50 protein-coding genes (1 of these 50 cut by a window edge) are annotated in these 56,815 nt (G+C 70.1%); 18 read left to right on the forward strand and 32 right to left on the reverse strand.

The genetic code is table 11. The annotated features are described in order from the left end of the window. Positions 1–80: 80 nt before the first annotated feature. Entirely contained in the window at positions 81–2,318 is a 2,238-nt protein-coding gene (locus SPR02S_RS05795; protein ID WP_019055987.1) for an MMPL family transporter, read from the reverse strand. 272 nt (positions 2,319–2,590) lie between these two features. Between SPR02S_RS05795 and SPR02S_RS05800 the strand changes: the two genes are divergently transcribed. After that, positions 2,591–4,087: a serine/threonine-protein kinase gene (locus SPR02S_RS05800; RefSeq protein ID WP_019055988.1), complete on the forward strand. Its 1,497-nt coding sequence runs from the start codon at positions 2,591–2,593 to the stop codon at positions 4,085–4,087. 9 nt (positions 4,088–4,096) lie between these two features. Here the strand turns inward: SPR02S_RS05800 and SPR02S_RS05805 are convergent, their stop codons facing one another. Then, the gene (locus SPR02S_RS05805) at positions 4,097–4,990 is read right to left on the reverse strand and encodes an MBL fold metallo-hydrolase (RefSeq protein ID WP_019055989.1); all 894 of its coding nucleotides are present in this window, start codon (positions 4,988–4,990) and stop codon (positions 4,097–4,099) included. 115 nt (positions 4,991–5,105) lie between these two features. On the opposite strand from SPR02S_RS05805, the gene SPR02S_RS05810 reads away from it, so the two are divergent. The 3 genes from SPR02S_RS05810 to SPR02S_RS05820 all read left to right on the forward strand — a co-directional run bounded on the left by SPR02S_RS05810 (position 5,106) and on the right by SPR02S_RS05820 (position 9,565). Continuing rightward, positions 5,106–5,990: a LysR family transcriptional regulator gene (locus SPR02S_RS05810; protein WP_019055990.1), complete on the forward strand. Its 885-nt coding sequence runs from the start codon at positions 5,106–5,108 to the stop codon at positions 5,988–5,990. Between the two features lie 171 nt (positions 5,991–6,161). Beyond that, positions 6,162–7,211, forward strand: a complete 1,050-nt coding sequence (locus SPR02S_RS05815) for a substrate-binding domain-containing protein (RefSeq protein WP_019055991.1) — start codon at positions 6,162–6,164, stop codon at positions 7,209–7,211. Between the two features lie 215 nt (positions 7,212–7,426). Then, positions 7,427–9,565 (forward strand): RICIN domain-containing protein, encoded by a 2,139-nt coding sequence (locus SPR02S_RS05820; protein ID WP_063746238.1) that lies wholly within the window; start codon positions 7,427–7,429, stop codon positions 9,563–9,565. A gap of 65 nt (positions 9,566–9,630) precedes the next feature. Here the strand turns inward: SPR02S_RS05820 and SPR02S_RS64705 are convergent, their stop codons facing one another. The 6 genes from SPR02S_RS64705 to SPR02S_RS05845 all read right to left on the reverse strand — a co-directional run bounded on the left by SPR02S_RS64705 (position 9,631) and on the right by SPR02S_RS05845 (position 12,875). Further along, the gene (locus SPR02S_RS64705) at positions 9,631–10,437 is read right to left on the reverse strand and encodes a glycoside hydrolase family 3 C-terminal domain-containing protein (protein ID WP_019055993.1); all 807 of its coding nucleotides are present in this window, start codon (positions 10,435–10,437) and stop codon (positions 9,631–9,633) included. Then, positions 10,434–10,757: an ABC transporter permease family protein gene (locus tag SPR02S_RS64320; protein WP_019055994.1), complete on the reverse strand. Its 324-nt coding sequence runs from the start codon at positions 10,755–10,757 to the stop codon at positions 10,434–10,436. The genes SPR02S_RS64705 and SPR02S_RS64320 overlap by 4 nt, the downstream gene beginning before the upstream one ends. Positions 10,758–10,814: 57 nt before the next feature. Then, entirely contained in the window at positions 10,815–10,991 is a 177-nt protein-coding gene (locus tag SPR02S_RS64325) for a hypothetical protein (RefSeq protein ID WP_019055995.1), read from the reverse strand. Next, positions 10,988–11,641 carry an extracellular solute-binding protein gene (locus SPR02S_RS65655; RefSeq protein WP_078622822.1) on the reverse strand — a complete coding sequence of 218 codons (654 nt, stop codon included), beginning with the start codon at positions 11,639–11,641 and terminating at the stop codon, positions 10,988–10,990. Before SPR02S_RS65655 ends, SPR02S_RS64325 begins: the two co-directional genes overlap by 4 nt. Next, on the reverse strand, positions 11,628–12,311 hold the full coding sequence (locus SPR02S_RS65660) for an ABC transporter substrate-binding protein (RefSeq protein WP_052346923.1): 684 nt from the start codon (positions 12,309–12,311) through the stop codon (positions 11,628–11,630). Before SPR02S_RS65660 ends, SPR02S_RS65655 begins: the two co-directional genes overlap by 14 nt. Positions 12,312–12,521: 210 nt before the next feature. Beyond that, positions 12,522–12,875 (reverse strand): hypothetical protein, encoded by a 354-nt coding sequence (locus tag SPR02S_RS05845; protein ID WP_019055996.1) that lies wholly within the window; start codon positions 12,873–12,875, stop codon positions 12,522–12,524. A gap of 169 nt (positions 12,876–13,044) precedes the next feature. On the opposite strand from SPR02S_RS05845, the gene SPR02S_RS05850 reads away from it, so the two are divergent. Beyond that, complete coding sequence (locus tag SPR02S_RS05850; RefSeq protein WP_019055997.1) at positions 13,045–14,268, forward strand: PP2C family protein-serine/threonine phosphatase; 1,224 nt, start codon at positions 13,045–13,047, stop codon at positions 14,266–14,268. Positions 14,269–14,523: 255 nt separating this feature from the next. Next, positions 14,524–15,951 (forward strand): alkaline phosphatase family protein, encoded by a 1,428-nt coding sequence (locus SPR02S_RS05855; RefSeq protein ID WP_019055998.1) that lies wholly within the window; start codon positions 14,524–14,526, stop codon positions 15,949–15,951. A gap of 275 nt (positions 15,952–16,226) precedes the next feature. On the opposite strand, the gene SPR02S_RS05860 is transcribed toward SPR02S_RS05855, so the two are convergent. Both SPR02S_RS05860 and SPR02S_RS05865 read right to left on the reverse strand, forming a co-directional pair. Beyond that, positions 16,227–17,090 (reverse strand): fructosamine kinase family protein, encoded by an 864-nt coding sequence (locus tag SPR02S_RS05860; RefSeq protein ID WP_052346924.1) that lies wholly within the window; start codon positions 17,088–17,090, stop codon positions 16,227–16,229. Beyond that, positions 17,087–17,641, reverse strand: a complete 555-nt coding sequence (locus SPR02S_RS05865; protein WP_019056000.1) for an AAA family ATPase — start codon at positions 17,639–17,641, stop codon at positions 17,087–17,089. The genes SPR02S_RS05860 and SPR02S_RS05865 overlap by 4 nt, the downstream gene beginning before the upstream one ends. Positions 17,642–17,764: 123 nt before the next feature. Here SPR02S_RS05865 and SPR02S_RS05870 point away from each other — a divergent pair, with 123 nt between their 5' ends. Beyond that, positions 17,765–18,994, forward strand: coding sequence for a PP2C family protein-serine/threonine phosphatase (locus tag SPR02S_RS05870; RefSeq protein ID WP_019056001.1), 1,230 nt, complete (start codon positions 17,765–17,767; stop codon positions 18,992–18,994). Positions 18,995–19,015: 21 nt separating this feature from the next. Here the strand turns inward: SPR02S_RS05870 and SPR02S_RS64330 are convergent, their stop codons facing one another. Genes SPR02S_RS64330 through SPR02S_RS05885 form a run of 3 tightly spaced genes read right to left on the reverse strand, consistent with a single transcriptional unit; the run spans position 19,016 to position 24,597 of the window. Next, positions 19,016–21,940, reverse strand: coding sequence for a CHAT domain-containing protein (locus tag SPR02S_RS64330; protein WP_026150266.1), 2,925 nt, complete (start codon positions 21,938–21,940; stop codon positions 19,016–19,018). A 3-nt stretch (positions 21,941–21,943) separates the two neighbouring features. Continuing rightward, positions 21,944–23,194, reverse strand: coding sequence for a hypothetical protein (locus SPR02S_RS05880; RefSeq protein ID WP_019056003.1), 1,251 nt, complete (start codon positions 23,192–23,194; stop codon positions 21,944–21,946). Continuing rightward, positions 23,194–24,597 carry a hypothetical protein gene (locus SPR02S_RS05885; RefSeq protein ID WP_026150267.1) on the reverse strand — a complete coding sequence of 468 codons (1,404 nt, stop codon included), beginning with the start codon at positions 24,595–24,597 and terminating at the stop codon, positions 23,194–23,196. Before SPR02S_RS05885 ends, SPR02S_RS05880 begins: the two co-directional genes overlap by 1 nt. A 127-nt stretch (positions 24,598–24,724) precedes the next feature. Between SPR02S_RS05885 and SPR02S_RS05890 the strand changes: the two genes are divergently transcribed. Together SPR02S_RS05890 and SPR02S_RS05895 are read left to right on the forward strand one after the other, a co-directional pair. After that, on the forward strand, positions 24,725–25,147 hold the full coding sequence (locus SPR02S_RS05890) for a hypothetical protein (protein WP_019056005.1): 423 nt from the start codon (positions 24,725–24,727) through the stop codon (positions 25,145–25,147). A 42-nt stretch (positions 25,148–25,189) separates the two neighbouring features. Beyond that, positions 25,190–26,581 carry a hypothetical protein gene (locus SPR02S_RS05895; protein WP_019056006.1) on the forward strand — a complete coding sequence of 464 codons (1,392 nt, stop codon included), beginning with the start codon at positions 25,190–25,192 and terminating at the stop codon, positions 26,579–26,581. Here the strand turns inward: SPR02S_RS05895 and SPR02S_RS05900 are convergent. Then, positions 26,578–27,006 carry a nitroreductase/quinone reductase family protein gene (locus tag SPR02S_RS05900; protein WP_019056007.1) on the reverse strand — a complete coding sequence of 143 codons (429 nt, stop codon included), beginning with the start codon at positions 27,004–27,006 and terminating at the stop codon, positions 26,578–26,580. The two genes, SPR02S_RS05895 and SPR02S_RS05900, sit on opposite strands and share 4 nt — an antisense overlap. Positions 27,007–27,127: 121 nt before the next feature. Here SPR02S_RS05900 and SPR02S_RS05905 point away from each other — a divergent pair, with 121 nt between their 5' ends. Next, positions 27,128–27,787, forward strand: a complete 660-nt coding sequence (locus SPR02S_RS05905; RefSeq protein WP_043258115.1) for a TetR/AcrR family transcriptional regulator — start codon at positions 27,128–27,130, stop codon at positions 27,785–27,787. Positions 27,788–27,805: 18 nt separating this feature from the next. Here the strand turns inward: SPR02S_RS05905 and SPR02S_RS64715 are convergent, their stop codons facing one another. Together SPR02S_RS64715 and SPR02S_RS05920 are read right to left on the reverse strand one after the other, a co-directional pair. Then, positions 27,806–28,504, reverse strand: a complete 699-nt coding sequence (locus SPR02S_RS64715) for a PASTA domain-containing protein (RefSeq protein ID WP_245607502.1) — start codon at positions 28,502–28,504, stop codon at positions 27,806–27,808. A gap of 221 nt (positions 28,505–28,725) precedes the next feature. Then, positions 28,726–29,943, reverse strand: coding sequence for an alpha/beta hydrolase (locus SPR02S_RS05920; protein ID WP_245607503.1), 1,218 nt, complete (start codon positions 29,941–29,943; stop codon positions 28,726–28,728). Between the two features lie 204 nt (positions 29,944–30,147). Here SPR02S_RS05920 and SPR02S_RS55225 point away from each other — a divergent pair, with 204 nt between their 5' ends. From SPR02S_RS55225 to SPR02S_RS05935, 3 genes are all read left to right on the forward strand, one after another. Then, positions 30,148–30,783 (forward strand): TetR/AcrR family transcriptional regulator, encoded by a 636-nt coding sequence (locus SPR02S_RS55225; RefSeq protein ID WP_043258104.1) that lies wholly within the window; start codon positions 30,148–30,150, stop codon positions 30,781–30,783. 195 nt (positions 30,784–30,978) lie between these two features. Next, positions 30,979–31,395 carry a DM13 domain-containing protein gene (locus SPR02S_RS05930; protein ID WP_218006569.1) on the forward strand — a complete coding sequence of 139 codons (417 nt, stop codon included), beginning with the start codon at positions 30,979–30,981 and terminating at the stop codon, positions 31,393–31,395. Then, positions 31,392–31,901 carry a DoxX family membrane protein gene (locus SPR02S_RS05935; RefSeq protein ID WP_019056015.1) on the forward strand — a complete coding sequence of 170 codons (510 nt, stop codon included), beginning with the start codon at positions 31,392–31,394 and terminating at the stop codon, positions 31,899–31,901. The genes SPR02S_RS05930 and SPR02S_RS05935 overlap by 4 nt, the downstream gene beginning before the upstream one ends. 23 nt (positions 31,902–31,924) lie before the next feature. Here the strand turns inward: SPR02S_RS05935 and SPR02S_RS05940 are convergent, their stop codons facing one another. From SPR02S_RS05940 to SPR02S_RS05965, 6 genes are all read right to left on the reverse strand, one after another. Then, positions 31,925–32,680: a phosphotransferase family protein gene (locus SPR02S_RS05940; RefSeq protein ID WP_019056016.1), complete on the reverse strand. Its 756-nt coding sequence runs from the start codon at positions 32,678–32,680 to the stop codon at positions 31,925–31,927. 133 nt (positions 32,681–32,813) lie between these two features. Beyond that, on the reverse strand, positions 32,814–33,563 hold the full coding sequence (locus tag SPR02S_RS05945; RefSeq protein WP_019056017.1) for an SDR family oxidoreductase: 750 nt from the start codon (positions 33,561–33,563) through the stop codon (positions 32,814–32,816). Next, entirely contained in the window at positions 33,556–34,299 is a 744-nt protein-coding gene (locus SPR02S_RS05950) for a TetR/AcrR family transcriptional regulator (protein WP_019056018.1), read from the reverse strand. The genes SPR02S_RS05945 and SPR02S_RS05950 overlap by 8 nt, the downstream gene beginning before the upstream one ends. Before the next feature lie 123 nt (positions 34,300–34,422). After that, complete coding sequence (locus SPR02S_RS05955) at positions 34,423–35,721, reverse strand: ThuA domain-containing protein (RefSeq protein ID WP_019056019.1); 1,299 nt, start codon at positions 35,719–35,721, stop codon at positions 34,423–34,425. Positions 35,722–35,747: 26 nt separating this feature from the next. After that, positions 35,748–37,970, reverse strand: a complete 2,223-nt coding sequence (locus SPR02S_RS05960; RefSeq protein WP_019056020.1) for a pectate lyase-like domain-containing protein — start codon at positions 37,968–37,970, stop codon at positions 35,748–35,750. A gap of 54 nt (positions 37,971–38,024) precedes the next feature. Beyond that, the gene (locus tag SPR02S_RS05965; protein ID WP_019056021.1) at positions 38,025–39,395 is read right to left on the reverse strand and encodes a chitinase; all 1,371 of its coding nucleotides are present in this window, start codon (positions 39,393–39,395) and stop codon (positions 38,025–38,027) included. A 304-nt stretch (positions 39,396–39,699) separates the two neighbouring features. Here SPR02S_RS05965 and SPR02S_RS05970 point away from each other — a divergent pair, with 304 nt between their 5' ends. Beyond that, on the forward strand, positions 39,700–40,206 hold the full coding sequence (locus SPR02S_RS05970) for a hypothetical protein (protein WP_019056022.1): 507 nt from the start codon (positions 39,700–39,702) through the stop codon (positions 40,204–40,206). A 105-nt stretch (positions 40,207–40,311) separates the two neighbouring features. Here SPR02S_RS05970 and SPR02S_RS05975 read toward each other — a convergent pair whose 3' ends face one another. Beyond that, positions 40,312–41,160, reverse strand: a complete 849-nt coding sequence (locus SPR02S_RS05975; RefSeq protein ID WP_019056023.1) for a helix-turn-helix transcriptional regulator — start codon at positions 41,158–41,160, stop codon at positions 40,312–40,314. Between the two features lie 145 nt (positions 41,161–41,305). Between SPR02S_RS05975 and SPR02S_RS05980 the strand changes: the two genes are divergently transcribed. The 3 genes from SPR02S_RS05980 to SPR02S_RS05990 all read left to right on the forward strand — a co-directional run bounded on the left by SPR02S_RS05980 (position 41,306) and on the right by SPR02S_RS05990 (position 46,332). Further along, entirely contained in the window at positions 41,306–42,085 is a 780-nt protein-coding gene (locus SPR02S_RS05980) for an NAD(P)H-dependent oxidoreductase (protein ID WP_019056024.1), read from the forward strand. 106 nt (positions 42,086–42,191) lie between these two features. Next, positions 42,192–44,813, forward strand: coding sequence for a helix-turn-helix transcriptional regulator (locus SPR02S_RS05985; protein WP_245607504.1), 2,622 nt, complete (start codon positions 42,192–42,194; stop codon positions 44,811–44,813). A gap of 103 nt (positions 44,814–44,916) precedes the next feature. Beyond that, a complete protein-coding gene (locus SPR02S_RS05990; protein WP_019056026.1) occupies positions 44,917–46,332 on the forward strand; it encodes an FAD-binding oxidoreductase in 1,416 nt (471 codons plus the stop codon). Between the two features lie 25 nt (positions 46,333–46,357). Here the strand turns inward: SPR02S_RS05990 and SPR02S_RS05995 are convergent, their stop codons facing one another. Next, positions 46,358–47,065, reverse strand: coding sequence for an NPP1 family protein (locus SPR02S_RS05995; RefSeq protein WP_019056027.1), 708 nt, complete (start codon positions 47,063–47,065; stop codon positions 46,358–46,360). Between the two features lie 357 nt (positions 47,066–47,422). Here SPR02S_RS05995 and SPR02S_RS06000 point away from each other — a divergent pair, with 357 nt between their 5' ends. Beyond that, complete coding sequence (locus tag SPR02S_RS06000) at positions 47,423–48,382, forward strand: LysR family transcriptional regulator (protein WP_019056028.1); 960 nt, start codon at positions 47,423–47,425, stop codon at positions 48,380–48,382. Here the strand turns inward: SPR02S_RS06000 and SPR02S_RS06005 are convergent. The 8 genes from SPR02S_RS06005 to SPR02S_RS06040 form a co-directional block, all read right to left on the reverse strand. Next, a complete protein-coding gene (locus SPR02S_RS06005) occupies positions 48,357–49,673 on the reverse strand; it encodes a vWA domain-containing protein (RefSeq protein WP_019056029.1) in 1,317 nt (438 codons plus the stop codon). The two genes, SPR02S_RS06000 and SPR02S_RS06005, sit on opposite strands and share 26 nt — an antisense overlap. Beyond that, a complete protein-coding gene (locus tag SPR02S_RS06010; protein WP_019056030.1) occupies positions 49,670–50,308 on the reverse strand; it encodes an SRPBCC family protein in 639 nt (212 codons plus the stop codon). Before SPR02S_RS06010 ends, SPR02S_RS06005 begins: the two co-directional genes overlap by 4 nt. Continuing rightward, a complete protein-coding gene (locus tag SPR02S_RS06015; protein ID WP_019056031.1) occupies positions 50,305–51,198 on the reverse strand; it encodes an AAA family ATPase in 894 nt (297 codons plus the stop codon). Before SPR02S_RS06015 ends, SPR02S_RS06010 begins: the two co-directional genes overlap by 4 nt. Beyond that, positions 51,195–52,076: an XdhC family protein gene (locus SPR02S_RS06020; protein WP_019056032.1), complete on the reverse strand. Its 882-nt coding sequence runs from the start codon at positions 52,074–52,076 to the stop codon at positions 51,195–51,197. Before SPR02S_RS06020 ends, SPR02S_RS06015 begins: the two co-directional genes overlap by 4 nt. A gap of 11 nt (positions 52,077–52,087) precedes the next feature. Continuing rightward, positions 52,088–54,484 (reverse strand): aerobic carbon-monoxide dehydrogenase large subunit, encoded by a 2,397-nt coding sequence (locus SPR02S_RS06025; protein WP_019056033.1) that lies wholly within the window; start codon positions 54,482–54,484, stop codon positions 52,088–52,090. Beyond that, positions 54,481–54,996: a (2Fe-2S)-binding protein gene (locus SPR02S_RS06030; protein ID WP_019056034.1), complete on the reverse strand. Its 516-nt coding sequence runs from the start codon at positions 54,994–54,996 to the stop codon at positions 54,481–54,483. The genes SPR02S_RS06025 and SPR02S_RS06030 overlap by 4 nt, the downstream gene beginning before the upstream one ends. Continuing rightward, on the reverse strand, positions 54,993–55,874 hold the full coding sequence (locus SPR02S_RS06035; protein ID WP_019056035.1) for an FAD binding domain-containing protein: 882 nt from the start codon (positions 55,872–55,874) through the stop codon (positions 54,993–54,995). The genes SPR02S_RS06030 and SPR02S_RS06035 overlap by 4 nt, the downstream gene beginning before the upstream one ends. Before the next feature lie 110 nt (positions 55,875–55,984). Next, positions 55,985–56,815, reverse strand: partial view of a Dyp-type peroxidase gene (locus SPR02S_RS06040; protein WP_218006570.1) — the 3' portion only. It continues 165 nt past the right edge of the window; the window shows 831 of its 996 coding nt (coding positions 166–996); its start codon lies beyond the right edge, outside the window; it ends in the stop codon at positions 55,985–55,987.

Consider the following 56,815-nt stretch of genomic DNA (forward strand, 5'->3'; position numbering starts at 1 on the left):
GGCGGGGACGGTGTGGTCGACAGGGGCGGCGGCCGTACGTCCGTAACAGGCGTCCTGGTGTGGATCGTACGGCCGCTGCCTCAGCTCTTGCCGGTGCTGACGGACGACACGGGCGCCTGGCTCGCGCTGCCGGAGTCGCCGTCCGGCTCCTCGGCCAGCAGGTGGCGCAGCCGTTCGCCCTCGACGTCCACGTTGGGCAGCTTCCGGTCCAGCCAGCCGGGCAGCGCCCAGGCGCGGCGGCCGAGCAGGGTCATGACCGCGGGCACGATTGTCATCCGGACGACGAACGCGTCGAAGAGGACGGCGGCGGCGAGGCCCAGGCCGATCGACTTGATCAGCGCCACGTCGTCCAGCAGGAACCCGGCGAACACGGAGATCATGATGACCGCGGCGGCCGTGACCACCCGGGCGCTGTGCCGGAAGCCCGCGATCACGGCCTCCGTGGGCTCGGCCCCGTGGACGTACGCCTCCCGCATCCGGGTCACCAGGAACACCTCGTAGTCCATGGCGAGTCCGAACACCACGCCGATCATGAAGATCGGCAGGACGCTCACGATCGGCGAGGTCTGGTTGACGCCGAACAGGTCCGCCAGCCAGCCCCACTGGAACACCGCGACGACCACACCGAGCGTGGCGAGCACGCTGAGCAGGAAGCCGAGGGCCGCCTTGAGCGGGACCAGGATCGAGCGGAAGACGAGGAGCAGCAGGACCAGGGCCAGGCCGACGACCACACCCAGGTAGGGGATCAGAGCGCCGCTGAGCTTGTTGGACGCGTCGATGTTCAGCGCGGTGGTGCCGGTGACCAGCAGTTCGGCGCCGGTGTCGTCCTTGAGGGCGGGGCCCCGGTCGCGGATCTCGGAGACCAGGTCGACGGTGGCCGCGCTGCTGGGCGAGCTCTTCGGTACGACGGAGATCAGCGCGACGTCGCCGCTCTGGTTGAACACCGCGGGGCGCACGGCGGCGACGTCGGACAGCTTGCCGAGCTGGGCGACCGCGTCCTGCGCGGCGGTCTTGGCGTCGCTGCTGTTCTGGCCGTCGACGACCACGGTCAGCGGGCCGTTGTAGCCGTCGCCGAAGCCCTTGGAGATCGTGTCGTAGGCGATGCGCTCGCTGGTGCCCGGCGCGGACGTGCTGTCGTCGGGCAGGGCCAGGCGCATCGACAGGGCGGGGATGGCGAGGATGCCGAGCCCGACGACGGAGACGACCAGCATCTTCAGCGGGTTGCGGGTCACGAACCGGGCCCAGCGCACGCCCGCCGCCTCGCCCTTGCCGCCCTCTTGGAGGGCGCGCATCCGGCGGCTGGTGAACCGGCTGCCCATGATCCGCATCCCGGCGAAGCCCAGCACCGCGGGCAGCAGGGTCAGCGCGATCAGTACGGCGACGACGACCGCGAAGGCGGCGCCCAGGCCCATCGTGGTCAGCATGCTGATGCCGATGATGCTCAGACCGGCCAGCGCGATGACGACGGTGAGACCGGCGAAGACCACCGCGGAACCGGCGGTGCCCAGGGCGCGGCCCGCTGCCTCCTCCGGTTCGTGGCCGTCGCGGATCTCGTTGCGGTACCGGGAGACGATGAACAGGGCGTAGTCGATGGCCACCGCCAGGCCCAGCATCAGCGCCAGCGTCGAGGCGCTCGAGCTGAGGTCGAAGAACGCGCTCGCGACCGTGATGGCGGCGACCGCCGTCCCGACCCCGAAGATCGCCGTCAGCAGCGGCAGCCCGGCCGCGAGCATCGACCCGAACGTGATGACGAGCGCCACGGCCGCGATCAGCAGACCGATCAGCTCGGTGCTGCTGCTGCCCGCCTTCTCCTGTACGGCGTTGCCGCCCAGGCTGACCGCGAGGCCGGCCTTCTCGCCCTTGTCGGCCACGGAGTGCAGCGCGTCGCGCGCGGCGTCGGTGATGTCGGGCTGGGTCACCTTGTAGGTGACCTGGGCGTAGGTGATGGTGCCGGACTTGCTGATCAGGCCGCTCTGGTACGGGTCGGAGACGCTCGCGACCTGGGGCGCCTTCTTGAGGTCGGCGATCAGCGATTGGACCTCGGTCCGGTCGGCGCCGGAGGCCAAGGTGTGTCCCTTGGGCGCTTCGAACACCACGCGGGCGGTGGCGCCGGAGGCGGATGCCTGCGGGAACTCCTTCTCCAGCAGGTCGATCGCCTTCTGCGACTGGGTGCCGGGGAGGCTGAAGCTGTCGGACGTGCTCGTCGTGGCGTTCATGGCACCGATGCCGACGACCGCCAGGACGGCGATCCACAGCATCAGAACGAGCCGTCGGCGCCGGAACGAGAACCGGCCCAGCCGGTAGAGGAAGGTGGCCATGGGGTACTCCGACCAGGTTCGATAGAAAGTGGAGGGCCTGCGCGACCCATGGCTTCACGCTATGAGCGGCTTTCCTCGCCTCCGCAGCACCGGGGAAGTGAAAACGGCCGGGGTGACTAGTACCGGGGTACTAGGCCTTCTCCACCCTCCAGTCGAGGCGCGCGTCCCTCCCGTCGACGGTGGGCGCCGTGATCCGCCCCACAGGGCCCGCGGCAAGAGCCGGTTATGGTGATCAGGCGAATCGAACGTGGACAGAACCGGCGGAGGACACCGTGTCGGACGAAGGGCGTCGCATCGCCGGGCGCTACACGCTGACCGAGCAGATCGGCCGGGGCGGCATGGGCACCGTCTGGCGGGCCGACGACGAGGTGCTCGGCCGCCAGGTCGCGATCAAACGGCTGCACGCCCGCCCGGAACTCTCCGCCGACGAACTCGCCACCCTCTTCGAGCGCACCCGCCGCGAGGCCCGCAGCGCCGCCCGCATCGCGCACCCGAACGTGATCGTCGTCCATGACGTCGTGGACGACGGCGGCCGCCCCTGCATCGTCATGGAGTACGTCCCCGGCTCCACGCTCGCCGATCTCCTCAAGGACGGCCGGACCCTGCCGTACCAGGAGGCGGCCCGGATCGGCCTGGACATGGTCGCCGCCCTGCGCGCGGCGCACGCCGCCGGTGTGCTGCACCGCGACGTCAAGCCGGGCAACGTCCTGCTCGGCGCCGGCGACCGGATCGTCCTCACCGACTTCGGCATCGCCGTGACGGACGGGACGTCGACGTTGACCAAGACCGGCGAGATGGTCGGCTCCATCCACTACATGGCGCCGGAGCGGATCCGCGGGCTCACTCCCGGAACCGCCTCCGACCTGTGGGCCCTGGGCGCCACGCTCTACCAGGCCGTCGAGGGACGCCCGCCGTTCCGCCGGGTCACCGCGATGGAGACCGCGTACGCCATCGCCACGGACCCGATGGAACCCATGAAGCAGGCCGGCCCGCTGGAGCCGCTCATCGAGGCGCTCCTGATCAAGGAGCCCGACGAGCGGCCGACGGCGGCACAGGCGGAGCGGGCCCTACAGACCGCGTGGTGGGGAGACTCGACGGCCGAACTGCCCCCGCCCGCCGCCGAGTTGGTCGTCCCGCGACCGGAGCCGAAGCCGGCGGGAGACTCCGGCCGCGGACGGCGGCGGAGCCGTAAGGGGCTCCTCCTCGGAGGGATCGCCGTCGCCGTGGCCGCGGCTGTCGCGGCGACGGCGTTCGTGCTGCACACGACGTCGACGTCCGCACCCGACGACACGGCGAGCCGGCCCACGGCCTCCGCCTCGCCGCTGCCGGAGGGCTATCAGCTCGTCAGGGACCAGCAACTCGGTGTCTCCTTCCCCGTGCCGGACGGCTGGAAGGCCGGCAAGCGCACGGCGGAGGGGGTCACCTACACCGACGAGACGGGCCTGGCCGGACTCACCATCGGGATCGTCGACCCGGCGGGCCCCAACCCGAGCACGCACTTCGCGGACATCGAGGCCAACACCAAGGTCAACTACCCGACGTACCGCAGGCTCCGCATGCAGCAGACCACCTTCCAGCAACAGCCCGCCGCGATCTGGGAGTTCACCTTCCAGGGCCGGGCCCGGGTGTTCCGCGCCATCGACCTCGGCTTCGGCCGGGAGGGCGGCCGCGAGTACGACATCTACCTCTCGGCCCCGGACGCGAAGTGGGACACCTACCGTCCCGTCTTCGACACGGCCAGGGACGGCTTCGTGACGAGCGCGTCGTAACTCGCTTGCTCACGCCGGGTGTTCGGCGCAGAGGCAGCCAACTCCCTTCTCGATCCAGTCCCGTTCGACCCACTCCGGATGCTGCTCGATCATGAGCGCCCGGACCTCCTCGACGATCGTCTCCTCGCTCATCGCCGAGTCGCGGCGGACCCACGTCTCGTCCCGCAGCAGCCGCAGATAGTCACGGACGTCCGCGAGCAACTCCGGCCCACCGACGGCCCCGTGACCGGGTACGACGACTCGCGCCCCCTCGCCCGCGAGCCGCTCCATCACCGCGAGCCAACGCGTGCCGGACACATCGGTGTCGTACGGCGGGAACCACGGGAAGATCGCGAACTGCCCGGCCTCCACCAGGTCCCCCGTGAACAGCACGCCAGCGTCCGGCACCCGGACCACCTGGTCGCCCCTGCTGTGCGCCCGCCCTGTGGCCCTCAACTGCACGGTCCGGCCGCCGAGTTCGAGGTCGTACGCCTCGTCGTAGACGAGGTCGGGCTCCGGCAGTACGACCCCTTCGAGCTGCCGGGCGACCGGCTCGCCGAGCCCGCGGAACATGTCGAGGTAGCCCGCGCCCTTCACCTTCAGGTCCTCGGCCTGCGCACGGTTCACGAGGGACGTCGCCTCGCCCGCGAACACCTGCGCCCCGAAGGCGTGTTCAGGGTGGAAGTGGGTCGTCGTGAGGTACAGCCTGCGTCCCCTGGCGTACTCGGTCGCGAACTCCAGCACCTTCTCGGCGTTGCGCGGTCCCAGGCCCGTCTCCACGACGAGCACCGCGTCCCGGCCGCCGATGACACCGATGTTGGGCACCAGCGGCACCCGCCCGTCGGGCACGACCACCAAGTCGCGGTCCAGTTCCCGGACTTCGGCGATGTGCACGACGGGGTCCGGCAACACGCGGTCGGCCATGGTGACTCCTCAGCAGTACGGCGATCTCGTTCGCCCACCACTCCACCGCCGGACCCTCGACGGTGTCCAAGACCGATCCTGTCCGGCCGATACCGCCTCGGTATCATTGCCGGTCATGGAGCTACGCACGCTGCGCTACTTCGTGGCGGTCGCCGAGGAACTCCACTTCGGCCGGGCCGCCGCGCGGCTGCGGATGACCCAGCCGCCGCTGAGCCGGGCGATCAAACAGCTGGAGACCGAGCTCGGCTGCGCCCTCCTGCTTCGCTCGCCGACGGGGGTGGCGCTCACTCCGGCCGGTGTCCTGCTTCACGAGGAGGCGCGCGCCCTGCTGGCACAGGCCGACCGGGTGCGGGCCCGGGTGACCGCGCTGGCCGGGCCGGTCACCCTGACCGTGGGCACCCTCGCCGACAGCGCGGAACAGTTCGGCACGCGGCTCGCCGCCGCCTACCGGGAACACCACCCCGGCGCCCGCATCCTCATACGCGAGTCGGACCTGACCGATCCGACCGTGGGACTACGGGCCGGGCTCGTCGACGTGGCGCTGACCAGGACACCCTTCGACGACACCGGCATCACCACCCGGACCCTGCGTTCGGAGCGGGTCGGCGTGGTCCTCCGTACGGACGACCCCCTGGCCCAGCGTGACGGCCTGCGCCTGGCCGACCTCGCCGAGCGCCGCTGGTTCCGCTTCCCGGACGGCACGGACCCGGTGTGGCACGCCTACTGGACGGGCGCGGCGGGCGACGGCCGGCGCCGTGACGGGCCCGTCGTACGGACGGCTCGGGAGTGCCTGCAGTCCGTGCTGTGGAACGGCACCGTGGGGCTCATGCCGCTCGGGCACGCCCTGCCCGAGGGCCTGACCGTGGTGCCGTTGACCGACATGGCGCCCAGCGCGCTTGTCATCGCCTGGCGCGAGGCCGATGCCACCGCGCTGATCCGGTCGTTCGTGCGGATCGCCGAGACCGTCCATCGCGCGACCGACCCGGCTCGCGCGGGATGAGGACCGCGCGGCCGCACGCCGGTCACCCCGCGCGTTCCCCGCAGGTCCAACCGTGTGAGAGGGGTGTGCACCGCTCTTGCCTCCGCGCCCCGTTACCTTGCGGCAAAGTTACTGGCCAGCTACGCGATGCGGTCCGGCGCATCGGTGTTCGGCGAGCGGAACGGGCATCGGGTGACAGGTCGCGGCAAGGGACAACTGGAGGCGCAGTACGGCCTCTTGACGAGCATCGCCACGGAGGCGGGTGTCTCGCTCAGCACGGTGTCCAAGGTGGTGCACCGGCGCCGCGACGTCGGCGCGCGGACGCGCGAGCGGGTCGAGGAACTCCTCGCCCGGCACGGCTTCGTACGGCCCTGGGAGCGCGATCCCGCGACATCCCGGCAGATCATCGCGGTGTTCCGGGACCTGTCCGGGCCGTACACGCTGGAGGTGGTCCGCGGCATCGTGGACGCGGCCGGCGCGCTCGGCATCGACGTGGTCACCGGGACGACCAGCCGCCGGTCGATCTCCGGGTGGCTGGAGCAGTGCGTGGCGCTCGGCGCGGCCGGGATCGTCATCGTGATCTCCATGCTCTCCGAGGAGGACCAGCGCCGTATCGTCGAGCAGCGGCTCCCGGTGGTGCTGATCGACCCGCTCAGCGCGCCCTCCGAGGACATCCCCAGCATCGGCGTCACGAACTGGAGCGGCGCCCGCGACGCCGTACAGCACCTGTTGGGGCTCGGGCACACCCGGATCGGCATGGTCGCGGGCCGCTCCCACTCCCTGGCCGGGGCGGCGCGCGTGCACGGTTACCGGGCCGCGCTGGAGGAGGCCGGGATCGCCTACGATCCGGCGATCGTCCGCTCGACCGACTTCGACTACGCCGAGGCCCTCGCCACCGCAGGCCAGGTCCTGCGCGCCGCCGACCCGCCGACGGCCGTCTTCGCGGCCAGCGACGCACAGGCGCTCGGCGTGCTGGAGGCGGCGCGTCAGCAGGGGCTCGCCGTACCGGACGACCTGGCGGTCATGTCCTTCGACGACACACTCGTCGCGGCGATGGCCTGCCCGCCGCTGAGCGCCGTACGCCAGCCCTTCGAGGAGTTGGGACGCGAGGCGACCCGGGTGCTCCTCGAACTCGCCCAGGGGCGGCCGCCGGTGTCGCCGCGCATCGAGCTGGCCACGGAACTCGTCCTGCGGACCTCGACCTCCGTGCGCCGTCCCGTAGAGCACGTCAATACCGCGTAACTCCCCATCCTGCGAAACGCTTTCGACACGTGCCGGTGACATCGCGGTGTCGTATCCGAATACTGGCTTCCTGCTCCGCACCCCCATTCCATCCCCCTGGGACCTCCGGAAATTCCGGCACCCCTGGAACGTGGTGCGCGCCTTCCCCGGTGAAAGGAACGCCGTTGACCAGATCTTGGGCGCGAAAGGCTTTCGCTGCGGCGACCGCCTTCGGCATGGGCGTGGCATTCGCCATCGCCTCCACGACGACTGCCTCTGCCTATCAGCCGAGTCCCGCGAATCTGTATACGGCGACCAGCACCGCCGCGTGCAGCAAGAGTCCGTGTGTGCTCTACCCGAAGTCGGCCCAGCTGGCGGACGGCCGGATCGTGGCCACCTTCGAGAACGACCAGACCGCTCCGGTCGGCCAGACCCTGCCCGTGTACAAGAGCGACGACGACGGCACGACCTGGGCGAAACTGTCCGACGTCAAAGCCCCCGCGTATCTCTCCAGCGACTCCAAGTACGCGAAATACACGAGCAATTGGACCAACCCGTATCTCTACGTCCTTCCGCAGAACGTCGGAAGTCTGACCGCCGGCACCCTGCTGCTGGCGAGCATCGTCTCCGGCGACGACTACTACTACCAGGAGCAGAAGGCCGCCAACTCCAGCTGGACGCCCACCAGTGACGGCGACCGCAAGGACGTGGCGCTCGCCCTGTACTCCAGCACCGACGACGGCGCGACCTGGTCCATCCAGAACATCATCACCGCCGGTAGCTGGCAGGGCGGCAGCGCGGGCAGCGTCGGCCGGGTCTCCACGGCCAACACCTACGCGCAGGTCGACCCCGTCTGGGAACCCCATCTCCTCGCCCACAACGGCACGTTGATCGCTTACTACTCCGACGAGGACGACTACACCGGCTACAACACCACCACCGGTGCCCCGACCCTCGACCCGGACAACGCCACGGCGACGGACTCCAGCGGCCAGGTCCTCCTGCACCGCACCTGGGACGGCGGCAGCACAACGTCCTGGAGTTCTCCGGTAGTTGACGTCCCGGGCGCCACGGTGAGCATGGGCAACGGCAAGACCGAGATCGGCGGCGGCCGGCCTGGTATGACGACCATCGCCCCGACGACCGACGGCAAGTGGCTTCTGACGTACGAATATTGGGGCGGCGGCACCAACGTCCGCTACCGGATATCCGACGACCCGACGAAGTTCTTCTCGGCCACGGACGCCGCGATCACCGCACTCCCTGTGCCCTCGGGTGGCGCCATCCTCTCCACCGGCGGCAGCCCGGTGCTGCTCCCGATGCCGGACGGCCGGATCGTCTACAACGCCTCCGGCAGCGGCGACGTCTGGGTGAACGAGTCCGGGCTGTCCACCGGCACCTGGAAGGAGTACAAGACGTCGATCGCGGCCGGGTACAGCCGCATGCTCCAGTACGTCGACGGCACCGGACGCGTCCTCGTCCTCCAGGCCTCGTGGAGCGGTACCAGCGTGGGCCCCGTGAAGTACGCCGAGGTCGACCTCGGCCGCTCCGACGGCGCCTACTACAGCCTCGTCAACCGGCTCACCGGCCAAGTCCTCAGCACCGCGTCCGGCAAGACCCAGGACGCGAACCTCACCGGGAACACCCCCGACCTCGTCCTGGCGGCGAACACCGCGGCCACCACCCAGCGCTGGCACCTGACCGCCAAGGGCAGCAACATCACGCTGCTCAACAAGGCCGGAGGCCGCTCGGCCGCCATCTGGACCGGCACGGCGACGGCCGGGCAGAAGCTGGCCCAGTGGGTCGACGACGGAGCCACCGACAAACAGTGGACCCAGGTCGCCTCCTCGACCAGCGGCTACTACAAGCTCCGCTCGGTCCTCAACACCAGCCTCTACATGACCGGTTCGACCGCGGGCGGCTCCGTAACCGTGGCGGCGGCCACCACCGACGGCTCACAGGACTGGCAGTTGGTCCAGGACCCACTCCCCACCGCCTCCACCTTCACCCTGAAGGGCACGAACTCCAGCCGCTGCCTCGACGTCCCGAACGGCGCGACGGGCGTCCAGGTCCAGATCTACGACTGCTCGGGCAACGCCAACCAAACCATCACGCAGACCGCCGCGGGCGAACTCCGCGTCAACGGCAACTGCTTGGCCGCGAACGGTGACGGCACCACCGCGGGCACCACGCTCATCCTCTGGGCCTGCAACGGAAAGAACAGCCAGAAGTGGGCCTTCCGCGTGGACGGCACCATCGTCAACCGCTCCAACGGTCTGGTCATCGACGTGACCAACTGGGGTACGGCCAACGGCTCGAAGGTCGAGCTGTGGACCGGGCTGAGCAACGCGACCCAGCAGTGGACCCGCGCCTAGGCACATGACAGAAGCGGCGCCACCGTTGGATACGGTGGCGCCGCTTCGTGTAAGTGCCGCTGCTTCTACTCCCGTTCGACGCTCCCCGGCACCCGCGCGGCGACCGTGAACTCGCCGTCCACCGGCACCAGTTCGCGGTCCACGGCAAGCTCGTCGATCTCGAAGGTGGTGTACGACAGGCCGTGCCCGAAGGGGAACGCCGGTGTCGGGTCGAGGTTGGACAGCCAACTCTGCCGGTCGGCGAGCGGTGCGTGGAGGTAGGTGTAGGGCTGGCCGCCCGGAGTGATCGGGATCTGTACCGGGAGCTTGCCGCTGAAGTTGGCCTCACCGGCCAGGAGTTGGGCCACCGCACGGCCGCCCTCCTCGCCCGGCAGGAAGACTTGCAGTACGGCCTTGCCACCGCTCTGGGTGAGGATGAGGGGGAAGAGGAAGCCGTTCCAGACCTGGAGACCGTCGTAGACGGCGACCGCCATCAGCGCCGGGCGGGCCAGGGGCACCGCGAGCGACCACAGCATGCGCCAGTCGCCAGCGCCGTCGACGATCATCGCCTCGAACAGCGAACGGGGCACGTCCGGCAGGAAACTCACCAGGATCATCACGGTGATCGGCAGTGCGAACGCCGCCGAGGGCAGGACGATCGCGAGCAGGCTGTCGGAGGTGAAGTCGGACCGGCTGCGGAGGCTGGTGACGACCAGCCAGTAGATGGGGACGACCACGAGCGCCGTCCAGAAGAGCGTGGCGCCGCCGGTGAGGGCGCGGCGGCGGAGCCCGGGAACGGGGTTGCGCCGGACGGGACTTGGCGGCACCGCCCGGTGGGTGGGGACGGTCTCCCGTGCGGTGGTGGTGCGGGTCCTGGTCACGGTGGTGCTCACCTGCCCTCCTGCCGGCTGTCCATCCGGGTGAAGCCGGACCGCGTCACCGGTCCGGCGCCGTCGAGCGCGGCGGCCTCGTACAGGGCGGTCGGGATCTGCCATATCCCCGCTTGGTAGAGCAGGGCGTGGAACGGCAGGAACTGCCAGGCGATCACGAAGATCACGGTGTACAGGGCGAGTTCGGGCGAACCGAGCAGCGGCTTTGCCAGCCAGTGCAGACCGGGGGCGGAGCCGATGCCGAAGGACGGGTCGAGCAGCGCCTGCCAGGTGAGGCCGAGCGCCAGGGCGATCGGCGTCTGTACCAGTCGGCTGACCACCATCACCTTGAGGGTGAGCCATACCGACTGCCAGGTGGCGCTGTCGGTGAGGACGGACGTTCAGTTGGCGGCGCCCGCCCAGCCGATGGAACCCAGCCCGTCCCAGCGGGCGACGCTGAGCGCCGCCACGCCGACCAGGGGCACGAAACCGAACAGACCGAAGAGAAGCAGGGCCGGGGCGGCCATGAGGAGGCCGCTCCCTCCTCTGCGGCGTACGGGGGTGGTGGTGATGGTCACGACCCCGCCTTGCTCATGTTCACTCCGAACTCCGCGGGCGAGATCTGCCGCAGGAACGACTTGTCGGTGTTGGTCAGCAGCGGGTCGGCCTGGTCGGACGGCAGCGCCTGGTCCCACGAGAGCTGGAAACTCGGGGCCTTGTCCACCAGGTCGTAGACGAACGTCAGCCACGCCTTGTCGGACGAGGACTTCACCGCGGCGAGCTTCGAGTCCAGGCCCTTGACCGGCGGGACGCTGCCCGAGGCGAGGTAGGCGTCGACCTGGGAGCCGTTGAGGACGTAGTTCTTCAGGTACGTCAGCGCGTCCGACTTGTTCTTGGACGACTTGTTCAGCGACAGGAAGTTCGACGGGTTGCCGACGATGTTCGCCGCGCTGCCCGCGCCGTCGGTCAGGGCCGGGAACGCGGTGTAGCCGAGGTCGCCCTTCTTCAGGAAGTCGGGCGCGGCCTTGGCGATGTTGGCGTACTCCCAGGTGCCCATCACCTCCATGGCGGCCTTGCCCGTGTAGAGCAGCGCGGTCGAGGCGCCCTGGTCGTAGGTGACGGAGGAGGCGTTGTTCCCGAAGGCGCCGGCCTTGGCCAGGTCCTGGAGCTTCTGGTTGGCCTTGGTGACCGACTGGTCCTTCCAGGTGGCGGCGTCACCCGAGGCGATCCTCGCGAAACACGCGCGAGCCGCCGGTCCGGTCGACCAGGTACTCCAGGTACATCAGCGTCGGCCACTTGGAGTCGGCCGCGAGCGACAGCGGCGTGACGCCCTTGCCCTTCAGCTTCTTCACGGCAGCGAGCAGGCCGTCGTACGTCTTCGGGGGCTGGACGTCCACGTCGGACAGCACCTTCTTGTTGTAGTAGAGGACGACCGGGGCGAGGCCGTTGACGGGGACGCCGTAGACCTTGCCCTCGAAGGTTGCGCTCTGCATCACGCTGTCGGTGTACCGGTCCGCGTTCACGTCCGTGGCGTTCAGGACATCGACCTTGCCGGCCTTGACGTAGTCGTTCAGGGCGCCGCCGCCCCAGTTGAAGAAGAGGTCCGGGGCCTGGTTCGCGTCGAAGGCCACGCGCAGCTTCTGCGTGTACTCGTTGTTCGAGAACAGCCGCAGGGTGATCTTCGCGTCGGGGTGGTCCTTGTTGTAGGCGTCCACCGACTGCTTGAGGATCGTCTGGTCGTTGAGCGCCCATATCGTCAGGCCCTTCGACGACGAGGTGGACGGTCCCGAGAACCCGCACGCGGCCAGGCTCGTGGCGGCGGCCAGGGCGACCGTGACCGCGACGGCGCGTCGAATTCTCGGGCTTCCGAGACGTCCGGTGACCGGGATTCCCCGCATGGGTGTGCCTCTCTTCTTTCGGCATGCCGTAAATGCGCAGGCCAGAGGCAGAAACGGATACCGGCCCGAAAGACTTTCGGATGCCCCACCGCGGCTCGCCTGCCCGCTGGCGGGGACACTGACACGGAATTCACACCCAGGACAAGCACGGGAAATTCCTCGGTTACGAAACGCTTTCGCGACGCCGAGGGATGGCGGGTCCCTCCTGGTTCACCGGAACTCGTGCACCACCCGGATCTCGCCGACGATGTGGGCGTTGAACTCGTCCAGCTCCTCGGCCGGCACCCACAGCTCCAGGATCGTCTTCCCGCCCGCCTGCTGGACGGGATACCGGGTCAGGAACGCCGACTCCACCTCGAAGCGGGTCACGAAGCCGGCGCCGTCGTGCTTGACGTTCCAGTCCCGCGCGATCCGGATCGCGTAGTCCTCGTTGAGGACCGGGTAGAAGATCGGCTGCTCGGGCAGCCGGGGCGGCCAGCCGCGCCAGTCGAGCGCCTTGACCAGGTCCAGCTCAATGGGGCCGGTGGGGCGCCAGAGGGTGGTGGTCGGTCGCCGGTTCGTCATCGGAGTCGCTCTCTGCGCAGGGGATCAAGGGGTCGGATCGGACGGTATCGGCGCTACGGGTGCCCCGGCCACGGAGTTTCGCCCGCGGCCCGATCCCATCGCGCCACGGGTCGCTACCGTCCGAACGCCCGCGCGGGTGTTGGGATGGGGGCGGCAGAAAGGGGCCGCGGTGGACGGCGACGGGGTTGGCAGGTCGGAGGCGGGCGCGACGGATCGGTTCGCGCTCGCGGAGCGGGCCGTGTCCGCCATCGGGTCGACGCTCGACGAGCGCAGGACGGCGGCGGAGTGCGCGCGGTTCCTCGTCGACGAGCTGTGCGACGCGGCGGCCGTGGACCTGTTCGCACAGGACGAGGCGCGCCCGGCACCGCACGGCATGCTGCACCCGATGGCGGCCGAGGGCCGCAAGGAACTGCTGGACAGCCTGCGCACCGCGCCACGCGAGGACGTCATGGTCCGCGCCCTGGACGCCGGCCACCCGATCACCACGTCCTTCACCACGAACGACCACGGCGTACTCGCGGCTCTCTCCGTGCCGCTGACCGCCTGGGGCAAGGCCTACGGCGCACTCCTCGCCATCCGCGAGGGACGGTCGTTCGGTGACGACGAGGCCGCCGCCGTCCACTACGCGGCCCGGCTCACCGCCGCCCATCTGCACCACGCCGTCGAACACCATCGCCTGCGCACCACCGCCCTGAACCTGCAACAGGTCCTGCTCACCGAACCCAGCCGCCCCCACCCCAACGTCGAGATGGCCACCCGCTACCTGCCCGCGGGCACCGGCACCCTCGTCGGCGGCGACTGGTTCGAGGCCGTACGACTGCACTACGGCCGCACCCTCCTCGTCATCGGCGACGTCATGGGCCACGGCCTGGACGCGGCCGTCGACATGAACGCCTACCGCTCGATGCTGCGCTACGTCGCCTCCACCGATCTGCCACCCCACCGCATCCTGCGCCAGATGGACACGGCCATGTCCGAGGAGCACAACCGCCGCCCCGCGACCTGCCTGCTCGCCCTCCTCGACCCGGACCGCGGCACGGCCGCCTTCGCCGGCGCGGGCCACCTCCCGCCCGCCGTCTTCCACCGCGACGGCGTCGGCGAACTGATCCCCGTCCCCGTCGGCCCACCCCTCGGCACGGGCCTCGCCGACTACGAGATGACCACGCTCGCCCTCACCCCCGAGGACACCCTGGTCATGTTCACCGACGGGCTGGTCGAGCGCCGCGGCGAGGACATCGACGTCTCCCTCGCCCGCCTGGCCCGGCTCCGCCTCCACCCCGGCCAGGGCGTCTCCCGCCTCCTCGACGACATCGTGCTGCGCCTGCACGTCCAGGAGGCGGAGGACGACGTGGCCGCGATCGCCGCCCGGTTGCGCCCGAGGAACCCCGCCTAGGAACTTCGCGAACGGGAATCACGTACGGCACCGGTGTCCCCGGCCGGGCCGGCTCATGTGTCCGCCAGCCGTCCCCCAAGGTTTGGCAACACCTCGGCAACGCCCGGATGTTGCCGGTCACGGCTTGGCCAACCCCTTTCCGCACGTTGGCCGCAAATTCATCGCACGCCCCTGACACCCCCTACCGAGACGGGCGGAGAGTGGTCCGAGGTCTGGTCCACGAGATCCCTCGAAGGTCCTCAAGAAGGGGCAATCATGGCCGAGTTGACACGTCGCAGACTCCTGGGTTCCGCCGCGGGCGCAGTGGGCGGCGCCGCGGCACTCTCCCTCCTCCCGCCGAGCGTCCAGAAAGCCGTCGCCGCCGAACCGCCGAAGAACGGCTCGCTGCGCGACATCGAACACGTCGTCATGCTGATGCAGGAGAACCGGTCGTTCGACCACTACTTCGGCACGCTGTCCGGCGTTCGCGGATTCGCCGATCCGCGCGCACGCAAACTCGACACCGGGCGCAGCGTCTTCTACCAGCCGGACGCGGTGAACCCGAAGGGCTACCTCCTCCCGTTCCACCTCGACACCCACACCTCCAGCGCGCAGGCCATCCCGTCCACCAGCCACGCCTGGTCGGTCCAGCACCAGGCCTGGAACAACGGCAAGATGGACCAGTGGCTGCCGGCCCACCGCGCGGCCGACGGCGTCAACGGCCCCTACGTGATGGGCTATTACACGCGCGAGGACATCCCGTTCCAGTTCGCGCTCGCCGAGACCTTCACCATCTGCGACAACTACTTCTGTTCGGTGTTCGGGCCGACCTGGCCCAACCGGCTGATGTGGATGACCGGTTCGATCGACCCGGGCGGTACGCAGGGCGGCCCGATCATCAGCAACGTCGCGCCCGCGCCCTACCGTTGGACGACGTACGCGGAGCGCCTCCAGAACGCCGGTGTCAGCTGGAAGGTGTACCAGGAGGAGGACGACTACGGCACCAACATGCTGGAGCAGTTCGCCTCGTTCAAGAACGCCCAGCCCGGCTCCGACCTGTACGAGCGGGGTGTACGCCCGCAGCCGCACGGCACGTTCGAGGACGACGCCCGCAACGACCGGCTGCCGACGGTGTCGTGGATCTGCCCCACGAGCTACCAGTCCGAGCACCCGGACTACCTCCCGGCCGCCGGTGCCGACTACGTCGCGTCGAAGATCGAGGCGATAGCGTCGAACCCGAAGGTGTGGCGCAAGACCGCGTTCATCCTCAACTACGACGAGAACGACGGCCTGTTCGACCACGTCGTCCCGCCGACCCCGCCCGCGGGCACGAAGGACGAGTTCATCCAGGGCCTGCCGATCGGCGGCGGCTTCCGCGTCCCCGCGATCATCATCTCGCCCTGGACCGTGGGCGGTTGGGTCGCCTCGGAGGCCTTCGACCACACCTCGGCGCTGCAGTTCCTGGAGCGGTTCACCGGCGTCGAGGAACCGAACGTCACCGACTGGCGCCGTGACACCTTCGGCGACTTCACCTCCGCGTTCCGCTTCCGCGACGCCCGCCCGCGCTCACCCCGGCTGCCCGACGACACGGCGGAACAGCTGGAGAAGGCGAAGGAGGAAGTGGCGACACTGCCGAAGCCCACGCTCCCGGGCGCGGACCAGAAGTTCCCCCACCAGGAGCGGGGCCGCCGCCCGCACGTCTGACCAGCCTCACGTGGTGAGCGGCCCTGACCAGTGTCATTCGGTCGGGGCTGCTCGCGTGGTTGAGGTGTTCCGCTCGGCGTGGCCGGGGCTGGATGGCACGACGTGTACCGGTGGCGTCTGACCTGGGCCGTTGTGACGGGCGGCCTCGTCTGTTGTCATTCGGCCAAGACCACCCGCGCGGCTGAGGTGGTGCGCTCGGCCCGGCCGCGGCGAACAGTGCGACGTGCACCAGCAGTGTCCGACCTGGACCCCGTGACGGACGGCCCCGGCCGCTGTCATCCCGCCAGGGCCGCCCGTGCCGCCGACAGCGTCCGCTCGGCGTAGCCGCGGCCGAACAGGACCACGTGGACGAGCAGCGGGAACAGCTGGTGCAGGCCGATGCGGTCGGGCCGGCCGGGGGCGAGCGGCGCTGTTTCCTGGTAGCCGTCCAGCACCTCGGACAGGTGCGGGCAGCCGAAGAGGTGCAGCATCGCCAGGTCGGTCTCCCGGTGGCCGCCGTGTGCGGCCGGGTCGATCAGCCGGACGTGTTCGTCGGCGCCCCACAGCACGTTCCCGTTCCAGAGGTCGCCGTGGAGTCGTGCGGGCGGCTCGGCGGGACCGGCGAGTCGGGGCAGCTGCTCGCAGACCCGCTCCACGACCGTCGCCTCGGTGTGCCGCAGGGTGCCCGCGTCGACCGCTCGGCGCAGGTAGGGCAACACCCGTTGCCCGGCATACCAGTTGGGCCAGTCAGTGGCCGGGACGTTGCGCATCGGGGCGAGCCCGATGTACGCGTCCGCGGGACCGCCGGGCGGTGGCGCGCCGAACGCGGGTGCGCCGGAGGCGTGCAGGGCGGCCAGGTCACGGCCGAACCGGACGGCGGCTCGCGCACTCGGCGGGCCGGTGCGGACGTGGTCGGTGACCAGCCAGTGCTCGTCCACTCCGCGCACGGCGGGCACGCGGACCGTACCGGCGTCCGCCAGCCAGCGCAGCCCCGCCGCCTCGGCCCGTACCGCGCCGGGAGCCGTATCGCCCTTGACGATCACCAACTGCCCACCGCTGAGCTCGACTTCGGTGACCGCCCCGGACAGTGGACGCGCGCCGGTCACCGCGCACCCGGTGAGCCGGGCCGCCGCCGTACCCGGAGTCTCGCGATGGATCACGGGGCCAGCGTACAGCGGCCGGTCAACGAGTCCCCGACCCACAGGCCGGACTCGCGCAGCACCCGGTCGACTGTCTCCTCCAGCGAGCTCGTCGCCGGGATCACCGTCTCGACGCCGCCCGGCAGCAGATCCAACGGCTGGTACCACTCCCGGAGTTGGTGCTCGGTGACCTCGTCGGCGATGGGCTTCGTGGCGTGCCGGGCCAGGGTCTCCTCGAACGGTACGTCTAGGTAGTAGCAGTGCGTGCGGTCGGGGAAGTCGGCGAGCAGGCCGGACAGCATCTCGCCGTAGTGAGGGAAGTAGAGGATGCCTTCCAGCACCGCGTGGAAGCCGTGTGCCAGAGCGTGCCGGACGGTCAGGTCGATCAGGCCGATGTTCGCGCCGCCGGGGATGTCGTGCTCGCGCAGCACCTCTCGCCGCAGGACGTCCTGGCGGACCAGGGCGATGCCGCGGCCGTACCGCTCGCGCAGACCGGTGGCCACCGAGCTCTTGCCGGAGGCGCTGTTGCCGCGCAGCACGATCAGCCGGGTGGGGGAGGAGGGCGTTGTCACCGGGGCACCCTATCCACCGTGTGGCACTGAGTGACCGGGTGACCGCAAAGTGCCCTCTGAGGTGCATCCGGTCTGCTTATATCGTGGGAAAATGGTGTGATAGCGGCGATTGGTGGCAGGGCCATGACGGACGCGGAGATCGACTACGCGGCGGTGTTCAAGGGGCTGCCCGGCATGGTGGCCCTGCTGACCCCCGACCTGGTGTACGCGGACGCCAATGAAGAATTCCTGCGTATGTCCGGCCGCACCCGCGAGCAGGTCGTCGGCCGCTTCCTCTTCGACGTCTTCCCGGACAACCCGAACGACCCCGCCGCCACCGGCATGCGCAACCTGGAGACCTCGCTGCGCCGCGTCACCACCACCGGCGAACGCGACACCATGGCCCTCCAGCGCTACGACGTCGAGTCGACGACGTGTCCCGGAAAGTGGGAGCAGCGCTACTGGAGCCCGGTCAACGCCCCCGTGCTCGACCCGGACGGCAAGGTCGTCCTCCTTGTCCACCGGGTGGAGGAGGTCACCGAACTGATCCGGGCCCGCGGCAGCTCCGGCGGCAGCCGCACCCGCGTCCTGGAGGCCGAGCTGTACACCCGCGCCCGCGAACTCCAGGAGGTCAACGAACGCCTGCGCAGCGCCCACGCCCGCGAACGCGAGGTCGCCCTGGCGCTGCAAGAGGCGATGCTGCCCACCCGCCGGCAGGGCGCCGGTCATCAGATCGCCGTGCGCTACCGGCCCGCGGTCGGCTCCCTGAACGTCTGCGGCGACTGGTACGACGTGGTCGACCTGGTCGGCGGCAACCGTATCGGCGTCTCCGTCGGGGACATCGTCGGCCACGGCCTGGCCGCCGCTGGCGTCATGGGCCAGCTGCGCAGTGCCCTGAGCGCCACCTCCCGCGTCGCGGACGGCCCCGCCGAGGCCCTCGACGTCCTGGGCCGCTACGCCAACGTGGTCGACGGCGCCGAGTCCGCCACGGTGGTCACGACCTTCGTCGACTTCGACCGGCACACCATCACCTACAGCAGCGCCGGGCACCCACCGCCCGCCCTGGTCCATCCCGACGGCCGCGTGGAGTTCCTGGACCGGGCCACCGACCCGCCGCTCGACGCCCGTCCCGACCCGATACCCCGACCGCAGGCCAGCACCGCCTTCTCCCGCGGCTCCACCCTGGTCCTCTACACCGACGGCCTGATCGAACGCCGCCACGAGGACATCGACAAGGGCCTGGCCCGCCTCGCCGACTCCCTGGTCCGCCACCAGGGCATAGACCTCGAAGCCCTCGCCGACGCCGTACTCCTCGAACTGCTCCCGCACGGCGGCGCCACCGACGACACGGCCCTGATCATCGTGCGGCTCTGACTCGCCGTAGGCCGTTTCGGGTCATACGACGATGCAGGTCAGCGCCGCCCACAGCAGCGGCGAGTGCTCGATACGGCCGTCCGCGCGCCAGCGGTCGAGCTGCTCGCGCTGCCAGCCGCCGAGGCTCCGCACGGGGTCCTCGTCCTCGTGAGCCGTGTCGACGGCGACGATCGCCTGCGTCAACGGGCGTACGGACTCGGGCAGTTGGGCCAGTCGGTGGAAGGCGAGACTGGTCGGCAGCACCCAGCGGGTGGCGGTGACCAGTTCGGCGCCGTTGTACAGCATCGCCGCCGCCAGGCCGAAGGACTCGGCGAACCGCAGATCGCCGCCGCTCTCGCAGCCGATGAGGGCGACCCGGGGCGGCGCGGGCCAGATCCGCGCGCCTGGTTCGCCGTCCGCGCGGAGGGGGAGTGAGCCCAGGAGCAAGTCCTTGGCGGAGAGCGGGCGGTGGGCGCGGAGCGGCTCGGCCAGGCCGGCGGTCCCCGCGTCGCAGCACAGGTGCAGGGTGCCGTCCTCGCTCTGCCCGCCCTCGACCGGCGCACCGCTCACATGCCCGACGTACAGCAGCCTGCGGGCGCCCTTGCGGAGTACCTCGCTCAGCCAGTCCCGGTCCAGGTCCGTGCGGCGGAACGCCTCCGCGGGGGTGGCGACGGACGGTACGACGTCGCCTCCGTCGAGGCGGCGCCGGACCAGCGACAGCAACTCCGGGTCGGAGCCGGGTGGTCCCAGGACCGAGCCGAGCGGGGAATCGGCGCGGAAGCCGGGGACGCGGGGGTCGAGGACGAGAACGACCGGGCCGGTGTCGGTGGCCTGTGCTGTCGCGGGCGCCGGCTTGCGTGGTCGCAGTGATGCCGGTGCGGTGGTCACGACGTCCGCCAGGTCGATGAGCCGTACGTCGGTCCCGTCGTCGACGGCGAGCAGTTCCCAGGGGACTTGGGCGACACGGGGCGAGGGCTGGATGCGTACGAGGGGACGGCCCGCCCGTTCCGCCACCTGGCGTATCTGCGCGGTCAGTTGCTCCGGCCACAGGGCCTCGGCAAGGGTTCGCGCGAGTCGGCGTTCGCGTCCGGGCTCGGCCAGCGCGCCATCGTCGAACGTTCGGCGCATGCCCTCCGCCCTGTCACCCGCTCCCGGCAGTGCGTCGACCAACTCCCTTACTGCCTGGTCGACTTCGGCACCGGGCCCGTGTCCGGTGCCGAACCCCTGGGCCCCGCCCGCCCAGATCCAGGTCATGAACAGGTCGCCGGCGTCGGCCAGTCGGACCTGGACCACCGGGCGGCTCGTCAGGTCGTCGGTGATCCAGAACGGCACCGCTTCCTCGTGCGCGATCCGCCGGTGATAGCGGAACTCTGCCGCCGCGATGTACTCCTGCAGCGCGACGCGGCCCGGCCCCGACTGCGCCGACATCCGCACCTTCGGCGGCGGCGCGACCCGCAGGCCGACCGAGGCCGCGGCCTCCGCCGCGACACCGCCGAGCGTCATCGTGCCCTCGGCGTGCTCGGGGTGCGCGTACGACTTCATGGCCGCGCTCGGGAAGACCGACGCGGGGTCTTCGACCGGCTCGGCGGTGGGCGGTGTGCGGTCCAGGGCCAACGAGGCACCCGCGCAACGGTGTTCGGCCAGTTCGAAGAGCAGACCCTGGTCCTGTCGGCGGATCGCGAGGCGGAACACCAATTGCATCGCCTCGTCGGCGAGTTGGAGCCACTGACTGCGCGCGTGGGCGGTCGCGAAGTCGTAGCGTGCCGCTTCCAGAGCCAGTGCGGCGGGCAGGGCGAAGGAGAGCGCCGTGTCGATCGACTCCCGCTCGTGATCGCCGTGATCGGTGCGGTTGAGGTTGTCCTCAAGAGTGCGGGCGAGCATGAGATCGACCTGTGCGCACCGCTCGTACACCTCCCGCTCCTGGTACACGTCCCGCGCCGCCTGGGCCAGCCGCTTCATCTCGTCGATGTCGCCCTGGTCGTAGGCGTGTTGGGCACCCAGCAGCATGGAGTCGGCGGCGGCGAGCGAGGCACCGAGCCGTTCGAACCGGGCCAGGCTCGCCGCCAGCAGCTCCTCCGCGCCGATGGCGTCGCCACGCCGACCGGCGAGAAAGGCACGCGCCTGCTCGCAGACCGCCAGGTCGCCGAACCACCGCTGCCGCTCGAAGAACGCGGACGCCTCCGCGAACAGCCGCTCCGCGAGGCCGAGTTCACCCCGGTGCATCGCCGCGTACGCCCGGTGCGCGAGTAGGGTGTGCTGCCCGCCGGTGTCCCCGAGCGCCCGGAAACGCTCTTCCGCGCGGGCGAAGTAGTCCTCGGCCGGGTCGAACCGCCCGGTCGAGGAGCAGATCAGTCCGAGGGCGACCAGGAGCCGCGGGATCGTCTCCACCGCGGTCGTGGGCGTGGTCGACAGCAGCGCCGTCGCCTGGTCCTCGGCGGCTCCCCACTCACCTCGGTCCATCAGCAAGTGCGCCCGGTTCAGGCCGAGTTCGGAGGCGCGCAGTCCGTCGGGGTCGTCGAACTCGGGCAGCCTGACCGCCGCTTCGTCGAGACAGGCCAGTGCCTCGTCCAGACGTCCGGTCCTGCGCAGGAGGTCGGCTCCGGAGATCAGGGTCCGCAGCAGCATCTCCAGCCAGAGCTGACGGCCGCGCGGACCCATCGGTGCCGACGCGATGTCGTCGAGCAGTGCACGGGACTGCTTGTTGGCGTCCTCCGCCCCGGCCAGGTCCGTGGCGCTGAGCTGGACACTCGCGATGTTCTGCAGCAGATGCGCCCGCAGGAACCGCACGTCGGGCGAGTCGTCGAGGGACTCGGCCAGCGTGAGCAACTCCTCGTAGACGGAGACCGAGGAGGCGAGATCGGCGGCCAGTTGATGTTCCTCGGCCAGGGCGAGACCGCTGTCGAAGGGCTCTCCGTACAGCGGTGTCACCACACCGCTCTCATCCGGTATCCGTCCCTCATCCGGCATCCGTCAGTAGTCCTCATCAGCCGTAGCGGCGGCGATCTCGGCGAGGAACGGTCCCGAAGACCCTTCGTACGCAGCTGTGTTGGACGCGATCGGCTGTGCCGCCGTCGCGAGCCGTCGTCGGACCAACGCGCGGATCGCGTCGCGGTCGGCGCCACCCTCGGGCTCCGGACCCGGGTCGAACCCGGGCAACAGCACACCGATCTCGATACGCGGCCGTGTCTCCCCGGCCGACAGATCCAGGTCCCCCCGGCCACTCCACACGTCGTCCCGCCGGGCGAGAGGCACGCGACTGGCACGGACGCCGTCGACCCCGACTTCCGCGACCAGCAGCGGCCCGCTGGTGGTGGGCGCCGCGATGTGCGCGACGACCTCGACCTCGATCTGCCGTCGGGCGCCGAGTGCGCGGGCGGTCCAGGACACGGCGGTCTCGGCGGCGTCGACGAAGCCGGGCGGATACCGGCGCCAGTCGTTGGTCCCCGCGCCCCGCGCGATCACCCGGCCGCCCGCGACGAGCGGCTCGCCCGCGGCGAGGGCGTAGTCGTCGTGTCGTACGAACAGCGCGACGGGATCGACGGCGACCGGAGCGCTGTCCGGACGCGGCTGGGCCAGGGACCACCGAAGGCGGCGCAACGCCTCCCCGTCCGACTCGGTGCTGTCCGCCGCGTCGTCGACCGCCCGCAGCACCCGCTCCAGACGGCGTGCCGTGTCCGTCGACGGCGGTGTGGCGTGCCACCACTGGAGCAGCGGATCGAGGGCGACTTGGTGATCCCCGATCAACTCGCCCACGCAGTCGTCGGGTTGATCCCGCTCGTCGTCGAACAGCTGCTGGCACTCGTGCGTGAGTGCGACCAACTCCAGCCCGAGCACGTCCGGTTGGAGCGCGGGAATCCCGTCCAGGTACGACGCCGGCCACCACCGCGCCGCCCAGTGCCCGAAGCCGAGCCGGGCGGCGCCGCCCGCGAGCGGGGTCATGTCCGCGGGCACCCGTACATCGCTCAACTCGCCAGTCGCACAAGCCTGGACGGCAACGGCGACGCCCTCGCCGTAGACCGCCCACAGCCACTGCTGCGCCCGCGCCACGTCATGTATCTCCGCCGACGGCGGCACCGGGTCCTCGAGGACGGGCCAGGTCAGAACGGCGCCCGCGACGTCGAGAACCGCACGGGTGAAGTCGGGACCGATACCAGGACCGGCGACTCGGACTGTGCCGTCGTCGCCTCGCGTGACCTGGACTTCCACGGAAGCCCGCGTCATCACGCGCTCCTCGACTCGGCCGCTTCGGCCACGACTGCGGCTTCGGGTACGGCAGTTGGTGCCGCCGATGCCGACAAGGTCCGCAGCGCCGACCGGACCCGGGCCCGGTGGTCCATCATCACCGAGCGGGCGACACCGTCGAGCACCGCCCAGGCCGACGCGGCATCCACGAGCGGCGCGTCCCGTACGTCCCGTCCGTGCAGCCGCACCCAGAGCCGCCGCATGTAGGCGGTCCAGGGCGTACGGAGATCCTGGGCGAGGGCGTCCAGCACCCCGCCGTCCGGGTCAGGGCGGGGCGAGACGGTCATCCGGCGGGCACGGAGGACCGAAGCCTCCCTGCGCCAACGGCTGTTGACGGCCCGGTGTGCCGCGGTGTGCCACGGCGCGGGCTCCTCGATGCCCAACGGGTCCAGCCCGACAGCGAGTTGACCGCCGAGCAGGACGGCGACGCGCAGGCTCTCGTCGTACAGACCGAGCGGAGCGCAACTGCGGCCGACCTCCCGCCCGACTAGTTCCGGCACCGTGGGCAGTTCCTCGCGCCGAGCCGAGGACTGGAGCACGACGAAGAGCCGCTCGAAGAGCGTGCGGTCCAGCGGTGCGGGCAGTGTGGCCGTCGAGGCACCCCGGCCGACCTCCGGGCGCGGCGGCAACTGCCGCTTCGTCAGCCCGAGATGGGCGGGCAGATCGCCCCGCCCCCAGACCCCGCTCGCGTGTGCCCACAGGGCTCGGCCGAGCAGCTCACCGTGTCCCGCCTCGACCATGGACATGTACGACGGTGAGTTCCGCGGCCCCTCCGCCCCACCGCAAGCCTCCAGAACCTCACCCGCCAGCGCGACCGCGGCGGCCGTATCAGCGGCCGGAACCGACAGACGCCCCTCCCACGCGACGGCCAACTCGCCCTCCAGTCGGGCCTGTTGGGCGGCATCGGCCAGATACCGTTTCAGCGCGTCGACCGTACGGCCACCGTCCGCGTCCGCGACCTCCTCGACGACCGCCCGGGCCAACGCGCCCGCACCGGCGGCGGGTTCACCGTGTTCGGCGGCCAACTCGAAGCACCGCTGGAAGTACAGATCCTGGGGATGGCCCGCCACGACGCCCAGCGCCCGGCGGGTCCGCTTGAGCAGGGTGAACCACTGTGCCGTAGCGACGAGCCGCGCACCGGACTCCCGTATCAGCGCGTCGAGACGCGCGGCCGGCTCCGGCGCGAGGAAGTCCACCGCGAAGTCCGGATGCAGGGCCGGTCTGACGATCAGCGGCAGCACGATCAGCTTGACCGTCCGGGTCAGCGGGGCGCCACCGGGGCCGCTCAGCGATTCCAGGTCCGGCCCGAGGGCACGCCACGCGCCGTCGATGACCATGGCGCGCGGTCGGCGCGCGTCGGTCGGCTGGCTGGGAAGCGGCATGTCAGGAGCGTACGTCGTCCGAGATCGGGCGGGCGAACCTGGGATCGGTAGGCGACCGGAGCCGCCTAGCGTCCACCGGGACAGCGGGAACCACGGGAATCCACCCCGACCAGAAGGAGCAGCCGTCATGGGAATCTTCGGGCGTCGCAAGAGCCGCGAGGAGCGGGCCGCCGAGATCGCGGGCCAGGTGGCGAGCGGGAAGGGCTTCTACGGCCGAACCACCCGCGCGTTCCTCGGCAACGAGGACTTCGCCAGGGTCCAGCAGTCGGTCGGCGCGTACAACTCGGGCCTCGGAGTGCAGCAGTTGCTCGCCGCGGGAGCGCCGACCACGACCGCCGTCGTCGTGTCGATCGCCGACACCGGCCAACTGGTCAACCACGACCCGGTAGTCGACCTGGTCGTGCAGCCGACCGGGAGCACCGACCGGATCACCCTCCACACCATCGTCTCCAAGCTGCGGATACCCCGCGCCGGCGACCAGGTCCTGCTGGTGGCCGACCCCGCGCAGCCCGGCGGTTACCTCTACGCGGGCGACGGCGTGACCCCGTGACACGGACACGCTTGGAACGGTCCCGAGGGCGGAGGAGGGGCAATGCGCAGTCATACGAGCGTCTTCGTGGGCAATCTGCTGTTCACCGCGGTCTGCTGTTCGGCGGCCCCGTTCTTCCTCCTCCTCGGATACTCCGCCTGGAGTGACTACCCCGGCTGGGACTGGCCGGCGATGCTGCTCGCCTTCGGGCTGGTCGGCACGGTCATGATCCCTGTCCTGGCGTTCACCACCACACGCCAGGAGTTTCCCCGGATCACGCGCAGGAACCGCGTGAAGGGGGTGGAGGACGTGAACCACCGGTACTCGGACGACACCTTCGTGATGTGGGCGCCCCGATCCGAACACCGCTCTGCACAGGCGCAGTTGGTGCGTGCGGACGTACTGGAGGCGTCACTGGCCCGCTACCACCCCGACGGCGAGTCGACCTTCACCACCCACTACGGCAACTACACCCCCGACGAGTTCACACCGCTGGTCCGGCTGAGGCTACGGGTGCACGACGCCGAAGAGACCGACAGAACCGGGGAGTTCGAGGTGACGGGGGAGTGTCGGGTGCCGTCCCTGTGCCTCTCGGCGATCACGGCGGGACGCCTGGTCGTCCTTGTCGACGAGCCGGCCGCGCCAGGGGATCGGCGAACGTTCACTCCCGACTGGCCGCGCAGCGCCCTGCTCGCGGGCACGAGAACCTGCCGGGTGATCGACCTCGAAGGCCGAACGACCGACGTGACAAGGCGAGTTGGCCGCCAGCTCCAGCAGATGCGGATCTCACGAGAGGTCGGAGGCGTCGTCATGAACGGCGACACGATCGACCTCCGACGCCTGGACCCGCACACGGCCGCACGATACGAGGCCCTTGCCGACCAGGACCGCGCCTTCCCCGAGGAGCGGGCGCCGGTGAGCGAGCCGGGTGAGGAAGCCCGCCGGCTCGCGGACCAACTCCCGGGCGAGAGGGCCGCGTTCGGCTCGGTCGGTCGACGGTGGTCGCGGCGCGGCGGGGTTCTGGCGCGTGGCCGCTTCCTGGAGATACGCGGCAGGACCACCTTTCAGGACCACGGCCCCGTCCTCGACACGGTCCTGCGCATCCAACCGGCGGACGGCGCACCCCCGTTCGGCGCCGCCCGACGACTGACGGTGCCGATGGACTACCTGACGGTCCTCCACCGCACCAAGGAGATCGTCCTCGTGGTCAGCCCGAACGGCGTCTCGTACGACGTCGACTGGGCCCGCAGCAGCCTCCTCGCGGGCGTCACCGCGGCCACGGTCATCGCCCCGGACGGTGAGGAGATCCCGGTGACGGGACGCCCCGACCTCATCTGGGCGCTGATGAACCTGCTGGCGTCCCAGGGCATTTCGATCACGTCGCCGGTTCTGGACCTCCGTAAGCGGCGGCTGGGCGCGGTGGCCGGTATGGCGATGCGCGTGGTGGGCCGCTAGCGGAGACCGCGGGAGTCGACGACGCGGAACGTGGGATGGTCGGCGGGGTCCGGGAGTTGGCGGAAGGTCTCGGCCACGGTGGGGAAGCGGCCGAACTGTTCGAGATAGACGGCGATCAGCGGCGGACGCTCGTCGGCCGGTACCTCGATCGCCTCGAACTCCTCGACCCGGCCCTTGCGTTGCAGCCGCCCGCTCTTCGCGGCACGCAGGTTGCGGGCCCATTCGGTGTTGCCGCGGGGTGCGATGAGGTAGCGCTCCCCGCCGTGATCGAGGACGGCCACCGGCACACTCCGCCAGCGTCCGCTGGTGCGGCCGCGCACGCTCAGCGTGCTCAGCACCGAGCGCGCGAAGAGCCTGGCCATCCGGTTGCCGATCACCCGCGCTCCCCAGGGCGGGCGCAGGTAGGGGGCGCTCGACGCTGTCATGGGGACCTCCTCAGGGAAGCCGCTGGTACTGTTTCTGTGGTGACCCTAAATATAGGGTCACCCTAGATGCTTTGTCTCCCCGGGTTCCCGACAGAGGTACAAGAGGTGGCAAGAGGTGACGATGGGCCTTCGTGAGCTGAAGAAGGAGCAGACGCGGACACTGATCGCGGACACCGCCTGGCGGCTGTTCGCCGACCGGGGGTTCGACGCCGTACGGGTGGCGGAGATCGCCCGCGAGGCGCACGTCTCGGAGGCCACCGTCTTCAACTACTTCCCGCGGAAAGAGGACCTCCTCTACTCCCGGCTCGAAGCCTTCGAGGAACGGCTCGTCGCGGCCGTCGACTCCCGGTCCCCGGATGAGTCGGTCCTGGGCGCGGTACGGAACTTCCTGCTCGCACCGGCCGGGCTCCTCGCCCAGGTCGAGGCCGGGGACGACGAGGCCGTCGTACGACTGCGGACGGTCAACCGCATGGTCGCCGACAGCCCCGCGCTCCGCGCCCGCGAACAGCAGGCGATCGCCGACGCGACAGCCGCACTGGCCGCACGGCTCACCGCCGAGGAGAGCGCCGCCTCGCGAGGGGGCGCCGTCGGCGTCACCGCGTACGTGGCCGCGAACGCCCTGATGGGGGTCCACCGCGCGCTCATCGACCTCGTACGACAACGCGCCCTGGCCGACGAGTCGCCCGACCGGCTCGCCGCCGATGTCCGTGAGTACGGCGCGGAGGCCTTCGCTCTGCTCTCGCAGGGCTTCGCCAACTATGGTGTACGGCCGCCGAGTTGACCGCAGCGTCGGTCGAGGCTACGGGCAGGACTCCCCGAACTTCACCGCCGAGAACTCCACCGGCTGCCCGCTCAGCTTCGTCCCGGCCGACGGCTTCTGTGAGCACACCTGCCAGTTCGACTCCACCAGGACGTAACGCCCCTTACCGGATGCGTCCTTGACCGTGATCGACGTACCGGAGTCGAGAGCATCGCGAGCGGTGTTCACCGACTTTCCCTTGAAGTCCGGCATCGTTCTGCCGGCCTGAGCGGGTGCGGACTGGTCCTTCGCCGGGCAGGTCTCGTCGAGCTTCGCCGCGCCGAAGTCGAGTTCGGTGTCCGTGGACGTGGTCGTGCCTGCCTTCACGTTCTGGGAGCAGACCTTCCAGTCCCGGTCGAGGATCTGGTGGCGGTCCCGGCCGAGTGCGTCGTGGGACTTGAGGCTGTAGAAGCCCTGCTTCTGGGCGGCGTCCTGCGCGGACTGGAGACCCATGCCGACGAACTCGGGAACGGTCTTGGTGGAGCCCCCGGTCTTGGCGTTGCCGCTCGCGTCGGTGGCCGTGGCGGTCGAACTTCCGTTTCCGCCAGTGGTGTTGGGGTTACAGGCGGAAACGAGGCCGCCGATGACGAGAACGCCTGCGGTGACTGTGCCGATGAGCCTCCAGTCGCGCTGTTTCTTCGGCGGCGGTCCGGCGGCCCATGACGACTGACCTGGTGGCGTAAATACGGAGTTGGACACGGTACGCCCCTGATGTGTGGATGAAGGGCCACTGTGTCAGACACGGAGGCCCGGCCGCACACTGAGTGACGAACCGTGACAGGTTCCGGGGCGGTGTTCGGCAACGGCGGACTGGGCGGATGGACGCCGTACTCGACGCGCTGCGCGGATCCTCTACCGGGAAGTCGGGGCCTTCCGGCTCGCGGCTCGTGGTGTCGTCGGCAACGCCGCCTGATTTGCGGCTACTTGAGGTGCTGCCCCAGGAAGTCGACGATGTGCCCCATCGTCTCCTGGGTGGACCAGGGCAGGACGGCCGAGGTGTCGCCGGTGAAGGACAGGTCGCCGTGGCCGGCTCCGGTCAGTACATAGCGGGTGCTGTCGATTCCCTTGGCGCGCAGCGCGGTGTGCAGGGTGAGGGTCTCGCTGGGGGAGACCAGGTTGTCGGCGCTGCCGTGGAACAGGACGAAGGGCGCCGTCCTGGAGCTGATGTGCGTGCTGGGGTCGGCGGCCGCGACCTCGCTGGTGCGGTCCGCGACCGACTTCTTGGTGCCGGGGCCGTAGACCCATTGGGCGGCGCTGTTGCCCGCCGCGTAGTTGGCCTTCTGCGCCGCCGTGTCGTAGTCGGCCGCCAGCTCGGACAGGTCGGCCGGGCCGAACTCGTCGACCACGCCCTGCACTTCACTGCTCTGGGTGAGGTTGTCACCGACGTCGAAGGACTTCTCCCCGTTGGTGGCGCCGGTCATCGCGGCCAGGTAGCCGCCCGCGGACTGCCCCCACACGGCGACCTGGTCGGCGTCGATGGAGTACTTGTCGGCGTTGGCGCGGAGGTAGCGGATGGCGGTCTTCACATCGGCGACGGCGTCCTTGTACGTGGCGCCGTCCTTGGTGGTGCGGTACTGGACGCTGGCCACGACATAGCCCTGGTCCGCCACATAGGTGCGCTGACTCAGGTTGGCCGTGCGGTCCGCCATGACGAAGCCGCCGCCGGTCAGATAGATGACCAACGGCTTCTTGCCCGACGTGGACGCGGGCACCTGGATGTCCAGCTTCAGGTCGCTCTTGTGGCCGTCGGTGGTCGGCGACGAGTACGTGATGTCGTGCGTGGTGGTGATCCCGGACGTGGCGCACCGGATCTGCGCACCGGTGGGGTCGATCACGGTGCTGGTGCTGGTGTCCGACTTCTTGATGGTCTTGGCCACGGCGATGCCGCCCGCGTTGCCCGACGGCACTGCGGTGGGTGCGCCAGTGGGCGTTCCGGCGCCGGTGGCGGTCGTGCCCGTAGGGCAGGCGGCCGTCTTGGCGGTGGGGCTGGATGTCCCGCTCGCCGAGCTGGTGCCGCCCGAGGAGCAGGCGACCAGGGCCAGCCCCGCGGTGAGGGTGACCGTGACGACCGCGCCGCCCCTCCACCAGCCTGCCGGCGTCTTCGTTCGAGGCGCCGCGTTCTCTCCGTGCATGTCCATGTCTTCTTCTCCCGCTGACACGAGGTGGCAAACGGAGATGTGATCTCCGGTTCTTCCTGTCACCGTAGCATCAAACGGAGAAGCTATCTCCGTTTAGGTTTCGCGGGCAGTGCGTCGGTATCGAAGCTGATCAAGGGGCGCCCAGCTCGCGCCGGTACGATGAGCCGGACTATTCGACGGCGTCCGGAAGGTGTGACGACTGGCATGGCGGAGCCCGCTGGACCCGGTAGACCGCCGCTGCGGCGCGATGCCGAGCTGAACCGCCGTCGTTTGATGGTCGCCGCCCGCGAGGTCTTCCGCGAGCGGGGTCTGGCCGCGACCCTCGACGACGTCGCCCGGCACGCGGGGCTCGGCGTGGGGACGGCCTACCGCCACTTCGCCAACAAGGAAGAGCTGGTCGACGCGGTCTTCGTGGACATGATCGACCAGGTCGAGGCGTCCGCGCGGGAGGCCGCCGCCGATCCCGACCCGTGGCACGGGCTGGCGTCCAGCCTGGAGAAGGTGTGCGAACTCCAGGCGCACGACCGGGGGTTGCGCGAGGTCATGCTCGGCACCGGCAAGGCCGCCCAGCGGCACGCCCTCGTCGCCCGGCGGATCAAGCCCCTGGTCGATCCGCTGATCGCGCGCGCCAAGGAGCAGGGGGCGCTGCGCCCCGATGTCGAGCAGCTGGATCTCCCGATGATCCAGCTGATGGTGTCCGCGGTCACCGACCAGACCGGCGAGCCCGACCTGTGGCGGCGCTACCTGCGACTGCTGCTGGACGGCATGCGCACCCAGCCGGACGGTACGGAGCCGCTGCCTCCGGGGTTCGAGTTCCGCGGCTTCGGGCCGGGCGCGTAGCGGGACACGCGCTTTTTCCAAGACGTCAGAAACCCGCAATAAATGTGAAGCGTTTCTTACGTCCCCCCGGTAACCGGTGATCTTCCCGTTTTCCGTAGGTAGGTTGTTCTTGCTCGGCGGCCCGTTTCTGTTGCCGCCGATTCCAGTGGAATCAAGAAGAGGAAGAATGGCATGCGGAAAATCGGGTTTGCCGGCGTGGCTCTCATTGCGATTTCCTTCACGCTCACGGCGTGCGGCGGGTCCGACAGCGGTGACTCCACCTCGAAGGCGGCGGCCTCCATGTCGGCCTCACAGCCCGCGATGAAGGCGGCGGACAAGACGGGCATGTTCGCGGGGCTCAACGGCAAGAAGGTGTCCGGTACCGCGCAGGTCAGCGGATCCGGTGTCATGCTGTCGGGCTTCTCGTCCGACGAGGGGCCGGACCTGCATGTCTACCTCACGAACGGCACGGACGAAGCGGCTGTGTCGGCGGGCAAGCAGCTCGGAGCCGTCAAGTTCGACCAGAAGTCCCAGACGTTCGCGCTCAACGGCGTCGACACGTCCGCCTACAGCACCGTGGTCATCCACTGCGACAAGGCGAAGGCGGTATTCGGCGCCGCGAAACTGTCATGAGGACGCCCCTCTCGCGCCCGACTCTGATCGCGGCGGCCCTCGCCGGCGCGGTCAGAGTCACCCTCGGAGTGCTGTGGATCCATGAGGGGACGCTGAAATACCGGGCGCACTTCGGTGCGGCGGACATCCTGCTGGTGGCGAACAGCGCTAAGTCGAACAGCAGGGTTCCGGGATTCTTCAAAAGCTTCTCGGATTCCGTCCTCGCGGAATGGCCGCATTTCTTCGGCTTCGCGATGCCTCTTTTGGAGACGTCCCTGGGTGTCGTCCTGGTCCTGGGCGTTTTCTCGCTGCCCGCGTCCCTGGCGTCCGTTTTCACCCTGCTGACGTACTGGAGCGCGGACCAACTCATCACGGAGTATCCGATCATGGTGGCCCTCTCGACGGTCGTCATCGCCTGGCCGCTGCTGGCCGCGTGCTTCTCCGTGACGACCCTCGCGGAGAAGGTCGTGGGGCGAAAACGTCCGAACCTGGTGGTGTTCCAGGAGCCGTTCCGCCGCTGGCTCTGACGTTCGTCCGGCGGTCCGGGATCTCACATCCGGGATCTCAGTACGTCGACCTCGCAGCCCGGCGCGAACGGGTCGAAGCCGTGCTCGCTCAGCCAGCGGACCACCAGCAGGCTGCGCAGCGACCACCACGCGCGGATCACGTCGAGGTCGACGTCGGTGCCATAGCCGGCGACGACGTCGGCGAGGTGCGCCTCGTGTCCGAGCGTGAAGGTGGCGAGGTCGTACAGGGCATCACCCTGGCCCGCCTCGGACCAGTCGATGATGCCCGTGACCTCGTCGCCGTCGGCGAAGACGTGCGCGATCTGCAGGTCGCCGTGGGTGAACGCCGGAGTCCATGGTCGGAGCGCGGCCTCGGCGATCCGGCGGTTGCGGGTGACGAGGTCGGCGGGCAGGAGGCCGTTCGTCACGAGCAACTCGCACTCGCCGTCGAGTTCCGCCGCCAACTCCCGGAGACCCCGGCCGCTCTGGCCCGGCCAGGGCGGCAACGGCGCGTCGTGCAGCTTCCGGATGGCGGCGCCCGCCGCGGCCCACGCCGCCGGTGACCCGGTCGACGGCCCGCCGAGGCGCCCGAGCGTCGTCCCCGGGAGTGCGGTGATCGCCAGCACGTGCGGCTTGCGCCACAGGACCTCCGGGGTCGGCACCGGCGCGCGGGACATCGCCTCGACCTCGACGTCGATGCGCGCCTGATCGGCGTCCACCTTCAAGAACATGTCGCCGACGCGCAGGGTCGCGCGCTCGGAATGGGCGACGACGACTTCGACCTCTTCGACCTCATCCATGGGCGACCAGTATCCCGGCGGTGATCGCCGACGTCGCCGGGTTTTTCGCGTGCGAATGACGTGGCTGAGCGCGTCGCCGGCCGGTCAGCGCGTGGCGTTCGAAGTCGCTGTCCCAGGCGGGGCAGGGCAGGGCTCAGACCAGCCCGCCGTTGGCGTACAGCACCTGGCCGTTGATCCAGCGTGCCGGGCCCGCCAGGAACGCGACCGACTCGGCGATGTCGTCCGGGGTGCCCAGGCGCTCCAGCGGGGAGGCCATCGCGAGGTTCTGGACCGTCGCCTCGTCCTTGCCGTCGAGGAAGAGGGACGTGGCGGTGGGGCCGGGGGCGACCGTGTTGACGGTGATGTCCTTGCCGCGCAGTTCGCGGGCCAGTACCAGGGTCATCGCCTCGACCGCGGCCTTGCTCGCCACGTAGCCGCCGTACGTCGGGAACTTGGTGCGGGTGACGGTGGTGGAGAAGTTGATGATCGCGCCGCCCGCGCGTACCCGGCGGGCCGCCTGCTGGGAGACGACGAACGTGCCGCGGATGTTGGTGCGGTGCATCCGGTCGAGGTCGTCGAGGTTCATGGTCGCGATGGGTGAAAGGGCCATGATCCCGGCGGTGTTGACGACCACGTCGAGCCCGCCGAACTCCGCCTCGACCGCGTCGAAGGCGGCCGCCATCTCGTGCTCGTCGGCCACATCCCCGCCGACCGGGATCGCCCGACCGCCGACCGCGGTGATCGCGGCGACCGTCTCGTCGGCCCGCGCCTTGTTGCCGGCGTAGTGCACGCCGACCGCTATGCCGTCCTGGGCGAGGCGTTCCGCGACCGCGCGGCCGATGCCGCCGGAGCCGCCGGTGATCAGGGCGACGCGGGTGGATGTACCGGTGTCGGTGTCAGCCATGGTGAGGGTCCTTCCGTGTGGTGGGGCTCTGCGTGGAGCCGGGGAGCTGGGCGGAGTGGGGAATCTGGGTGAGCCACTGCCCGAGCAGGGCCGACTCCGCGGGGGTGAACGGTTCGGGGGTGAGATCGCCGAGGGACGAGAGCAGCGTGGTCGCGGCTGCGGCGCGGGTGTCCGCGGCCGTGGTGTCCGCCACGGGATCGAGCAGGATCGCCTGATGGATCGCGTCCCGGACCAGCCTCGACAGGCCGGAGTCCGGATACAGCGTGGGACGGGTGATCAGCGACAGGGACACCCCGGTGTTGGCCGACATGACCATGCGTGCCGCGATCTCCGGTGCGACACGGAGACGGCCCTGCTCGGCGAGCCGCTCAAGGTCCCCGCGGAGGATGCGCATCGCCTCCTCCGCCGCCGCGGGCACGGAACGCAGCGCCGGGGCGAACATCAGCTTGTAGGCGTTGGGGTGCGCCAGTGCGAACGCGGTGTGGCTGTCCCAGCCGGCCCGGAGGTCCCGCAGCGGGTCATCGGACTTCTCCGCGGCCCGCTTCGTCTCCAGGTACTGGTCCCACACATGGTCGACCGTCGCCGCCAGGAGTCCGTCCTTGTCGCCGAACAGCCGGTACAGCACGGGCTGTTGGACCCCCGCCGCCTCGCACACCGCGCGCGTCGAGACGTCGCCGCTCGGCGACTGGGCGATCAGTTCCGCCGCCGCCTCGATTATCAGCGATCTCGTGTTCATGTAATCGACGATAACAGGGATCTGAATCACTGACAACAGTCTTCTGTTATCGGCGAAACAAAGGGGCGCCCCCGCCGCATCGACCCGCGATACGACGGAGGCGCCCCTGGTCGCCGGACAGGCTCAGGACTGCACGGCGAGTTGGAAGGCCTGCGCGGTCGAGCCGTCGCAGGTCCGTTGGGTGAGTTGGACACTGTTCGTCGCCGCCGTGGCGGCGGTCAGGCACTTGCCGCTGTGCCGGGCGATGAAGTGGTAGCGCCCGCTCGTCTCCTTCACGGGCTGCCACTGCTGGTTCGTGCCGCCGGAGTAGGCCCACAGCTGCAACGGCGCGTTGTCCGCCGTCGAGCGGTCGACCACGTCGATGGCCTGCGCCGGGTTGCCGCGCGCGGTGATCTGCATGTACCCGCTGTCGGTGGAGCGGAACTGGTACTGCTGGGCCGTCGTGCCGTTGCAGGCGTACTGCTGGATCGCCGTCCCGTTGGCCGTCGCCGCCGAACGGGCGTCGACGCACGTGCCGTTGCCGCCGTTCTGCACCGAGTACCAGGAGGTCTCCGAGATCGGGGTGTCCGTCGGCGGCGTCGAAGTGTCGCCCCCGCCGAGCCACTTGAGCCCGTTCAGCAGGAACTGGTTCTGGGTGGCACTGGCGAACGTCGACGACAGGCGCGTGTTGGTCGTGTAGTTCATCGCGTTGTGGCCGAAGTTCGCGTACAGCATCTTGTACTTCGTGTTGGTCCACAGGATCGGGTAATACCCGCTGTACCAGGACTGGTTGGGATCCGTGCCGACCGGGAAACTGCTCGGGTCGATCGACGCCAGGATCTTGATGTCCGGGTTCTGCCGCAGATCGTTGGACCAGCTGTACCACTCGCTGACCGACGAGGTGAACGTGGCCGGCAGGGCGGCGGTGGGCGGGATCGAGTGGTCCTCCACCTTCAGGGTCACCGCGGTCGGACCCCAGGTGTTGGACACGAAGTTCCCCGAGCCGAGAAACGTGTTGTGGTACCAGGACCAGCTCGCCGCGTCCGTCGTGAAGGCGGAGACATGGAAGCCCATGAAGCCGCCGCCACCCCTCATGTACGCCTCGAAACCGGTGCGTTGGGCGGACGTCTGCGGCAAGTCGTCGAGGAACAGGACGACTTGGTACGCGTTGACGCCGCCGTTGGCGAGCAGGTCCCAGTTGGTGCTGGCCGTGTACGTGTAGCCGTTCGCCGCCGCCTGCTGCGGGAACCAGACGTTGGCCTCCTTGTCGAAGTCGATGTGGGCCGCGTCGTACGTGCCGCTGTAGAGCGCGAGAATCTTGAACGGGGTCGCCGCCGTGCTCGCCTGGGCGGCGGGCGGTACGGCCGCGAGGCCCAGCAGAGTCGCCAGCAGGAGCAGGACCCGCAGAAGCGCGCGGGTGGAACCGGATCTGACAGTGTTCATCTTCTGATCGATCCTTTCCGTGCGGTCTACGGGTAGTTGGTCAAGTACGCGACGTTGGTACTGGAGTTGGACGGTCCGCCGGTGCTGTTGATGATGTGGCTGATCGTGCCGACCCCGCCCAGCGAGACGGTCACCATGTCGTGGAACTTGACCCCGGACACGCTCGGCACCTCGAAGGCGCGATCGGCGACCACGCTGGAATTGGAGCTGAAGTAGCAGTAGCTGCCAAGTCCCCACGCCTCATGGCTGGTTACGTTGGCGGCGACCTTGTAGGCGGGATAGCCCTTCCCGGTGCCGTTCATCCAGGAAGCCTGGTTCGGCGGGTCGTAGGGCATCTCGTTCTGGAAGAAGTACGTTCTGCCGCCGTTGCCGTTCCAGACGACCTGGGTCTTCTGGAAGTGCTCGACGAACAGGCCGTACGCCGTCACGTTGGCGGCGTTGACGATCAGTCCGGTGTCCGCCGTGTTGGTCGTCCAGCCGACCGTGCCGCTGTTGCCGTGGTCCGCGCGCCAGATCCAGGTGTGGTCGATGATCGTGTTGGCGCTGTTGATGACGACGGAGTTGGTGGCCTTGCCGACCGTGGCGCCGCCGATGCGGACGAAGACATCGGACAACTGGGTCGGGTCGGACGCGTGCGAGGCGGTCGAACCGGACGGGCCGATCTGCACCAGCGTCGCGGAGTTGGTGGTGCCCGCGTCGATCAGCAGGCCCGCCAGTTCGATGCCGTCCACGTCGGCCGTGGAGATCGCGGTGATCCCGCCGTCCGGCACGAAGGTGGCCAGGCCCATGCCCAGCACGACCGTGTCGGGGCGCGTGATGTTGAGCGTCTGGTTGAGGTGGTAGACGCCCGGGGTGACCAGGAGGTTCTTGCCGGCCGCGAGGGCGGTGTTCATGTCGGCCGCGGTGGCGCCGGGCTTGACGATGTAGAACTGGTCGATCGGCAGGGACTTGCCCGCCGGGGTCTTCCCGCTCCACGTCGTGCCGACGGCGTTGGACTGCAGCCCGGGCACGAACACCTGGTAGGCGCCCGCGCTGTCGACGTACAGGAAGGGCTTCTCGCGGATCGTCGGAGAGCTGGCGACGGTGGTGTACGTCGGGAAGGACTGGGCGGGTGCGCCCTGGTCGCCGACGAAGACCATGTTCCAGTTGGAGCCGGACCAACTGCCCATCTGTGAGTTGCGGGTGAGGAACTGCTGCTGCGAGCCGGACTGGATCTGGCCGTCGACCTTGGTGTCGGAGATGAAGCCGCCGCTGGACCAACCGCCGTCGTCCAGCGCCAAGTTGCCGCGCACGTGCATGCGCCGGTACGGCGCGGCCTGCGAGACGGCCCAACGGTCGGTGCCGCCAGTGGGGTTGACCGACAGGTTCTCGGCGTCGCGCCAGAAGTTCTGCGTCGCGTTGCCCTGGAACCAGTCGGCCTCCGCGTGCACCGCGCCGTTGATCGTCACGTCGTCAGGCGAGAGGCCGAGACCGGCGACCTGCGTGTAGAAGCCGACGTTGGCGTTGGCGCTGTACGTGCCCGGCTTGAACAGCAGGGCCTGGCGGGCCGAGCCGAACTGGTTGGTCTGCTGCTGGGTGAAGACCGAGTCCAGCTTGGACTGGATGCTGGATGCCGACATCGACGGGTCGAACACCGTCACGTTGGGGCCGAAGTCCGGGGTGCCCGGCGGGTTCGTGGAGCCACCGCCGAGCGTGAAGGACTGCGCGGCCGTGCCGTTGCAGGTGTACTGCGCCAATTGCACACTGTCCGCGGTGGAAGCGCTCGGCACGTCCAGGCACTTGCCGCTGTTGCGGTTGACGAAGTGGTAGGCGCCGTCGGCCTCCGCGACCGGCAGCCACTGCTGGTTGTTGCCGCCGGAGTACGTCCACGTCTGGATGAGCGCGGAGTCGGCGGTCGAGACGCCGGTGACGTCCCAGGCCTCGGCCGCGTTCAGGTTGCTGTTCACGCGGTAGTAGCCGCCGTCGGTGGCGACCAACTGCCAGTTCTGCGCGGTGCTTCCGTTGCACGTGTACTGCTGGACGGCGGTGCCGTCGGCACTCGCGGCCGAGCGGGCGTCGACGCACTTGCCGCTGCCCTTGTTGACCACGGCGGTGTACCCGGTCGGGATCGCGGCGGCGGCCGTGCTCGCCGCGCTCGCCGACGCCTGCGTGGCGAACTCGATTCCGGTCACGGTGGTCGCCACGAGCGCGACCGCCGTGAGCGCTCTCGGTAGGGGGCGGCGGCCGGTCAGTCTCTTCCGTCTGAGCACGGATTCTCCTGTGGTGATGGGGGGGTTGGGGAGAAAAGGTCGGAGGGGCGGCGGTCAGCCGGTGTACTGGGCGAAAATGCTGGTGAACTGCCAGTTGCTCTGGCTCACGCCCGAGCAGGTGTCGTCGTTCGGGTAGGCGCCCGGGCAGGGACGGTCACGGTTGGCCGACCAGAACGTCAGCCGCGCGAGGTGGTGCGTCTGCGCGTAGCCGAGGATGGTCTGGAAGTCGGCGGTGGTGACGGTCTCGCTGTTGTCGGTGATGCCGTTCATCGACGAGATGCCCATGTCCCGGTAGGCCGCGTCGTCGCTGTAGCCGTACGCGTTCTTCAGCGCGGTCTTGAGACCCTCGGCCGCCCGCTGGGTGAGTGTGCCCATGTTCTGGCCCGCGCCGCCGAAGTCGAACGGCATGATCGTCCAGGCGTCCACGGTCAGCCCGGAGGACGCGGCCCGGTTGATGAGGCTCGTGTCGGGACCGCTCTGGCCGGTGCCGATGGTGACGTACACCTTGATGCCCGGGTTGTTGGCCTTGACGGTCTTCAGCGCGTCCACGGTCCGCTGCTGCACGGTCCCGTTGCTGTACGCGTCGGCCTCGATGTCGATGTCGATGGCCTTGAGCGAGTAGGCGCTGATGACCTTCTGATACGCCGCCGCCAGCTCACTCGCGCTGGAGCAGGAGCTCTCCAGTTTGTTGCCGCTGTACCCGCCGAAGGACGGAACGACGTCGCCGCCGTTGGCCCGCACCGTGTTGATGGTCGACTGGTCGACCCCGCCGGTCAGCGCCCGGCCGCCGTCCCACTGCGGGTTGCAGTAGCCGTTGCTCAGGACGAACGCCAGCGTGAACCACTTCACGCCGGTCGCGTTCATGACAGTAGTAGGGCTGGGCGGGTTCCCCCAGCCGTTGTACAGGTACGGGGCCACGGCCATCGGGGCGGTCGTGGGCGGGGTCGTGCCGCCGGCCGCGGGCGCGGTCCACTTCTGGTTGGCGGCGCCGGAGCAGGTCCAGATCTGGGTGCGGGTGCCGTTGGCCGTGGAACTGCCGGTGACGTCAAGGCACTTGTTGGCGGCCGGGTTCACGATGTCGCGCGCGGCGCTGACCGTCCACTGCTGGTTGGCGCTGCCGCCGCACGTCCACAGCTGGAGCTGGGCGCCGTTGGCCGTCGAATTGCCGGTGATGTCAAGGCACTTGCCGAGGGCTCTGATGGTTCCGTCGGTGCCGACCGTCCACTGCTGGGCGGCGGTGCCGTTGCAGTCGTAGATCTGTACGGCCGTGCCGTCGGCGGAGCTCGCGCCGGCGACGTCGAGACACTTGCCGCCGAGGCCGGTGATGGTGCCGGTCGCGGCGGAGGCTGAGGGGGCTGCGAGGGTGCCGACGGCGGTGAGGCCGAGGGAGAGGGCGAGGGCGCAGCGCAGGGCGAGGCGTTGCATGACGAGGGGCCTTTCGTCCTGGGGTGGGGGGTGGACGCCGCCGGCGTGAGGGCGGTGAGAGGTGAACACGAGTGTTCACATATGTGAGCGTGGAATGCATTCATGGGAGGTCTGTTGGCTGGTGAACCTAAAGGTCTGCACCAAAGGCGTCAAGAGGTGCGACCGGAGAAGTCCTGCGGGGCGGAGGTGAGTTGAGAAGTTGTAGGCGCAGGAAAAGAAATCATCAGGACCATTGAGTGGCCGGTTCTCACAGGTCACACTTTGCAGACTTCGTGATGATCGACGGGCGCGTGTCGGAGGAACCATGAACACAGCGGGGACCGTGCAGGTCGCAGTCCGGCACATACTCAGTGACAAGCTCTCCGGGGGATTCCTCAGACCGAGAACGCGCACGGTCACCTGGAAGGACTCCCACTTCGTCGTCAAGCGGCCCGCATCGGGCAAGCACACGGTGGAGTTGACCTGCCCCGTGTGCTCGGCGTCTCTGCTGGCCGAGGTGCGCGACCACTCCTCCACCCGGACGATCGCGAGCGTCCTCCTCGTCCTCGCGGTGCTGTGCCTGGTCGCCTTCTTCGCGGCCTTCGCCTACGCCGTTCACGAAGGCGGGAAGACCCTCCCCGAGGGGCAGTCGCTCCCGGTCCTGTTCTCCGTCAGCGTGATCACCATCTTCGTCACCTTCGTGGCCGGCCCCACGGTCTTCCTCCGCAGCCGCGGCTACATCGGCGTCAGCATGCTCGATGCCCCCAAGCCGCGCCGTCGGCACCACATCATGTCGGTGCGGAAGGCGCCGCAGGGCGTGCGAACTCCCTGATGAGCCGCGCGAGTTCGGCCGGTCGGTCGAAGGGGAGCAGCGTGTGGCCGTCGTCCAGCTCGACCAGCCGTCCCCGCGGCAGGAGTTGGGCCGGCCGGCGTTGCGTTACTCGCGGATCTGAGCGTTCACCGCGGGACGCGCGCCACCGCTGTCCGCGCCCAGACCCGCGAGCAGGCGCAGCCCGTCCTCGGCGGGGCTGCCGGGGGCCGCGGAGAGCACCAGCAGCTCCATGCTCGATTCGTCCGGCAACGCGAAGTTCTCCTGGTGCAGTTCCAGCAGTCCGACCAGCGGGTGCAGGTACGCCTTGCGTCCGTGGGTGCGGGCGCGGACGTCCGCGCGGGCCCAGAGGCGACGGAAGCGTTCGCTGCCCATCGCCAACTCGCCGATGAGCGAGGCCAGTCGGGGGTCCTCGGGGTACTTGCCGGCGGCCAGGCGCAGATGTCCGACCACGTCGAGAGTGCATTTCTCCCAGTCCGCGTAAAGCCCGCGCTCGGCCTCCTCGAGGAAGATGTGCCGGGCGGTGTTCAGGCCCGCCATCGGCCGGCTGTGGAGCAGCCCGGCGAGGCGGTTCCCGGCGAGCACGTCCAGGCGATGATCCATGATCAGCGCGGGTGCGTCGGCGACCAGGTCGAGGACGCGCAGCAGCTCCGGCCGGACCCTCCCGCCCGGCGCCTTCGCACGGCGGCGGCGCTGCCGGGCGAGCCGGTAGAGGTGCCCGCGTTCGGTCTCGTCGAGCCCGAGGACACGGGCGAGCGCGTCGAGGATCTGCTCGGAGGGCTGGGTAGCGCGGCCCTGCTCCAGGCGTACGTAGTAGTCGACACTGACTCCGGACAGGTGCGCGACCTCTTCGCGGCGCAGCCCTTCGACCCGGCGGCGGCTGTCGGTGGAGATGCCGACGGACGCCGGGTCGACCCGGGAACGCCGGGTCCGCAGGAAGCCCGCAAGATCGTCCATGTCCCCAGTATCGCCTCGGCGGTTGCCCGTGAAGGTGGTCCTGCCGATACCAGGAAGTCCCGTCCGATGGACGAGGCGCCCCTGAATGCCGCGCGCCACGGCGCCCAGTATCGGAGGCAACCGATCCGAAGGAGCCGGAGTTCCCATGAAGACGCTGATCGTCTACGCCCACCCGGAACCGAAGTCGCTCAACAACTCGCTGAAGGACCTCGCGGTGTCCACCTTGGAAACCGCGGGGCACGAGGTCCGGGTGAGCGATCTGTACGCGATGAACTGGAAGGCGGTCGTGGACGCGGCGGACTACGGCCCCGAGGCCTCACGTCCGCTGAAGGTCGCCCTGGACTCGGGCCGGGCATTCGACGCCGGCACGCTCACCCCGGACGTCCGCGCCGAGCAGGAGAAGCTGCTGTGGGCCGACACGATCATCTTCCAGTTCCCGCTGTGGTGGTACACGATGCCCGCGATCCTCAAAGGCTGGGTCGACCGGGTGTTCACCTTCCACTTCGCCTACGGCGTCGGCGAGTACAGCGACACCAAGTACGGCGAGCGCTTCGGCGAAGGCACCCTCGCGGGCAGGAAGGCTCTGCTGTCGGTGACCGCCGGCGGTCCGGAGTCGCACTACGCCGCTCGCGGGATCAACGGCCCCATCGACGATCTGCTGTTCCCGATCCACCACGGCGTCCTCTACTACCCGGGCATCGCGGTGCTGCCACCGTTCGTGCTGTACGGCACCGACCGGATGACCGCCGAGGACTACCCGGACGTCGCCAAGGCCTGGGAGCAGCGCCTGCTCACCCTGGAGTCGACCGAGCCGATCGCGTTCCGCCGACAGAACTTCGGTGAGTACGAGATCCCCTCGCTGCACCTGAAGGAGGGACTGGAGCCCACGGGCCGCACGGGTTTCGGGTTGCACGTGCGCGGCTGACCGCGGTCCCGGCCGGTTCGGTTCCGGTCATGAACGCTTCCCGTGGGTGTCCGCACTCAAGTGGGCGGCAAAGGACCGAAGTGCGACGCCCGTACGGAAGTCGGCGGTGAGTGGGACAATCGGCGGCGTGGATCCGGGGATCCTGGAGCGTGAGCCCGAACTGGCGCGACTGGCTTCGGCCGTACGTGAGGCGGCGGACGGGGCCGGCTCCGTGGCGCTCGTCTTCGGTGAGGCGGGCATCGGCAAGTCGAGCCTGGTGAAGGCCATGCCGGACCGGCTGCCGCACGGCACGCGCATCCTCCTGGGCCAGTGCGACGACCTCGCCACCCGTCGCCCGCTCGGCCCGTTCCGCGACCTCGTCGGCAGCGTCGGCGCCGAACTCGCCCGGGCCGTCACGGAGGGCGGCGATCGCCACCGCGTGTACGAGGCCCTGCAAGGTGAGTTGGCCGGTGTACCGCATCCGGCGGTGCTCGTCGTGGAGGACGTCCACTGGGCCGACGAGGCCTCGCTGGACGCCCTGCGCTTCCTGGTCCGGCGGATGGATCGGCTGCCCGCCGTACTCGTCCTGACCTACCGCGACGACGAGTTGAGCCGCGAGCATCCGCTGCGCGACCTCCTCGGGCAGGTGTCCCGCACGGACCGCGTGCACCGGCTGCCGCTGGCCCGCCTCTCCAAGTCGGCGGTACACGCCCTCAGTTCGGCCAGTCGGCTCGACCCGGCGCAGGTCTACGAGGTGACATCGGGCAACCCCTTCTTCGTCACCGAGGTTCTCGCGGCCGGCGGCACCGGGGGAGTGCCCCCGACGGTCGTCGACGCGGTGCTCGCCCGGCTGCGCGGACTCGACGGCCGGACCGTCGACGCGCTGGAGCAACTCGCCGTCGTGCCCTCGGCCGTCGAACGGCCCCTCGTCGACGCGCTGTTGACGGGCGGCGTCGCCGTACTGGCCGCTGCCGAACAGCGCGGGCTCCTCGTGGTGACCCCCGAACGGGTCGCGTTCCGCCACGAGTTGATCCGCCGCGCCGTCGCCGACTCCCTGCCCGCGGCCCGGCGGATCGACCTCAACCGCGAGGTGCTCACCGCGCTCATGCTCCGGCCGGGCTCCGACCCGGCCCGCGTCGTCCACCACGCCGCACAGGCCGGTGACCAGGACGCCATCGCCCGCTACGGCCCCCGCGCGGCCCGGGACGCCACCGAGGCGGGCGCCCACCGCGAGGCCGCCGCCCAGCTACGGCTCGTGCTGCGGCAACGGCACCGCTACACTCCCGCCGAACTCGCCGACCTGCTCGAACGCTACGCGGTGGAGTGCTACACCGTCGCCGACTCCGTCGAGGCCGTCGCCGCCCAGCGCGACGCCGTGGCCCTGCGCCGCTCCCTCGGCGACACCCTCACGCTCGGCGCCGATCTGCGCTGGCTGTCCCGCATCCACTGGTGGGCGGGCCACGCGGAGGAGGCCCAGGATGCGGCACGGGAGGCCATCGCCGTCCTCGAACACGCCGGAGACGACCGGCTGTTGGCCCTCGCGCTCAGCAACACCGCCCAACTGCGCATGCTCTCCGACCGGTACGCCGAGGCCATCGCGCACGGCGAGCGCGCCATCGCCCTGGCCCGCCGCGCGGACGACCCCGCGATCCTCGCCCACGCCCTCAACAACGTGGGCACCGCCCGCTGGCGCAGCGGGGATCCGGACGGGCGACGGCAGGTCGAGGAGAGCCTCGCGGTGGCGCTGGCCGCGGGCGAGGTCGAACACGCCTGCCGGTCCTACGCCAACATCATCTGGTCCCTCCTCGACGACCTCCGCTACGCCGAGGCCGACCGCTTCCTGCCCCCGGCCCTGGAACTCGCCGACCGCGCCGAGCACTTGGGGTTCCTCAACTACCTCCACGTCGAGCAGGCCATGCGCAGGCTCGCGGCGGCGGACTGGGACGACGCCGAGCGAGAGGCCGAGTACGGGATGCGCGACTTCGTACCGGCCCGCTGCCCGGCGCTGACCGTCCTGGCCCGGGTGCGCGTCCGGTGCGGCAGGCCGGGCGCCGACGAACTCCTCACCCAGGCCCAGGAGATCGCCGTACGGGCCGGGGAGTTGCAGCGCATGGGCCCGGTGGCGGCGGCACGGGCGGAGGCGGCCTGGCTGCGGGGCGACCATGCGGCAGTGATCGAGGCGGCGGAGCCGGTCCACGCGCAGGCGGCGCACCTCGACCACGGGCCGTACCGGGCCGAACTCGGCTACTGGCTCAGCAAAGTTGGGCACCCGGTGGCCGTCGACGACAGCGACCACCCGTACGCGTTGCAGGCCGCCGGGGAGTGGAAGCGGGCCGCGGATCTGTGGCAACAGGCAGGCTGCCCCTACGAACACGCCGCCGCGCTCGCCGAGAGCCCCGACCCGGCCGACAGACTCACCGCGCTCACCGAACTCGACGCGCTCGGCGCCGAACCCCTCGCCCGCCTCGTCCGCACCGAACTGCGCACCCTCGGCGTTCGCCACATCCCGCGCGGCCCGCACGCGGCGACCCGGGGCAACCCGGGCGGACTCACGGAACGCCAACTCCAGGTCGTACGACTGCTGGTGGACGGCCTGACGAACCCGGAGATCGCCGACCGGCTTGTCGTGTCCGTCCGTACCGTCGACAACCATGTGCGGGCCGTACTGGAGAAGCTCGACGCACCCACCAGGGGGCAGGCCGCCGTCCGTGCGACGGAACTCGGGCTGCTGCCGTACGGCGAAACGTAGGTACCCGACGGCGCCGAGCTGGGTGACGCGCACGGATGACCGCACAGTTCCGGGCGGCATAGAACGAGCGGGTCATGCAGAGCACCACGAAACGGGGGACCGCATGTCCAGCACGCCCGCACAGACCGCTCGCCGTGAACTGACCGACTTCACGGGGGAGTTGATCGGCCCGGACGACGCCGCCTACCCGGAGGCCCGCGCCGTCTACAACGCGATGATCGACAAAAGGCCTGCCCTCATTGCCCGTTGCGCCGACGCGGACGCCGTGGCCCGTGTGATCGGCTTCGCCCGCGCCCACGAACTGCCCCTCGCGGTACGAGGCGGCGGCCACCATGGAGCCGGACTCGGCACCGCCGACGGGGGAGTGGTCGCCGACCTGTCACCGCTGAAGGACATCCACGTGGACCCCGAGGCCCGCACGGTCCGGGTCGGTGGCGGCTGTGTGTGGGGCGAGGTGGACCGCGCCACCAACGCACACGGACTAGCCACCCCCAGCGGCATCATCTCCACCACCGGCGTCGGCGGCATCGCCACCGGCGGCGGGCTCGGCCACCTCACCCGCAAATGCGGGCTGACCATCGACAACCTGCTGGAGGCCGACCTCGTCCTCGCCGACGGGAGCCGGGTGCGGGCGAGTTCGGACGAGAACAGCGACCTGTTCTGGGCGGTGCGAGGCGGCGGCGGCAACTTCGGCGTCGTCACCTCGTTCCTGTTCCGGCTGCACGAGGTGAGCACGGTCGTCGCCGGACCCACCTTCTGGCCGGTGGAGATCAGCGCCGAAGTCCTCACCGCCTACCGGGACTTCCTCCCGAACGCGCCCCGCGAGCTGAACGCCTTCTTCCTCTACGGCAGCGTCCCGCCCGCTCCGCCGTTCCCCGAGGAGCTCCAGCTGCGCAAGACGGCCGGCGTCGTGTGGTGCTACACCGGCGGCGACACCGAGGCCGCCGCACGCGAGATGGCCCCGCTGCTCGACGCCCTGCCCGCACCGCTCCTGCACGCGGCCGGACCGATGCAACACCCGGACATGCAGGGCATGTTCGACGGTCTCTACCCGCCCGGCGACCAGTGGTACTGGCGCGCCGACTTCGTCAACGACATCCCCGATGACGCGGTGGAACTCCACGCCAAGTTCGGGGCGGAGGTGCCCACCCCGCAGTCGACGATGCACCTCTACCCGATCGACGGCGCCGCGCACGACGTCGGCAACGACGAGACCCCGTGGGCATATCGCGACGCGCGCTGGGCGTCCGTCTTCGCCGGTGTCGACCGGGACCCCGCCAACGCCGGCCTCATCAAGAGGTGGGCCACCGACTACCAGGAGGCCCTGCACCCGTACTCGGCGGGCGGCGCCTACGTGAACATGATGATGGACGAGGGGCAGGAACGTGTCCGGGCCAGCTACCGGGGCAACTACCAGCGCCTGGCCCGTATCAAGGCCGACCGTGACCCGGACAACGTCTTCCGCCTCAACCAGAACATCCACCCGGCCCCGAAACCGCGCTACGAGACTCGCCCGTAGGACCAGTTCCGGGGCCGGGCCGGCATCACGCGTTCGGGTCGAACGAGATGCCGGACGGCTCCGCGATGGACAGCGCGTAGTTGAAGTCGCTGTCCCTGATCTTCAGCGTGGCCGAGCCGAAGTCGGCGCCCAGGAGCTTGTCCTTGAGGCCGGCCGGGTAGCCGTTCCAGCCCACCAGACGCGGGTAGAACCAGTTGCCGGTGGCGTTCTCCGCGGGCTCGTCGTTCGTGTTGGCGAAGCGGAAGTCGTGCGAGCCGATGCCGTCCTTGTGGTAGACGATCTTGGGGTGTGTGCCGTCGAAGCGCACCCCCGAGGCCGCCGACACCTGGTACGCGGAGTGCTGCGACACCGACACGTACTGGGCCGTGTTGTCCTTGATCCACACCACGACGTGCTCCCAGTCGTGGGTGTGACCGATGGCCGCCGGACCTAGCGTGACCTGGTCCTTCTCGAAGTAACTGGCGTACATCACCGCGCACCAGTCGTTGTTGCACTTGGTCCGGGAGTACGTGTTGGAGTTGTTCAGCTGGGCGAGGTCGTGGCAGTGCCCGTTGACGTCGCCGCCGAGCTTCAGCCCGGGGTTGAGGGTGCCGTCGGTGCCGATGGCGGCGGTGGCGTAGCAGCCATCGCCGTCGTAGTCGTAGGCCGGGGAGAAGGTCTGCTCCAGGCCGTCCGCGTTCTGCGGGAGCGCCGTCAGTACGGAGGCCTGGGCGGCCGTCGCCTGACCGACCACGAGGGCCAGCGCACCGAGGACGGTGACGACGGCGGAGCGGCGAAGGCGCCGGCTGCGGGGCTTCGCGGCTCTTGCGGGGTTTGTGGTGGGGGGTGTCGAATGAGGCACGCCAACTCCAGGTTCTTGGCTGTGGGGGCGCTACTGGCTGCGCCAGGTCCAGACCTTCGCAGGCCGGTGTGTGCACGTCAACACCCTTGCGGTGTACGGGCTTTGGCAGACCGCTGAACTTTCCCACCTGTGCTTTTCCTGTGTTCCCGCGGCTCTCGGCGCGAGCATGGCTCTTGGCGAACAAGTGCGCTAATTTGAGGTCCAGGGCACAGGTGAATGGGCACCCGTGGCGAGTGCGGGAGGTTCTGGTTGACCCCGGCGCAACTACGGGCCTTCGCGGCGACCGTACGCCTTGGTTCCGTGAAGGCCGCCGCGGCCGATCTCGCCGTCACCGAGTCCGCCGTCTCCATCCACATCGCGCATCTGCGCAGGGAACTCGGAGACAAGCTCTTCGCCCGTACGGCCAACGGGCTCGCGTTCACCCCCGGCGGGCTGCGGCTGGCCAGTCGCGCCGCGGAGATGCTGGGGCTGCAGGACCGGACGATCCTCGAAGTGAAACAGGCCGGCTCCGGCCGACGACTGCTGCGCGTCGCCGCGTCGAGCCTGTTCGCCGAGCATGCCGCCCCAGGCCTGATCGAACTGTTCGCGGGGCGTGCCGACGACCTCGACGTCGAACTGAGTGTGCACGGCCCCCAGAAGTTCGCCTCCCTGCTGCTGACCCGCGCCGTGGACGTGGCCATCGGGCCCCGCCCCGCCACCCTCGACGACACCACGACCTGCACGCACTTCCTCAACTACCAGGTGATCGCCGTCGTGGGACCGGACCATCCGCTCGCGGCCACGGCGACTGCCGGGGCGGCCGAACTGCGCGGTCAGACCTGGCTGTTGGGTCCCTCGGCGGTCGGGCGGACGGGGATGGTGCCGGCGGTGCTGCGGCGGCTGGGCATTCCCGAACACAATCAGCGGATCTTCCAGAGCCATGCCGCGTCCGTCGACGAGGCCAAGCGGGGCAAGGGAGTTGCGCTCGCTGTCGCCTTCGCCGTGACGAAGGATCTTGCCGAGGGTGATCTCCGTCAGCTCGCCGGTCCTCAACTCCCTGCGCGCGGCTCCTGGAACCTGCTTGCCCTGCCTGACCGTGAAGCGCCGGCCGCTGCCGCGGAGTTGCGGCGGTTTGTCACTACGCCGCGGGCTACGCAGGCGATGTTGCGTGGTGCGGGGGTTACGGCGGGGCGGTTTCGGCCGGCTATTCATGTGACCTTGTGGAGTTGAGGGTTCCGCTGGGTCTGTAGTCGTCTTTCTGCGGGTCGGTGGGGGCTGGTCGCGCAGTTCCCCGCGCCCCTGGGAGGCGCGCTTCGCGCGTCCTCCCGAGGCCTGCTATCTCGCTCGGCACCCGCAGCAGCGCTCCGAAGCTGTCCGCCGGCAGGAGTAGGTCGACGTACGGCAGGGCCGCCGCCATCGTCGTCGTGCGCGGTGCGAAGCCGGGGGCGGCGGCACGGGGGTTGAGCCAGATCACGGTGTGGGCGCGGCGTCGCAGCCTGGCCATGGCTGTGGCGAGCCGGTCGGGTGGATCGCCGTCCCAGCCGTCCGAGGCGATCAGCACGACCGCGCCACGCAGGGTGCCGCCGTGGTGCGAGGCCAGGAGCGTGCTCAGGCAATGGGCGATGCGGGTGCCGCCGAACCGGTCGGCGACCCGTTCCGTCGCCTCGTCGAAGGCATCCTGGGCCGAGTGGTGCGCCAGGACTGTGGTGAGCCGGGTCAAGGACGTGGCGAACGCGAAGACCTCGGCGTGCGTCGTCAACGTGAGGGCCCGCATCAGATGCAGACAGGCCACCGCCTGCGCCTGCATCGACCGGCTCACGTCGCACAGCACGACGACCCGGCGCGGCCGGTCCACCGGACCGGCCTTGACCAGCCGTACCGGTTCCCAACCGGTCCGCCGGGCCCGGGCCATGGTTTCCCGGACCGCCACCCGGTGGCCGCTCGTCCGTACGGCGTAGCGCCGGGTGCGGCGTACGGGCCATTCCCGCAGCCATGCCTCCAGCAGGCGGCCGAGCAACTCGGCCTGCCCCGCGTCCAGTTCACCGAACGGCGTGTCCACCGCGGCCGCCAGCTCACTGGGCAGGCGCTCCGGCATCGTCAGGGCGTGGTCCGCACGGTGTTCGGCACCGTCGACGGCGGGCGGCAGGGTGACCCACGGCAGCCCGGAACCGCCGACGGGGTCACCGGCGCGAGAATCGGCGCCCGCAGAGTCCTGGCCGTCGGCCCCCGCACTGTGCCCGCTGCGGCGGGCGTTCGGGTCGATCGCAAGCACGGACTGGCCGAAGACCGCGTCGAAGACCCGGTCGAAGAGGGCGAGTTCGGGGTGGTCGCGTACGAGGGTGACGCGGGCCGTCCAGTACAGGGAGGTCCGAGTCCTGGGCGAGGCCGCGGCGAGCGCGTCCACGAAGTCCCGGGTGGCGGTCAGACCCACCGGTACGCCGTGCTCTCTGAGCCGCGCGGCCAGCGCGGTCGCGAACGCGGCCCGGTCGACCGCGGGCAGCAGCGGACCGCTCGGCGTCATCGGACCAGGAGATAGATCACCACGGCGATGACGACGGCCGCGCCGACGGCGGGGAGCAGCCGCTTGAACACCGACGCGCCGGCCACCTGCATCAGGTCCAGCGGCACGCTCGGCGCCGGCTGCGACACGGGTGTCACCGGCACTGCCTCCGGTTCCGTCGGGACTGTCTCCGGTTCGGCCTCGGCTTCCTGCGTCGCCAGCAACTGCGTCTCCACGTTCGCCACGAACTGCGCGAACAGCTTCTCCGAGATCTCCTTGATCATGCCGCTGCCGAACTGGGCCAGCCTGCCGCTGATGTTGAGGTCCGTGCTGACCGTCACGACCGTGCCCGCGCCCTCGCCGCGCAGCCGGGCGTCGACCGTCGCGGACGCGTTGCCGCCACCGCGCATGTCCTTGCCGGCCGCGCTGATCACGGCGTGGTGGGAGCTCTCGTCCCGTTCCACGAAGCGTGCCGTACCCGCGAACTGGCTGACCATCGGCCCGACTTTGACCCTGACCTTGCCCCGGTGGATGTCGCCGTCGACACCGGTGAGTTCGGCACCGGGCATGCACGGGGCGAGGGCCTCCAGATCGGTGAGCGCCTGCCACGCCCGCTCGACCGGCACACCGACGCTGAACTCGTTGTCGATCTTCATGGTGTCCTCGCTTCTTCGTGGTAGCCGAGTGCGTCGAGGGCGCCGACGACGGCGGTGCGGTCGTCGGGGCTCTTGGCGACCGTGCTGAGCGTGCGGACGATGTCGTCGCGGGCCAGTCGCGCGACCCGCAGCGCCGCCAGGGCGGTGACCCAGTCGATGGCCTCCGCCATGCCGGGCGCCTTGTCGAGGTCCAACTCGCGTACCCGGCCGATGAATTCGGTCGTGGAGGCGATCAGCGGCTCGTTCGCGGCCGGTACCGTACGGCGCAGGATCTCCGCCGTGCGATCAGGCGTCGGGAAGTCGATCCAGTGGTAGAGGCAGCGTCTGCGCAGCGCGTCGTGGAGTTCCCGGCTGCGGTTGGAGGTCAGCACCACGACGGGCGGCCGTACGGCGGTGAAGGTACCCAACTCCGGGATGCTGATGGCGGATTCGCCCAGGAACTCGAAGAGCAGCGCCTCGAACTCGTCGTCGGCCCGGTCGATCTCGTCGATCAACAGCACCGGCGGCAGCGGGCCTTGATGGCGCACCGCCCGCAACAGGGGCCGGTCGAGCAGGAAGTCCTCGGTGAACAGGTCGGCGTCGGACAGCTCCCGTCCGTGCGTCTCGGTGAGCCGGACGGCGAGCAGTTGGCGCTGGTAGTTCCACTCGTACAGCGCCTCGCCCGCCGTCAGCCCCTCGTAGCACTGGAGCCGGATCAGCGGGGTGTCCAGCGCCTTGGCGAGCGCCTTCGCGGCACTGGTCTTGCCCACGCCGGGCTCGCCCTCCAGCAGCAGCGGCCGGTCGAGCAGCGTGGCCAGGAGAAGGGCGGTCGCCGTGCCGTCGTCGACGAGGTGGCCGACCTCGTCGAGCCGCCGCCGTACGTCGTCGGCGTCCGCGAACAGTCGGCTCACCCGGTGGCCCGCCCACCCGCGGACAAGCGGTCCCGGCAGCCCGGACCGCAGAACCAGAACTCGCCCTCCCCGGTGGTGAGATGGGGTGTGTCTGGGCCCATGGTCACGGTCATGCCGCACACCGGGTCCACGGCCTGGGAAGGGCGCTCGGGTACGGGTGCCTTTGCCGCGTGGACGACTCGCACCACGTCCGCGAGGATCGACAGCGCGATCTCCGGTGGCGTACGGGCGCCGATGTCCAGCCCGGCCGGAGCCTGCACGCGGGCCCGTTCCGACTCGGTCAGGCCCAGTTCGTCGAGGAGGGCGGCGGCACGGCGGTGGCTGGCGACCAGCGCGATGTGACCGACGCCCGCGTCGAGGGCGGCGCGCAGGGACTCCGCGTCGCCGCGGCCCTGCCCGGCCACGATCACCGCCGATGTGTGGGCGGTGGGCGGGAGTTCGGGCAGGGAGCGGGCCGTGGCGTAGCCGAGCAGGGCGGCGAACGCGACGCAGGCCTCCGCGACCGGCGTGGTCCCGACGACCTCGATCAGCGGCGGTGGCAGCACCGGCTCCAGGAAGATCTCCAACGCGCCTCCGGACAGGCAGGGGTTGACCACGACCCGAGCCCCCGGCGTCTCGGGGAACTCGGCGTCCCCCTGCGGCAGGACGCGCAGCAGCAGCGGTCCGCCGTCGTGCAGGGCGCCGAGCGCGGCCGTGCGCACGGAACCTTCGGCGCACTGGCCGCCGACGAAGCCGTCGATGGTGCCGTCGCCGTGCACGATGGCCTCGTCGCCGGGGTGTGCCGAGGCGGGTGCCTGGGCGCGCACCACGCGCGCGTGGACGAACGGCACACGCCGCTCGGTGAGTTCGAGCGCGCGGGCACTCAACTTGCCGGTCATCACAGCCACCTTCAGATCGGCGGAGTCGGTCGGCCCTGCATCGCCTCCCACACCCGCGAGGGCGTGAGCGGCATGTCCGCGTGCCGGATGCCGTACGGCTTGAGCGCGTCGACCACCGCGTTGACGATGGCGGGCGGCGAGCCGACCGTCGCGGACTCGCCGACACCCTTGGCACCGATGGGGTGGTGCGGGGAGGGCGTGACGGTGAACCCGGTCTCCCAGTCGGGGACTTCGAGCGCGGTCGGGATCAGATAGTCCATCAGCGAGCCGCTCAGGCAGTTGCCGTCCTCGTCGAAGGAGATCATCTCCATCAGCGCCATGCCGACGCCGTCGGTGAGCCCGCCGTGCACCTGCCCCTCGATGATCATCGGGTTGATACGGGTGCCGCAGTCGTCGACCGCGACGAAACGGCGGACGGTCACCTTGGCCGTACCGGGGTCGATGTCGACGACACAGATGTAGGCGCCGTGCGGATAGGTGAGGTTCTCCGGGTTGTAGCAGATCTGCGCCTCCAGACCGCCCTCCACCCCCTCGGGCAGATCGCCCGCGCCGTGCGCCCGCATCGCGATGGCCTGGATGGTGACCGAGGCCTCGGGGTCGCCTGCGACATGGAAGGAACCCTTCTCCCACTCCAGGTCGGCGACCGACACCTCCAGCATCCCGGAGGCGATCAGACGTGCCTTGTCCCGCACCTTGCGGGCGACCAGCGCCGCGGCGGCGCCCGAGACGGGTGTGGAGCGGCTGCCGTAGGTGCCCAGGCCGAACGGTGTCTGGTCGGTGTCGCCGTGCACCACGTCGATGTCCTGCGGCGGGATGCCGAGTTCCTCGGCGACGATCTGCGCGAACGTCGTCTCGTGACCCTGCCCCTGCGACTGCACCGAGAGTCGGACGACCGCCTTCCCGGTGGGATGCACCCGCAGTTCGCAGCCGTCGGCCATGCCGAGGCCGAGGATGTCCATGTCCTTGCGGGGGCCCGCGCCGACCGCCTCGGTGAAGAACGACACGCCGATGCCCATGAGTTCACCGCGGGCCCGCTTCTCGGCCTGCTCGACACGCAGCGCGTCGTAGCCGGCGAGCTCCTTCGCCAGTTCCATGGTGGGCGCGTAGTTCCCGGAGTCGTAGACCCAGCCCGTCTTGGTGCGGAAGGGGAACTGTTCGGGCCGGATGAAGTTCTTCATCCTCAACTCGATTGGATCCATGGCCAGTTCGTAGGCGAGGCAGTCCACGATCCGCTCGATCAGGTACACGGCCTCGGTGATGCGGAAGGAACACGCGTACGCGACCCCGCCGGGCGCCTTGTTGGTGTAGACGGCGGTCATCTTGCAGTGGGCGGCCTCGATGTCGTAGCTGCCGGTGAAGACACCGAAGAAGCCGGCCGGGTACTTCACCGGTGCGGCCGTGCCGTTGAACGCGCCGTGATCGGCAAGGACTTGGGTGCGGACGGCGAGGATGCGTCCGTCGCGGGTGGCCGCGATCTCGCCGCGCATCACGTAGTCGCGGGCGAAGCCGGTGCTGATGAGATTCTCCGCGCGGTCCTCCATCCACTTCACCGGCTTGCCGATGAGGAGTGAGCCGACGATCGCGCACACGTAACCGGGGTAGATCGGCACCTTGTTGCCGAAGCCGCCGCCGATGTCGGGGGAGACGACCCGGATCTTGTGCTCCGGCAGCCCGGCCACGATCGCGTAGAGCGTGCGGTGGGCGTGCGGGGCCTGGGTGGTGGACCAGAGGGTGAGGCGGCCGTCGACCTGGTCGTAGTCCGCGACCGCGCCGCACGTCTCCATGGGGGCCGGGTGCACGCGCGGGTAGACGATGTCCTCGGTGACCACGACGTCCGCGCGGGCGAAGACGGCCTCGGTCTCGGCCTCGTCGCCGGTCTCCCAGTCGAAGCAGTGGTTGTCGGCCTTGCCCTCCAGGTCGTCGCGGATGACGGGCGCGTCGGGGGAGAGGGCGGTACGGACGTCGATCACCGGGTCGAGGGGCTCGTACTCGACGTCGATCAACTCCAGCGCGTCCCGGGCCGCGTAGCGATCTTCTGCTACGACGAAGGCGACCTCCTGGCCCTGGAAGCGGACCTTGTCGGTGGCCAGGACCGCCTGCACGTCGTTCGAGAGGGTCGGCATCCACGCCAGGCCCTTCTCGGCGAGCATGGCGCCGGTGACGACCAGCCGGACCTTGGGGTGGGCCTCGGCGAGGGTGGTATCGACGGAGAGGACGCGGGCGTGCGCGAACGGCGAGCGCAGGATGGCCAGATGCAGCATGCCGGGCAGGTCGAGGTCGTCGACGTAACGGCCCTTGCCGCGGACGAAGCGCGGGTCCTCCTTGCGGAGCATCCGGCCGTGGCCGCAGGGCTTCTTGTCGTTGTCGACGAACGCGGTGCGGTGGCCGTTCTCGGAGACGGCGGTCATGACGCGCTCCCTGAAGTGGCTTGTGTTTCCAGGGAAGTTCGGGTCCCCGCCTCCTCGGCCGCCGCCCACCGGACGGAGCGGACGATGGTCGCGTAACCGGTGCAGCGGCAGATCTGTCCGGAGATCGCCTCGCGGATCTCCGTGTCGGAGGGGTCGGGGTTGCGGTCCAGCAGCGCACGCGCGGTCATCATCATGCCGGGGGTGCAGAAGCCGCACTGGAGGCCGTGGCACTCGACGAACCCGCGCTGCACCGGGTCGAGTTCACCGTTCTGTTCGAGCCCCTCGACCGTGCGCACCTCGTGTCCGCCCGCCATCGCGGCAAGGACGGTGCAGGACTTGACCGGTTCGCCGTCCAGCCACACCACGCACGTACCGCAGTTGCTGGTGTCGCACCCCCAGTGGGTGCCGGTCAGCCGCAGGTGGTCGCGCAGGAAGTGGACGAGCAGCAGCCGCCCCTCGATCTCCCGGGTGACCTCTTCGCCGTTGACGACCATGCTGACCTGCACGATCACACCTCCTGTCCGTCGATGCGGGCCACGGCCCGGCGCAGCACGCGCAGGGTCAACTCCCGCGCCAGATGCCGTTTGTACTCGGCGCTGCCGCGCCGGTCGGTCACCGGCGAGCAGGCCTCGGCCGCGATGTCCCCGGCCTGTCCGAACAGTTCCTCCGTCGGGCGCCGGCCGCGCAGGGCGTCGGCGATGCCGGGGATCCCGGCCGTGTTCGGTCCTACGGCGGCGAGGCCCACCCGGGCGTCGGCGATGAGTCCGTCGCCGTCCAGCCACACCGCGGCGCCGGCCGACACCACCGCCCAGTCACCGGCCCGCCGTTCGACCTTCTCGTAGGCGCTGGATCCGTTCGGGCGCACCGGGAAGCGGACTTCGGTGAGGATCTCCGCGTCGCCCACGGCGGTCTCGTACGGTCCGCGGTGGAAGTCCTCCATGGACACCACCCGTTCGCCGTCCCTGCCCTGGATCACGCAACTCGCGTCGAGAGTGGTGCAGACCGCGGAGAGGTCCTCGGACGGGTCGGCCTGGCACAGGGAGCCGCCGAGCGTGCCCCGGTTGCGCACCACGGGGTCGGCGATGACGCGTTCGGCGTCACGGAACACCGGGAAGGCGGCGGCGAGTTCGTCCGACTCCAGCAGCTCACGGTGGCGGGTCATCGCGCCGATGCGGATCAGTCCGGGTTCGACGCGGACGTAGCCCAGTTCGTCGTGCAGGTCGTTGATGTCGATCAGGTACTCGAAGTTGGCCAGCCGCAACTTCATCATCGGGATCAGACTGTGCCCGCCGGCCACCAGCCGTGCCGTGTCGCCCAGGCGGTCGAGCAGTGCGACCGCCTCACCGACGCTGCCGACCCGCTGGTACTCGAACGGAGCGGGAACCTGCATACCGCAATCCCCCTGTCCTGCACGGCGGTTGGCCGGTCGGCCGGGTGCCGTGTCCGGGCCTCATTGGGCGCCCGGCGGACAGGGGTGTCAACGGCTGGTTAACCCTTCACTTAAGTTGCTCGCCCAGGGGAGGTCGGAAGGTCGTCGAGGAAGTCTGCCGAGGGGATGTAGAAAAGGTTTCCGGTGACGGCTGTGGAGAAGTCCAGGATGCGGTCGTGGGACGCGGAGTCGGTGCCCAGGAACATGTTGCGCAGCATCTGCTCGGTCACGGAGGGCGTCCGGGCGTACCCGATGAAGTAGGTGCCGAACTCGCCCTGACCGGCGCTGCCGAACGGCATGTTGTCGCGCAGGATCTTCCGCTCGGTGCCGTCCGGGCCGGTGATGACGTTGAGGGCGATGTGCGAGTCGGCCGGCTTGACGTCGTCGTCCATCTCCATGTTGGTCAACTTGCTGCGCCCGATGGCCCGTTCCTGTTGCTCCACCGGCAGCGCGTTCCAGGCCGCCATGTCGTGGACGTACTTCTGCACGATCACATAGCTGCCGCCCGCGAACTCCGGGTCCTCGCCGCCGACCACCACCGCCTCGCGGGCCACCCGCCCGACCGGGTTCTCCGTGCCGTCGACGAAGCCCAGCAGATCGCGCACGTCGAAGTACTGGAACCCGGACACCTCGTCGGCCACGGCGACCGCACCGCCCAGCCGCCCCATGATCTCGGCGGCCAACTCGAAGCACAGGTCGGCCCGTACGGCCTTGATGTGGAAGAGCAGGTCGCCCGGGGTGGAGACGGCCGTGTGACGGTCGCCGGTGAGTTCAGGGAACGGATGCAGCTCGGCGGGGCGCGGACCGTCGAACAGCCGGTCCCACACCTGCGACCCGATGCCGGTCACACAGCTGAGCCGCCCGTCCGGCGCGCGGAACCCGATGGACCGGATCAACCCGCC

This window comes from Streptomyces prunicolor NBRC 13075 (genome assembly GCF_000367365.1).
Classification (GTDB): Bacteria; Actinomycetota; Actinomycetes; order Streptomycetales; family Streptomycetaceae; genus Streptomyces; species Streptomyces prunicolor.

Coding starts and splice junctions, on each gene's coding strand:
- SPR02S_RS05795 (WP_019055987.1), bottom strand. CDS start 2,318: ATGGCCACCTTCCTCTACCGGCTGGGCCGGTTCTCGTTCCGGCGCCGA.
- SPR02S_RS05805 (WP_019055989.1), bottom strand. CDS start 4,990: ATGGCCGACCGCGTGTTGCCGGACCCCGTCGTGCACATCGCCGAAGTC.
- SPR02S_RS05810 (WP_019055990.1), top strand. CDS start 5,106: ATGGAGCTACGCACGCTGCGCTACTTCGTGGCGGTCGCCGAGGAACTC.
- SPR02S_RS05820 (WP_063746238.1), top strand. CDS start 7,427: ATGGGCGTGGCATTCGCCATCGCCTCCACGACGACTGCCTCTGCCTAT.
- SPR02S_RS64320 (WP_019055994.1), bottom strand. CDS start 10,757: ATGGTGGTCAGCCGACTGGTACAGACGCCGATCGCCCTGGCGCTCGGC.
- SPR02S_RS65660 (WP_052346923.1), bottom strand. CDS start 12,311: ATGCGGGGAATCCCGGTCACCGGACGTCTCGGAAGCCCGAGAATTCGA.
- SPR02S_RS05845 (WP_019055996.1), bottom strand. CDS start 12,875: ATGACGAACCGGCGACCGACCACCACCCTCTGGCGCCCCACCGGCCCC.
- SPR02S_RS05855 (WP_019055998.1), top strand. CDS start 14,524: ATGGCCGAGTTGACACGTCGCAGACTCCTGGGTTCCGCCGCGGGCGCA.
- SPR02S_RS05870 (WP_019056001.1), top strand. CDS start 17,765: ATGACGGACGCGGAGATCGACTACGCGGCGGTGTTCAAGGGGCTGCCC.
- SPR02S_RS64330 (WP_026150266.1), bottom strand. CDS start 21,940: ATGCCGGATGAGGGACGGATACCGGATGAGAGCGGTGTGGTGACACCG.
- SPR02S_RS05880 (WP_019056003.1), bottom strand. CDS start 23,194: ATGACGCGGGCTTCCGTGGAAGTCCAGGTCACGCGAGGCGACGACGGC.
- SPR02S_RS05885 (WP_026150267.1), bottom strand. CDS start 24,597: ATGCCGCTTCCCAGCCAGCCGACCGACGCGCGCCGACCGCGCGCCATG.
- SPR02S_RS05890 (WP_019056005.1), top strand. CDS start 24,725: ATGGGAATCTTCGGGCGTCGCAAGAGCCGCGAGGAGCGGGCCGCCGAG.
- SPR02S_RS05895 (WP_019056006.1), top strand. CDS start 25,190: ATGCGCAGTCATACGAGCGTCTTCGTGGGCAATCTGCTGTTCACCGCG.
- SPR02S_RS05900 (WP_019056007.1), bottom strand. CDS start 27,006: ATGACAGCGTCGAGCGCCCCCTACCTGCGCCCGCCCTGGGGAGCGCGG.
- SPR02S_RS05905 (WP_043258115.1), top strand. CDS start 27,128: ATGGGCCTTCGTGAGCTGAAGAAGGAGCAGACGCGGACACTGATCGCG.
- SPR02S_RS05920 (WP_245607503.1), bottom strand. CDS start 29,943: ATGGACATGCACGGAGAGAACGCGGCGCCTCGAACGAAGACGCCGGCA.
- SPR02S_RS55225 (WP_043258104.1), top strand. CDS start 30,148: ATGGCGGAGCCCGCTGGACCCGGTAGACCGCCGCTGCGGCGCGATGCC.
- SPR02S_RS05935 (WP_019056015.1), top strand. CDS start 31,392: ATGAGGACGCCCCTCTCGCGCCCGACTCTGATCGCGGCGGCCCTCGCC.
- SPR02S_RS05940 (WP_019056016.1), bottom strand. CDS start 32,680: ATGGATGAGGTCGAAGAGGTCGAAGTCGTCGTCGCCCATTCCGAGCGC.
- SPR02S_RS05945 (WP_019056017.1), bottom strand. CDS start 33,563: ATGGCTGACACCGACACCGGTACATCCACCCGCGTCGCCCTGATCACC.
- SPR02S_RS05950 (WP_019056018.1), bottom strand. CDS start 34,299: ATGAACACGAGATCGCTGATAATCGAGGCGGCGGCGGAACTGATCGCC.
- SPR02S_RS05955 (WP_019056019.1), bottom strand. CDS start 35,721: ATGAACACTGTCAGATCCGGTTCCACCCGCGCGCTTCTGCGGGTCCTG.
- SPR02S_RS05965 (WP_019056021.1), bottom strand. CDS start 39,395: ATGCAACGCCTCGCCCTGCGCTGCGCCCTCGCCCTCTCCCTCGGCCTC.
- SPR02S_RS05970 (WP_019056022.1), top strand. CDS start 39,700: ATGAACACAGCGGGGACCGTGCAGGTCGCAGTCCGGCACATACTCAGT.
- SPR02S_RS05975 (WP_019056023.1), bottom strand. CDS start 41,160: ATGGACGATCTTGCGGGCTTCCTGCGGACCCGGCGTTCCCGGGTCGAC.
- SPR02S_RS05980 (WP_019056024.1), top strand. CDS start 41,306: ATGAAGACGCTGATCGTCTACGCCCACCCGGAACCGAAGTCGCTCAAC.
- SPR02S_RS05990 (WP_019056026.1), top strand. CDS start 44,917: ATGTCCAGCACGCCCGCACAGACCGCTCGCCGTGAACTGACCGACTTC.
- SPR02S_RS06005 (WP_019056029.1), bottom strand. CDS start 49,673: ATGACGCCGAGCGGTCCGCTGCTGCCCGCGGTCGACCGGGCCGCGTTC.
- SPR02S_RS06010 (WP_019056030.1), bottom strand. CDS start 50,308: ATGAAGATCGACAACGAGTTCAGCGTCGGTGTGCCGGTCGAGCGGGCG.
- SPR02S_RS06020 (WP_019056032.1), bottom strand. CDS start 52,076: ATGACCGGCAAGTTGAGTGCCCGCGCGCTCGAACTCACCGAGCGGCGT.
- SPR02S_RS06025 (WP_019056033.1), bottom strand. CDS start 54,484: ATGACCGCCGTCTCCGAGAACGGCCACCGCACCGCGTTCGTCGACAAC.
- SPR02S_RS06035 (WP_019056035.1), bottom strand. CDS start 55,874: ATGCAGGTTCCCGCTCCGTTCGAGTACCAGCGGGTCGGCAGCGTCGGT.